The sequence below is a fragment of the Streptomyces sp. NPDC001157 genome, assembly GCF_053598255.1.
In genome coordinates, this window is sequence record NZ_JBSFJW010000045.1 from 1 (window position 1) to 57,671 (window position 57,671).

Annotated in this window: 48 protein-coding genes (1 of these 48 running past the window's edge); 38 read left to right on the forward strand and 10 right to left on the reverse strand. The window is 70.2% G+C overall.

All coding sequences use genetic code 11. From position 1 onward, the window contains the following. Nucleotides 1–171: 171 nt before the first annotated feature. The 8 genes from ACWDAG_RS42165 (at nucleotide 172) to gatB (ending at nucleotide 9,929) form a co-directional block, all read left to right on the forward strand. Nucleotides 172–1,173 (forward strand): methionine synthase, encoded by a 1,002-nt coding sequence (locus ACWDAG_RS42165; protein ID WP_450700865.1) that lies wholly within the window; start codon nucleotides 172–174, stop codon nucleotides 1,171–1,173. Between the two features lie 15 nt (nucleotides 1,174–1,188). After that, a complete protein-coding gene (gene ligA / locus ACWDAG_RS42170; RefSeq protein WP_450700866.1) occupies nucleotides 1,189–3,381 on the forward strand; it encodes an NAD-dependent DNA ligase LigA in 2,193 nt (730 codons plus the stop codon). 259 nt (nucleotides 3,382–3,640) lie between these two features. After that, on the forward strand, nucleotides 3,641–5,887 hold the full coding sequence (locus tag ACWDAG_RS42175; protein WP_450700867.1) for a putative bifunctional diguanylate cyclase/phosphodiesterase: 2,247 nt from the start codon (nucleotides 3,641–3,643) through the stop codon (nucleotides 5,885–5,887). A gap of 127 nt (nucleotides 5,888–6,014) precedes the next feature. Further along, nucleotides 6,015–6,269 (forward strand): hypothetical protein, encoded by a 255-nt coding sequence (locus ACWDAG_RS42180; protein WP_450700868.1) that lies wholly within the window; start codon nucleotides 6,015–6,017, stop codon nucleotides 6,267–6,269. Nucleotides 6,270–6,355: 86 nt separating this feature from the next. After that, nucleotides 6,356–6,652 carry an Asp-tRNA(Asn)/Glu-tRNA(Gln) amidotransferase subunit GatC gene (gene gatC, locus ACWDAG_RS42185; RefSeq protein ID WP_030851400.1) on the forward strand — a complete coding sequence of 99 codons (297 nt, stop codon included), beginning with the start codon at nucleotides 6,356–6,358 and terminating at the stop codon, nucleotides 6,650–6,652. A gap of 5 nt (nucleotides 6,653–6,657) precedes the next feature. Further along, nucleotides 6,658–8,160, forward strand: coding sequence for an Asp-tRNA(Asn)/Glu-tRNA(Gln) amidotransferase subunit GatA (gatA, locus tag ACWDAG_RS42190; protein ID WP_450700869.1), 1,503 nt, complete (start codon nucleotides 6,658–6,660; stop codon nucleotides 8,158–8,160). Beyond that, nucleotides 8,157–8,399 (forward strand): hypothetical protein, encoded by a 243-nt coding sequence (locus tag ACWDAG_RS42195; protein ID WP_030942833.1) that lies wholly within the window; start codon nucleotides 8,157–8,159, stop codon nucleotides 8,397–8,399. The genes gatA and ACWDAG_RS42195 overlap by 4 nt, the downstream gene beginning before the upstream one ends. Before the next feature lie 15 nt (nucleotides 8,400–8,414). Next, complete coding sequence (gene gatB, locus ACWDAG_RS42200; RefSeq protein ID WP_450700870.1) at nucleotides 8,415–9,929, forward strand: Asp-tRNA(Asn)/Glu-tRNA(Gln) amidotransferase subunit GatB; 1,515 nt, start codon at nucleotides 8,415–8,417, stop codon at nucleotides 9,927–9,929. A 54-nt stretch (nucleotides 9,930–9,983) separates the two neighbouring features. Here the strand turns inward: gatB and ACWDAG_RS42205 are convergent, their stop codons facing one another. Beyond that, the gene (locus ACWDAG_RS42205) at nucleotides 9,984–10,781 is read right to left on the reverse strand and encodes an SAM-dependent methyltransferase (protein WP_450700871.1); all 798 of its coding nucleotides are present in this window, start codon (nucleotides 10,779–10,781) and stop codon (nucleotides 9,984–9,986) included. Nucleotides 10,782–10,967: 186 nt separating this feature from the next. On the opposite strand from ACWDAG_RS42205, the gene ACWDAG_RS42210 reads away from it, so the two are divergent. The 7 genes from ACWDAG_RS42210 (at nucleotide 10,968) to ACWDAG_RS42240 (ending at nucleotide 18,740) form a co-directional block, all read left to right on the forward strand. Further along, complete coding sequence (locus ACWDAG_RS42210; protein WP_450700872.1) at nucleotides 10,968–11,255, forward strand: hypothetical protein; 288 nt, start codon at nucleotides 10,968–10,970, stop codon at nucleotides 11,253–11,255. Nucleotides 11,256–11,458: 203 nt separating this feature from the next. Beyond that, nucleotides 11,459–13,729, forward strand: a complete 2,271-nt coding sequence (locus tag ACWDAG_RS42215; protein WP_450700873.1) for an MMPL family transporter — start codon at nucleotides 11,459–11,461, stop codon at nucleotides 13,727–13,729. After that, the gene (locus ACWDAG_RS42220; protein WP_450700874.1) at nucleotides 13,707–14,279 is read left to right on the forward strand and encodes a GNAT family N-acetyltransferase; all 573 of its coding nucleotides are present in this window, start codon (nucleotides 13,707–13,709) and stop codon (nucleotides 14,277–14,279) included. The genes ACWDAG_RS42215 and ACWDAG_RS42220 overlap by 23 nt, the downstream gene beginning before the upstream one ends. Before the next feature lie 80 nt (nucleotides 14,280–14,359). After that, entirely contained in the window at nucleotides 14,360–14,914 is a 555-nt protein-coding gene (locus ACWDAG_RS42225; RefSeq protein ID WP_450700875.1) for a hypothetical protein, read from the forward strand. A 208-nt stretch (nucleotides 14,915–15,122) separates the two neighbouring features. Then, nucleotides 15,123–15,308 carry a hypothetical protein gene (locus ACWDAG_RS42230; RefSeq protein ID WP_450700876.1) on the forward strand — a complete coding sequence of 62 codons (186 nt, stop codon included), beginning with the start codon at nucleotides 15,123–15,125 and terminating at the stop codon, nucleotides 15,306–15,308. 179 nt (nucleotides 15,309–15,487) lie between these two features. After that, nucleotides 15,488–18,526 carry a helix-turn-helix transcriptional regulator gene (locus tag ACWDAG_RS42235; protein WP_450700877.1) on the forward strand — a complete coding sequence of 1,013 codons (3,039 nt, stop codon included), beginning with the start codon at nucleotides 15,488–15,490 and terminating at the stop codon, nucleotides 18,524–18,526. Nucleotides 18,527–18,548: 22 nt separating this feature from the next. After that, entirely contained in the window at nucleotides 18,549–18,740 is a 192-nt protein-coding gene (locus ACWDAG_RS42240) for a DUF6191 domain-containing protein (RefSeq protein ID WP_450700878.1), read from the forward strand. Between the two features lie 4 nt (nucleotides 18,741–18,744). Here the strand turns inward: ACWDAG_RS42240 and ACWDAG_RS42245 are convergent, their stop codons facing one another. Both ACWDAG_RS42245 and ACWDAG_RS42250 read right to left on the reverse strand, forming a co-directional pair. After that, the gene (locus ACWDAG_RS42245; RefSeq protein WP_450700916.1) at nucleotides 18,745–19,890 is read right to left on the reverse strand and encodes a PQQ-dependent sugar dehydrogenase; all 1,146 of its coding nucleotides are present in this window, start codon (nucleotides 19,888–19,890) and stop codon (nucleotides 18,745–18,747) included. A 157-nt stretch (nucleotides 19,891–20,047) separates the two neighbouring features. Then, on the reverse strand, nucleotides 20,048–21,046 hold the full coding sequence (locus ACWDAG_RS42250) for an aldo/keto reductase (protein WP_450700879.1): 999 nt from the start codon (nucleotides 21,044–21,046) through the stop codon (nucleotides 20,048–20,050). Nucleotides 21,047–21,120: 74 nt separating this feature from the next. Here ACWDAG_RS42250 and ACWDAG_RS42255 point away from each other — a divergent pair, with 74 nt between their 5' ends. From ACWDAG_RS42255 to serA, 6 genes are all read left to right on the forward strand, one after another. Next, on the forward strand, nucleotides 21,121–22,071 hold the full coding sequence (locus tag ACWDAG_RS42255) for a 2-hydroxyacid dehydrogenase (protein WP_450700880.1): 951 nt from the start codon (nucleotides 21,121–21,123) through the stop codon (nucleotides 22,069–22,071). A 446-nt stretch (nucleotides 22,072–22,517) separates the two neighbouring features. Beyond that, nucleotides 22,518–25,532 carry a putative bifunctional diguanylate cyclase/phosphodiesterase gene (locus tag ACWDAG_RS42260; RefSeq protein WP_450700881.1) on the forward strand — a complete coding sequence of 1,005 codons (3,015 nt, stop codon included), beginning with the start codon at nucleotides 22,518–22,520 and terminating at the stop codon, nucleotides 25,530–25,532. A gap of 242 nt (nucleotides 25,533–25,774) precedes the next feature. After that, complete coding sequence (locus ACWDAG_RS42265; RefSeq protein ID WP_450700882.1) at nucleotides 25,775–27,622, forward strand: acetolactate synthase large subunit; 1,848 nt, start codon at nucleotides 25,775–25,777, stop codon at nucleotides 27,620–27,622. A 22-nt stretch (nucleotides 27,623–27,644) separates the two neighbouring features. Continuing rightward, complete coding sequence (ilvN, locus tag ACWDAG_RS42270) at nucleotides 27,645–28,169, forward strand: acetolactate synthase small subunit (RefSeq protein ID WP_366833964.1); 525 nt, start codon at nucleotides 27,645–27,647, stop codon at nucleotides 28,167–28,169. A gap of 118 nt (nucleotides 28,170–28,287) precedes the next feature. Next, nucleotides 28,288–29,286: a ketol-acid reductoisomerase gene (gene ilvC, locus ACWDAG_RS42275; RefSeq protein ID WP_450700883.1), complete on the forward strand. Its 999-nt coding sequence runs from the start codon at nucleotides 28,288–28,290 to the stop codon at nucleotides 29,284–29,286. A gap of 274 nt (nucleotides 29,287–29,560) precedes the next feature. Next, the gene (serA, locus tag ACWDAG_RS42280) at nucleotides 29,561–31,150 is read left to right on the forward strand and encodes a phosphoglycerate dehydrogenase (RefSeq protein WP_450700884.1); all 1,590 of its coding nucleotides are present in this window, start codon (nucleotides 29,561–29,563) and stop codon (nucleotides 31,148–31,150) included. Between the two features lie 60 nt (nucleotides 31,151–31,210). On the opposite strand, the gene ACWDAG_RS42285 is transcribed toward serA, so the two are convergent. Next, a complete protein-coding gene (locus ACWDAG_RS42285; RefSeq protein ID WP_450700885.1) occupies nucleotides 31,211–32,731 on the reverse strand; it encodes an MFS transporter in 1,521 nt (506 codons plus the stop codon). A 95-nt stretch (nucleotides 32,732–32,826) separates the two neighbouring features. On the opposite strand from ACWDAG_RS42285, the gene ACWDAG_RS42290 reads away from it, so the two are divergent. Continuing rightward, nucleotides 32,827–33,417, forward strand: coding sequence for a TetR/AcrR family transcriptional regulator (locus ACWDAG_RS42290; RefSeq protein WP_450700886.1), 591 nt, complete (start codon nucleotides 32,827–32,829; stop codon nucleotides 33,415–33,417). Between the two features lie 35 nt (nucleotides 33,418–33,452). Here ACWDAG_RS42290 and ACWDAG_RS42295 read toward each other — a convergent pair whose 3' ends face one another. Beyond that, nucleotides 33,453–34,664, reverse strand: a complete 1,212-nt coding sequence (locus ACWDAG_RS42295; RefSeq protein WP_450700887.1) for a PucR family transcriptional regulator — start codon at nucleotides 34,662–34,664, stop codon at nucleotides 33,453–33,455. A gap of 128 nt (nucleotides 34,665–34,792) precedes the next feature. Here ACWDAG_RS42295 and ACWDAG_RS42300 point away from each other — a divergent pair, with 128 nt between their 5' ends. From ACWDAG_RS42300 to ACWDAG_RS42315, 4 genes are all read left to right on the forward strand, one after another. Continuing rightward, on the forward strand, nucleotides 34,793–35,773 hold the full coding sequence (locus ACWDAG_RS42300; RefSeq protein WP_450700888.1) for a proline dehydrogenase family protein: 981 nt from the start codon (nucleotides 34,793–34,795) through the stop codon (nucleotides 35,771–35,773). 51 nt (nucleotides 35,774–35,824) lie between these two features. Beyond that, entirely contained in the window at nucleotides 35,825–37,456 is a 1,632-nt protein-coding gene (pruA, locus tag ACWDAG_RS42305) for an L-glutamate gamma-semialdehyde dehydrogenase (protein ID WP_450700889.1), read from the forward strand. Nucleotides 37,457–37,548: 92 nt separating this feature from the next. Continuing rightward, nucleotides 37,549–38,193: a hypothetical protein gene (locus ACWDAG_RS42310; protein ID WP_450700890.1), complete on the forward strand. Its 645-nt coding sequence runs from the start codon at nucleotides 37,549–37,551 to the stop codon at nucleotides 38,191–38,193. After that, on the forward strand, nucleotides 38,190–38,840 hold the full coding sequence (locus ACWDAG_RS42315) for a hypothetical protein (protein ID WP_450700891.1): 651 nt from the start codon (nucleotides 38,190–38,192) through the stop codon (nucleotides 38,838–38,840). Before ACWDAG_RS42310 ends, ACWDAG_RS42315 begins: the two co-directional genes overlap by 4 nt. A 31-nt stretch (nucleotides 38,841–38,871) precedes the next feature. Here the strand turns inward: ACWDAG_RS42315 and ACWDAG_RS42320 are convergent, their stop codons facing one another. Next, nucleotides 38,872–39,078 (reverse strand): DUF5988 family protein, encoded by a 207-nt coding sequence (locus ACWDAG_RS42320; RefSeq protein ID WP_450700892.1) that lies wholly within the window; start codon nucleotides 39,076–39,078, stop codon nucleotides 38,872–38,874. A gap of 309 nt (nucleotides 39,079–39,387) precedes the next feature. Here ACWDAG_RS42320 and ACWDAG_RS42325 point away from each other — a divergent pair, with 309 nt between their 5' ends. Then, complete coding sequence (locus ACWDAG_RS42325) at nucleotides 39,388–39,519, forward strand: hypothetical protein (protein ID WP_106981133.1); 132 nt, start codon at nucleotides 39,388–39,390, stop codon at nucleotides 39,517–39,519. 54 nt (nucleotides 39,520–39,573) lie between these two features. Here ACWDAG_RS42325 and ACWDAG_RS42330 read toward each other — a convergent pair whose 3' ends face one another. Further along, the gene (locus ACWDAG_RS42330; RefSeq protein ID WP_450700893.1) at nucleotides 39,574–41,136 is read right to left on the reverse strand and encodes a purple acid phosphatase family protein; all 1,563 of its coding nucleotides are present in this window, start codon (nucleotides 41,134–41,136) and stop codon (nucleotides 39,574–39,576) included. 142 nt (nucleotides 41,137–41,278) lie between these two features. Between ACWDAG_RS42330 and ACWDAG_RS42335 the strand changes: the two genes are divergently transcribed. Then, nucleotides 41,279–42,322 carry a 3-isopropylmalate dehydrogenase gene (locus ACWDAG_RS42335; protein ID WP_450700894.1) on the forward strand — a complete coding sequence of 348 codons (1,044 nt, stop codon included), beginning with the start codon at nucleotides 41,279–41,281 and terminating at the stop codon, nucleotides 42,320–42,322. 250 nt (nucleotides 42,323–42,572) lie between these two features. Beyond that, entirely contained in the window at nucleotides 42,573–43,661 is a 1,089-nt protein-coding gene (locus tag ACWDAG_RS42340; protein WP_450700895.1) for a branched-chain amino acid aminotransferase, read from the forward strand. Nucleotides 43,662–43,699: 38 nt separating this feature from the next. On the opposite strand, the gene ACWDAG_RS42345 is transcribed toward ACWDAG_RS42340, so the two are convergent. Then, nucleotides 43,700–45,181: a cytosine permease gene (locus tag ACWDAG_RS42345; RefSeq protein WP_450700896.1), complete on the reverse strand. Its 1,482-nt coding sequence runs from the start codon at nucleotides 45,179–45,181 to the stop codon at nucleotides 43,700–43,702. Nucleotides 45,182–45,299: 118 nt separating this feature from the next. On the opposite strand from ACWDAG_RS42345, the gene ureA reads away from it, so the two are divergent. The 7 genes from ureA (at nucleotide 45,300) to cimA (ending at nucleotide 53,214) form a co-directional block, all read left to right on the forward strand. Beyond that, nucleotides 45,300–45,983 (forward strand): urease subunit gamma, encoded by a 684-nt coding sequence (gene ureA, locus ACWDAG_RS42350; RefSeq protein ID WP_450700897.1) that lies wholly within the window; start codon nucleotides 45,300–45,302, stop codon nucleotides 45,981–45,983. Next, the gene (locus ACWDAG_RS42355; protein ID WP_450700898.1) at nucleotides 45,980–47,674 is read left to right on the forward strand and encodes an urease subunit alpha; all 1,695 of its coding nucleotides are present in this window, start codon (nucleotides 45,980–45,982) and stop codon (nucleotides 47,672–47,674) included. Before ureA ends, ACWDAG_RS42355 begins: the two co-directional genes overlap by 4 nt. Nucleotides 47,675–47,695: 21 nt before the next feature. Beyond that, nucleotides 47,696–48,733 (forward strand): agmatine deiminase family protein, encoded by a 1,038-nt coding sequence (locus ACWDAG_RS42360; protein ID WP_450700899.1) that lies wholly within the window; start codon nucleotides 47,696–47,698, stop codon nucleotides 48,731–48,733. Between the two features lie 37 nt (nucleotides 48,734–48,770). Beyond that, nucleotides 48,771–49,262: a hypothetical protein gene (locus ACWDAG_RS42365; protein ID WP_450700900.1), complete on the forward strand. Its 492-nt coding sequence runs from the start codon at nucleotides 48,771–48,773 to the stop codon at nucleotides 49,260–49,262. Next, on the forward strand, nucleotides 49,259–49,861 hold the full coding sequence (locus ACWDAG_RS42370) for a TetR/AcrR family transcriptional regulator (protein ID WP_450700901.1): 603 nt from the start codon (nucleotides 49,259–49,261) through the stop codon (nucleotides 49,859–49,861). The genes ACWDAG_RS42365 and ACWDAG_RS42370 overlap by 4 nt, the downstream gene beginning before the upstream one ends. Nucleotides 49,862–50,005: 144 nt before the next feature. After that, entirely contained in the window at nucleotides 50,006–51,274 is a 1,269-nt protein-coding gene (locus ACWDAG_RS42375; RefSeq protein WP_450700902.1) for a TolB family protein, read from the forward strand. A gap of 335 nt (nucleotides 51,275–51,609) precedes the next feature. Further along, the gene (cimA, locus tag ACWDAG_RS42380; protein ID WP_450700903.1) at nucleotides 51,610–53,214 is read left to right on the forward strand and encodes a citramalate synthase; all 1,605 of its coding nucleotides are present in this window, start codon (nucleotides 51,610–51,612) and stop codon (nucleotides 53,212–53,214) included. 42 nt (nucleotides 53,215–53,256) lie between these two features. Here the strand turns inward: cimA and ACWDAG_RS42385 are convergent, their stop codons facing one another. Both ACWDAG_RS42385 and ACWDAG_RS42390 read right to left on the reverse strand, forming a co-directional pair. Then, nucleotides 53,257–53,448, reverse strand: coding sequence for a DUF397 domain-containing protein (locus ACWDAG_RS42385; RefSeq protein WP_450700904.1), 192 nt, complete (start codon nucleotides 53,446–53,448; stop codon nucleotides 53,257–53,259). After that, the gene (locus ACWDAG_RS42390; protein ID WP_450700905.1) at nucleotides 53,445–54,251 is read right to left on the reverse strand and encodes a helix-turn-helix domain-containing protein; all 807 of its coding nucleotides are present in this window, start codon (nucleotides 54,249–54,251) and stop codon (nucleotides 53,445–53,447) included. The genes ACWDAG_RS42385 and ACWDAG_RS42390 overlap by 4 nt, the downstream gene beginning before the upstream one ends. A 112-nt stretch (nucleotides 54,252–54,363) precedes the next feature. Here ACWDAG_RS42390 and ACWDAG_RS42395 point away from each other — a divergent pair, with 112 nt between their 5' ends. Then, the gene (locus ACWDAG_RS42395; protein ID WP_450700906.1) at nucleotides 54,364–54,777 is read left to right on the forward strand and encodes an ATP-binding protein; all 414 of its coding nucleotides are present in this window, start codon (nucleotides 54,364–54,366) and stop codon (nucleotides 54,775–54,777) included. Nucleotides 54,778–54,851: 74 nt separating this feature from the next. Further along, on the forward strand, nucleotides 54,852–57,671 hold the 5' portion of the coding sequence (locus ACWDAG_RS42400) for a glycoside hydrolase family 3 protein (RefSeq protein ID WP_450700907.1). The gene runs 189 nt beyond the window's last position; only the first 2,820 of its 3,009 coding nucleotides appear in the window; it begins with the start codon at nucleotides 54,852–54,854; its stop codon lies beyond the right edge, outside the window.

A 57,671-nucleotide genomic window follows, 5' to 3' on the forward strand; every position in this document is an offset into this window, starting at 1 on the left:
CCCGGACCCCCGCTCCTCAAACGCCGGAGGGGCTGGATTTGGCCCAGCCATCTCAGCCCGTCCGGCGTTTGAGGACGAGGCCGTTCAGGCCGAAGCGGGGGTCTGGGGGCGGCAGCCCCCAGGTACGGGACGGGTAGGGGCGGCGGGGGCGAGAAAACATAGGCTTCACATGTGAACGCAGACCTTTCCTTCGGCCCCGCCACCGGTATCGGCTCGATGCCCGGCGGCGACGCCCGCGAGGCGGCGAAAACCGTCACCGGGACCTTCGAGGACTTCCCCTTCCTGCCCGAGCTGCCGACCCGCGGCCCCGGCGCCGACATGATCGGCAGAACCGCGGGGATGCTCGTCGAGCTGTACGCCCGCGTGGAGCCCAGCGGCTGGCGCATCGGCGACCGCCCGGGCCGGGACACCAAGCGGGCCAGGTCATGGCTCGGCGAGGACCTCGACGCGATCGAGGAGTTCACGCAGGGGTACGAGGGGCCGCTCAAGCTGCAGGCCGTCGGCCCCTGGACTCTCGCCGCCGCCCTGGAGCTGAAGAACGGCGAGTCGGCCCTCTCCGACCCCGGCGCCTGCCGCGACCTCGCCGCCTCGCTCACCGAGGGCCTCCGACTGCACCTCGCCGAGGTCGCCCGCCGCATCCCCGGCGCCCGCCTCGTCCTCCAGCTCGACGAACCCTCCCTCACCGCCGTACTCCGCGGCCGGGTGAAGACCGCCAGCGGCTACCGCACCCACCGCGCCGTCGACCGCCAGCTCGTCGAGGCCACCCTCCGCGACGTCGTCGGGGTTCACAGCGACGGCCCCACCGTGGTCCACTCCTGCGCACCGGACGTCCCGTTCGCCCTCCTGCGAAGGGCGGGCGCGGCGGCGGTCTCCTTCGACTTCTCGCTGCTCACCGAGCGTGACGGCGACACGATCGGAGAGGCGGTGGAAGCGGGTACCCGGCTCTTCGCAGGTGTCGTGCCGGGCACGGACGGCCCATTGTCAGACCCTGCCGGTAGCGTCATGGGTGTCAGGACGCTGTGGCGCAGGCTGGGGCTGCAACCGGGCCTTCTCGCGGAGGCGGTCACGGTCACGCCGTCGTGCGGACTCGCGGGGGCCTCCCCGGACTACGCACGCAAGGCCCTCGCCCACTGCGTCCGGGCGGCGAGATCCCTCGCGGACAACCCAGAGTAACGGGAGGACAACACGGTGGCCGGCGACAAGCAAGCGGAGACGACGGTGCCCGCCGAGGCGCGGGAGAAGCACGCGAAGCTCGCTGAGCAGATCGAGGAGCACCGCTTCCGGTACTACGTGAAGGACGCTCCGGTCATCAGCGACGCGGAGTTCGACAAGCTCCTGCGTTCCCTGGAGGCGCTGGAGGAGGAGCACCCCGAGCTGCGCACCCCGGACTCGCCGACCCAGAAGGTCGCGGGGGCGTACGAGACGGAGTTCACCTCCGTCGAGCACCGCTCCCGCATGCTCTCCCTGGACAACGCCTTCAGCGACGAGGAGCTGGCCGCCTGGGCCGAGCGCGTCGCCAGGGACGTCGGCGGGCCCGACTACCACCTCCTGTGCGAGCTCAAGGTCGACGGTCTCGCCGTCAATCTCACCTACGAGCGGGGCCGCCTCACGCGAGCGGCGACGCGCGGCGACGGCCGCACGGGCGAGGACATCACCCCCAATGTCCGTACGATCGCGGAGATTCCGGACAGGCTGTCCGGTGACCGCGTCCCCGATCTCGTGGAGATCCGCGGCGAGGTCTACTTCCCGATGGAGAAGTTCGAGGAGCTCAACGCCCGCCTGGTGGAGGCCGGCGACAAGCCCTTCGCCAACCCGCGCAACGCGGCGGCAGGTTCACTGCGCCAGAAGGACCCCCGCGTCACCGCCACCCGCCCCCTGCACATGGTCGTCCACGGCATCGGCGCCCTGGAGGGCTTCGAGGGCCTCACGCGCCTCTCCCAGGCCTACGACCTGCTCAAGACCTGGGGCCTGCCCACCTCCCGGCACAACAAGGTGGTCGACGGGCTCGACGGCGTACGGGAGTTCATCGCGTACTACGGCGAGAACCGGCACTCGGTGGAGCACGAGATCGACGGGGTCGTCGTCAAGCTGGACGAGATCCCGCTCCAGGGACGGCTCGGTTCCACCTCCCGCGCCCCGCGCTGGGCGATCGCGTACAAGTACGCGCCGGAGGAGGTCAACACCAAGCTCATCAACATCCGCGTGGGCGTGGGCCGCACCGGCCGGGTCACTCCGTACGCCCAGGTCGAGCCGGTCACGGTGGCCGGCTCCGAGGTCGAGTTCGCCACCCTGCACAACCAGGACGTCGTCAAGGCCAAGGGCGTCCTCATCGGCGACACCGTGGTGCTGCGCAAGGCCGGTGACGTCATCCCGGAGATCCTCGGCCCGGTCGTCGACCTGCGCGACGGCAGCGAGCGCGAGTTCGTGATGCCGGCCGAGTGCCCCGAGTGCGGAACGGCGCTTCGGCCGATGAAGGAGGGCGACGTCGACCTGCGCTGCCCCAACGCCCGCACCTGCCCGGCCCAGTTGCGTGAGCGGCTGTTCTATCTGGCGGGCCGCAAGGCGCTGGACATCGAGCATTTCGGCTACGTCGCCGCGGCCGCCCTCACCAAGCCGCTGGAGCCGAAGGACCCGCCGCTCGTGGACGAGGGCGACCTCTTCGACCTCACCATCGAGCAGCTGCTGCCCATCAAGGCGTATGTCCTCGACCAGGACAGCGGGCTGCCCAAGCGCGACCCGAAGACCGGCGAGGAGAAGGTCGCCACGGTCTTCGCCAACCAGCAGGGCGAGCCGAAGAAGAACGCGGTTGCCATGCTGGAGAACATCGCCGCGGCCAAGGAGCGCCCGCTCGCGCGCATCCTCACGGGCCTGTCGATCCGTCACGTCGGCCCGGTCGCCGCCGAGGCGCTCGCCCGTGAGTTCCGGTCGATCGAGCGCATCGAGCAGGCCACCGAGGAGGAGCTGGCGAACACGGAAGGCGTCGGCGGAATCATCGCCGCCTCCCTCAAGGAATGGTTCGCCGAGGAGTGGCACCAGGAGATCCTCCGCAAGTGGCGCGCCGCGGGCGTGCGCATGGAGGAGGAGAGCTCGGGCGAGGACGAGGGCCCGCGCCCGCTCGAAGGGCTGACCGTCGTGGTCACAGGCACTCTCGAACACTTCACCCGCGACGGCGCGAAGGATGCGCTGCAGAGCCGCGGAGCGAAAGTAACCGGTTCTGTTTCGAAGAAGACATCCTTCGTTGTCGTAGGTGACAATCCTGGGTCGAAATATGACAAGGCAATGCAGGTCAAGGTGCCCGTTCTGAACGAGGAGGGCTTCAACGTCCTGCTCGAACAAGGGCCGGACGCAGCGGCCGAAGTTGCGCTTCCCATTGAGGAATAGCGATTGAAGGCCACCCGATCGGCGCATACCAGATGCATACGGGTGGCCGGGGTGCATTCGGGCAACCGTCTACGACCGCTGCCCGTGGAAGCCTTCTGCGGCCTACTGTTGAGGTGTGCACCTGCCGTGCCCAGCTGCGGTTGGGGCATCCCCTTGCTCTTGACGAGCAAGGGGAAGGGTTTTCCAACGCGGTGCCGTTGACGGATGTCGGGCAACGGGCCGCGTGGCGTGGGCACCGCCGGCTGTGAGAGGGACGGGAATGGAACCGACCGAGAGCGCCGCCCCTGACTCACGGCTGCGCCTGCACCGGGTCACCGGTGCATGGCGGGCGAGCCGGTGGGCCGGGCGGACTTCGGAGCGTCCGGGTGCGGAGGGGCGCGCCACCGGACAGTACACCGTGACGGACGGGCGCGCCCCGCACCTCACGGCCGACCACCCTCCCGGACTGCCGGATCCCGAACACGAACGGCACATGTCCTGGCCCGCACTGCCCGCGGCGGTCGTCGCGGCGGCCGCCTTCGTCCTGGGCGCCGGCTTCTTCCGGGGGTTCACCGGGACCCACGCGCTCTTCCCGGCCGGTGCCGTCGGCTGGTCCTTCGCGGTGCTGACCGGCATCATCGTCGGCCACCTGGTCATGCTCGGCCGCTCCCGCTGGTGGGGCGGCACCGGCTCCGGCGCCGCCCTCACCCTCGCCGTCCTGATGCTGTACGGCTGGGTGCCCGCCGGAATGGTCAGCCTCACCGTGGTCGTGCTCGTCGGCATAGCCCGGCGCAACCGCTGGCGCCAGGGTGTGCTGCACGGCTCGGTGGACATCCTCGGCATCGGAGCCGGAGCCCTGGTGCTGGGCGCCTTCGGACGCGTGCCGTCCGTGGAGAAGCCCTGGAACCCCGACACCTGGACCCTCTACACCGCGCCCGAGGTGATGCTGGTCGCCGTCGGGTACCTCCTGGTCACCCGCACCCTCCTCTGGTACCTGCACGCCCCGCGCCACGGCGGTCTGCCCACCGTCGCCCGCACCGCCCTGGTCAGACAGGGCCTGGTCGCGGTCGCGCTGCTCGGCATCGCCCCGCTGGTCTGCGTGGTCGCCGCCGCCCAGCCGGTGCTGCTGCCGCTGTTCGCCATCCCGCTGATCGCCCTCGACTCCACTCTGTGGATAGCCCGCGCCCGGGCGGAGGAGCAGCTGCGCGACCCGCTGACCGGGCTGCCCAACCGGCAGTGGCTCCTCGAGCGCATCTGGACCGCGCTGGACGACGCCGAGCGCATCGGCGCCCGTGCCGCCCTGATGCTGATCGACCTGGACCGCTTCCGCTCGGTCAACGACACGCTGGGGCATCTCGCCGGTGACCGGCTGCTCCTGCAGATAGCCGACCGGCTGCGCCTGGCGCTCCCGCGCGGAGCGGAGGCCGCACGGCTCGGCGGTGACGAGTTCGCCGTCTTACTGCCGGTCGCCGACTCCACGACCTCCGCGACCCGGGTCGCCCGGGGCCTCGTCGCCGCACTCAGCTCCCCGCTCGACCTCGACGGACTCACCCTCGTCCTGGAGGCCAGCGCGGGGGTCGCCGTCTTCCCGGACCACGCGCTGGACGCGGAGGGACTGCTGCGGCGGGCGGACGTGGCGATGTACCAGGCCAAGCGGGACCGTACGGGCGTCGAGGTGTACGAGTCCAAGCGGGACTCGAACACACCGGACCGGCTGGGCCTGCTGGGCGATCTGCGCCGGGCGCTGGACGCGCAGGAGGTGCAGCTGCACTACCAGCCCAAGGTCCGCTTCGACGGACAGGTCGCCGGCCTGGAGGCCCTGGTCCGGTGGGTGCATCCCGAGCGCGGGAAGGTGCCGCCGGACGAGTTCATAGCGATCGCCGAGTCCTCGGGGCTGATGCCGCATCTCACGGAGTACGTCCTGGACACGGCGCTGGCCCAGGTGGCCCGGTGGCGGGCCCAGGGACTCCATGTGCCGGTCGCGGTCAACGTCTCCCCGCGTGACGTCCACACCCCCGGTTTCGCGGGCTCCGTCGCCGCCCGCCTGGCCCGGCACGGGGTCCCGGCGGGAGCGCTCCAGCTGGAGATAACGGAACACGTCCTGCTCGAGGACCCGCAGCGGGCCGCCGACACACTGGCCGGACTGACCGGGCACGGCGTGAAGATGTCGCTGGACGACTTCGGCACCGGCTATTCGTCCCTGGTGCATCTGCGGCGGCTTCCGGTGAGCGAGCTGAAGATCGACCGCTCCTTCGTGGCCCGCCTCGCCGTCGACGCGGAGGACGCGGAGATCGTCCGCTGCACGGTCGACCTCGCCCACTCCCTCGGTCTGCTGGTCGTCGCGGAGGGCGTCGAGGACGACGAGACCTGGGAGCGGCTGCGGGACCTCGGCTGCGACGCCGTACAGGGCTGGCTGGTCGCGGCCGCGATGCCGGCGGAGGAGACGACGGCATGGCTGCGGGCGCGGGGATCGCGGGGCTGGCAGCGGCCTCGCGCGGCCCTGCCGGCCGCGGCGACGGACGAGTAGTTCCCCCCGCCAGTCCCCCCGCCGGCCCGCCCATGAGGGCCGGCGGCTGCGTGTCCCTCGGCCACCTGCCTTCGCCGTTGTACGGGCCGAAGTGTGGTTCATTCGCGGGCCGGCGAAAGAGAAGGTCATGTCACTGTTCGTGCCGAAGCTCGACGAGTCCGTGATCGTCCGCGGTGCCGACGCCGAGATGTTCCACCTGCTCGACGGGCCCGCCGAGATCCTCTCCGGCGACGACATCGTCACCGCCGAACGCGGCGATCTCGTCATCGTCCCGAGAACATCCTCGAAGTGCAGGAGCGATACGACAATCACTTCCGCGAGAGCGCCGTCTGGGAAGGGCGCCGCTGGCCTCATGGGTGTACGGCCGACCTCATGGGCGTAAGGTCCGGGAAACCGTTTCACGGTCACAGGGCCCCGCCCCATAGGATTGGGCCCAAACCACACACACTCACCCCAGAGGAACGCTGCATGCCTGGCATCACGCGCGAGGAGGTCGCCCACCTCGCCCGGCTGGCGCGTCTGGAGCTGAAGCCCGAAGAGCTCGAACACTTCGCAGGCCAGCTGGACGACATCATCGGCGCGGTGGCTCGCGTCAGCGAGGTCGCCGACCAAGACGTACCGCCGACCTCGCACCCGCTCCCGCTGACGAACGTCATGCGCAAGGACGAGGTCCGTCCCTCGCTCACCCCCGAGCAGGCGCTCTCCGGCGCCCCGGCCCAGGAGCAGCAGCGTTTCAAGGTGCCGCAGATCCTGGGGGAGGACTAACCGCCATGACGGACAACGTCAACATCATCAAGCTCACGGCCGCCGAGACCGCCGCGAAGATCGCCTCCGGCGAGCTCACGGCCGTCCAGGTCACCGAGGCCCACCTGGCCCGTATCGAGGCCGTCGACGAGAAGGTGCACGCCTTCCTGCACGTCGACCGCGAGGGCGCGCTGGCCCAGGCCCGTGCCGTCGACGAGAAGCGTGCCAAGGGCGAGAAGCTCGGTCCCCTCGCCGGTGTGCCGCTCGCGCTCAAGGACATCTTCACCACCGAGGGCATCCCGACGACCGTCGGCTCGAAGATCCTTGAGGGCTGGATCCCGCCGTACGACGCGACCCTCACCAAGAAGCTGAAGGCCGCCGACGTCGTCATCCTCGGCAAGACCAACATGGACGAGTTCGCCATGGGGTCGTCGACGGAGAACAGCGCCTTCGGGCCGACCGGCAACCCGTGGGACCTCACCCGTATCCCGGGCGGCTCCGGCGGCGGTTCGTCTGCCGCGCTCGCCTCCTTCCAGGCGCCCCTCGCCATCGGCACCGACACCGGCGGCTCCATCCGCCAGCCGGCCGCCGTCACCGGCACGGTGGGTGTGAAGCCGACGTACGGGGCGGTCTCCCGTTACGGCATGGTCGCCTTCTCCTCCTCCCTCGACCAGGGCGGGCCCTGTGCCCGTACGGTCCTGGACGCGGCGCTGCTGCACGAGGTGATCGCCGGGCACGACCCGCTCGACTCGACGTCGATCGACGCGCCCGTCCCGCCGGTCGTCGAGGCCGCCCGCAACGGCAGCGTCGAGGGCATGCGCGTCGGCGTCGTCAAGCAGTTCCGCGGCGAGCACTACCAGGCCGGTGTCATGCAGCGGTTCGACGAGTCCGTCGCGCTGCTGAAGGAACTGGGCGCCGAGATCGTCGAGCTGGACTGCCCGAGCTTCGACCTCGCGCTGTCGGCGTACTACCTGATCGCGCCGAGCGAGTGTTCGTCGAACCTCGCCCGTTTCGACGGCCTGCGCTACGGCCTGCGCACCGGCGACGACGGCTCGCACTCCGCCGAGGAGGTCACCTCCCTCACCCGCGCCGAGGGCTTCGGCCCCGAGGTGAAGCGCCGCATCATGCTCGGCACGTACGCCCTGTCGAGCGGCTACTACGACGCCTACTACGGCTCCGCGCAGAAGGTCCGCACGCTCATCACGCGCGACTTCGAGAAGGCCTTCGAGCAGGTCGACGTCATCGTCTCGCCGACCACGCCGACGACCGCCTTCCCGATCGGCGAGCGCGCCGACGACCCGATGGCGATGTACCTGGCCGACCTCTGCACCATCCCCACGAACCTCGCGGGCAACGCGGCCATGTCGCTGCCCTGCGGTCTGGCTCCGGAGGACAACCTCCCGGTCGGTCTGCAGATCATCGCTCCGGCGCTGAAGGACGACCGTCTTTACAAGGTCGGCGCAGCCGTCGAGGCCGCCTTCGTGGAAAGGTGGGGGCACCCGCTCCTCGAGGAGGCTCCGTCGCTGTGACCAAGGCACTGACCAAGGCCAAGGACTTCAAGAAGTCCAAGTCCGGTACGTACGTGTCCATCGCCACCACCGCCTTCGGCGCGTTCGGTGTCGCCAAGCGGATCAAGAAGGCCAAGGCCGAACAGGACACCCTGCGGCTGATCGACGCGACGGTGGCCGCCGTCGGCATCGTCACCGGCCTCGCCATCCTGTACCGCGAGCTGAAGCGGCTGGGCGACGACGACGTCCTGCTGGGCTGAGAGGGAAGTTTCACCGTGACCACCACGACCGACCTGGAGTCGTACGAGGACGCGCTGGCGTCGTACGACCCCGTCATGGGCCTTGAGGTCCATGTCGAACTCGGCACCAAGACCAAGATGTTCTGCGGCTGTTCGACCGAGCTCGGTCAGGACGCCAACACGCAGACCTGTCCCACCTGCCTCGGCCTGCCCGGCTCGCTCCCGGTCGTCAACGCGACCGGCGTCGAGTCCGCGATCAAGATCGGTCTCGCGCTGAACTGCGAGATCGCCGAGTGGTGCCGCTTCGCCCGGAAGAACTACTTCTATCCGGACATGCCGAAGAACTTCCAGACCTCCCAGTACGACGAGCCGATCGCCTTCAACGGCTACCTCGACGTACAGCTGGAGGACGGCGAGACCTTCCGCGTGGAGATCGAGCGCGCCCACATGGAGGAGGACACCGGCAAGTCGACCCATGTGGGCGGCGCGACCGGCCGTATCCATGGCGCCTCGCACTCGCTGCTCGACTACAACCGGGCCGGCATCCCGCTGATCGAGATCGTCACCAAGCCGATCGTCGGCGCGGGCGACCGTGCCCCCGAGGTGGCGAAGGCGTACGTCCGTGAGCTGCGCGAGGTCATCAGGGCGCTCGGTGTGTCGGAAGCCCGTATGGAAATGGGGCAGATGCGCTGTGACGTGAACCTCTCGCTGATGCCCAAGGGCAGCGAGAAGTTCGGCACGCGCTCCGAGACGAAGAACGTCAACTCGCTGCGGTCCGTGGAGCGTGCGGCCCGCTTCGAGATCCAGCGGCACGCGGCCGTGCTGAACAGCGGCGGCACGATCATCCAGGAGACCCGCCACTTCCACGAGGACACGGGGTCGACGACCTCGGGCCGAGTGAAGGAAGAGGCCGAGGACTACCGGTACTTCCCCGAGCCGGACCTGGTGCCGGTGGCCCCCTCGCGCGAGTGGGTCGAGGAGATCCGGGCGGCGCTCCCCGAGATGCCGCTGGCCCGCCGCACCCGGCTGCTCGCCGAGTGGGGCATCTCCGCCACCGACATGCAGGCGATCCTCAACGCCGGTGCGCTGGACCCGATCGTCGCGACGATCGACGCCGGTGCCGACGCGGCCTCCGCCCGCAAGTGGTGGATGGGTGAACTGGCGCGCAGCGCCAATGAGTCGGGCACCTCGCTCGACGAGCTGGCGATCACGCCGGAGCAGGTCGCCCGGGTCACCGCGCTGGTCAACTCCGGTGATCTGAACGACAAGCTGGCCCGCCAGGTCATCGAAGGCGTTCTCGCGGGCGAAGGCACCCCGGACGAGGTCGTCGAGAAGCGCGGTCTGAAGGTCGTCTCCGACGACTCGGCGCTGGGTACGGCGGTCGACGAGGCCATCGCCGGCAACCCGGGCATCGCCGACAAGATCCGCGGCGGCAAGGTGGCCGCGGCCGGCGCCCTGGTCGGCGCGGTCATGAAGGCGACCCGCGGTCAGGCCGACGCGGCCCGCGTCAAGGAGCTGATCCTTCAGAAGCTGGGCGTCAGCGAGGGCTGAGGCCCCGTACGCGGTACGGCCCCGGAGACATGGCCTCCGGGGCCGTACGGCTGTCTACTTACGGCGCCCCACGACCCGTACGAACCCCAGCGTGCGTCCCTCGTCCGCCCGCACCATCTCGCCGACCCGGCGGGCCATCGTGCGGTGGAACTCCTCCGGGCTCTCCTCGGCGACCACCTCGCACCACAGCAGCCAGTCCCGCCAGCCGTCCGGCTGCCAGTCGGCCGCCTCGACCTCGACGGCCCCGCCGCGGGTCCAGTGGCGCCGCCACCAGTCGGGGGAGTGGAAGCACCAGAAGTCGGGCTCCCACCACGGCCTGAGATGCTCCGGCGGCTCGTCGCCCTCCGGTTCCTGCCGGAGCGCCGGTACGACGACCCCGATCCGTCCGCCCGGCTTCAACAGCCGGGTCAGTGTGGGCAGACAGAGATCGTCGGTGCCGAAGTACTGATACGCGTCGACGGACACGATCGCGTCGAAGGTGCCCTGGCCGAAGGGCAGGTCGTGGGCCTCGGCGTACACGGGCAGCACGCGGTCGGCGACGCCCGCCTCGGCGATGCGTACGGCGTTGTCGTCGGGCTTCACCCACAGGTCGGCCGCGGTGACCTGGACGTCGTACTCCCTGGCGAGGAAGACGGACGTCATGGCGCGGCCGCAGCCCAGGTCGAGGACGCGGGCGCCGGGGCGCAGCTCCTCCAGGCCGAGCGCGGGGGCCAGCCACTCCAGCAGCCACAGTGCGTGCGGGCCCATCTGGTTCTCGATCGTCCAGCGGACGTCGTAGCGGTTGCTGCGGCCCCATCGGGGGTGGGTGAGGCGGTCAGTCAGGTCGTCGTTCGTGGTCCTGGTGTCGGACATCGGTGAACGGGCTCCTCAAGATCTTCGTAGTGGAAGGAGATGCGTAGGAGCTCGGTCGGACCTTCAAACAATGCACCCGCTTCGGTCGTCGGCGAGGAGCCGGGGACGGTCGACGGGCGGAAGCTAGCAGCCCTCGTGGACGCCTCGCACCTGGTTTCTCGGCGGGACGCGCTACGCTCGCCCGCCATGAACGGACGCGTTGATTCCGAGATACCGGACACGGATGTCGTGGACGCGCGCCGGGCCCGCTGGACGGCGGCCGGAACGGGAGCGCTGCTGACCCTCGCGGGATTGGCCGCCTCCGTGCTGCGAGCCTCTGGTCCCGCCCCGGCGGTGGTGCCCGCCGCCTACGCCTTCGGGGCCGCCGTCTGTGCGCTGGCCTCGGTGCTCGGCTCCCGGGGGCGCACCCGACGGGCGCTGTGGCTGCTGATCATCGGGGCGATGGTGATGGCGCTGGGGGACCAGTTCGACTGAGGTGACAGAGTGGTCGTTACTGTCCTGTGATCTGCCTCCCATTCCTGTGAATAAGCCCATGAACGGCGTAAACGATCACTTCTGCCTGCAAGAGTGGTCCTCGCATTGCTCATGCGTTCTTTGCGGGCTGTTCATCTTGTGAACGACAGTTTCACGGCTGTTCCCGGTCAAAGATCCACAAATCATCCTCCGGGAGCTCGTTCGTGGCAGCCCTTGCACGCTGGTGTGTTCGGCACCGCCTCGTCGCGGTACTGCTGTGGCTCCTCGCCTTCGGCGGGGTGAGTGCGGCCGCCGCCGTCACCGGCTCGGCGTACTCGAACGACTACGAGGCTCCCGACACCGAGTCCGGACGGGCCATGCAGCTGCTGCAGGACGGCTTCCCGGGGTTCGGCGGCGACAGCGACACGGTGGTCTGGCACACCACCTCGGGCACCGTCCGCGCCGCAGACGTCGAACAGACGATGACCGAGACCCTGGACAAGATCGCCGACCTGCCGGGCATCGCGTCCGTCGCCGGTCCCTACGACAGCCAGGGCGCGGGCCGGATCAGCGCCGACGGACACACCGCGTACGCCACGGTCACCTTCGACGACCGGGCCGAGGACATCAAGAAGTCCGAGGCCGAGGCCGTCGTGCGCACGGCCGAGGCGGCCCGGGCCGACGGTCTCCAGGTGGAGCTCGGTGGCAGCGCCATCGGGCTCACCGAGTCCGCGGGCGGGCATCTGGCCGAGGTGGTCGGCGTGGTCGTCGCCGCAGCCGTCCTGTTCCTCGCCTTCGGCTCGCTCGCCGCCTCCATGCTGCCCATCGCGACCGCGCTGGTGAGCGTCGGAACGGCGTACGGCGCGATCGTGCTGCTCGGGCACGCCATGACCGTCGCCGACTTCGCGCCCATGCTCGGCATGCTGATCGGGCTCGGCGTCGGCATCGACTACGCGCTGTTCATCGTCACCAGACACAGGCGCGGACTCAAACGCGGGCTGTCCACCACCGAGGCGGTCACGGGCGCCGTGGCGACGACGGGCCGCGCCGTGGTCTTCGCGGGTGCCACGGTTTGCATCGCCCTGCTGGGGATGCTGATCCTCAGGCTGAGCTTCCTCAACGGCGTCGCGATCGCGGCCTGTCTGACGGTCGTCCTGACGGTCGCGGCCTCCGTCACCCTGCTGCCCGCCCTGCTGTCCTTCATCGGCCCACGTGCCCTGAGCCGGCGCGAGCGGCGCCATCTGGAGGAGCACGGTCCGCAACCGGAGCTGCCGACCGGGTTCGCCCACCGCTGGTCGGCGTTCGTGGAACGTCACCCCAAGGTGCTCGGCATCGTCGCCCTGGTCGTCATGACCGTCCTGGCGCTGCCCACGCTCTCCCTCCACCTGGGCACCTCCGACCAGGGCAACGACCCGAAGACGTCGACCACCAGGCAGGCGTACGACCTTCTCGCTGGGGGCAGCTCCCGCGCGGAGCGTGGGGGAGGGTTCGGGCCCGGCGTGAACGGCCCGCTGACCGTGGTGACGCGCGTCGACGGCGCCGAGGACAAGCTCGCCCTCGACAACCTCGACGCCACCATCCGCACCACCGAGGGTGTCGCGTCGGTGACTCCGGTGACCTACAACACCGGCGGCGAGACCGCGTACTTCACGATCGTCCCCGAGTCGGCGCCCCAGTCGCAGAAGACCAGCGACCTGGTCGACCGGCTGCGCACCGAGGTGCTGCCGCGGGCCGAGACCGGCACCTCGCTCGACCTGAAGGTCGGCGGCGTGACAGCCAGTTATGACGACTTCGCCGACGTCATCGTCGGCAAGCTGCCCCTGTTCGTGGGCGTCGTCATCGGCCTCGGCTGTCTGCTTCTGCTGCTGGCCTTCCGTTCCATCGGCATCCCGGTGAAGGCCGCCGCGATGAACGTCGCCGCGGTCGCCGCCGCCTTCGGCATCGTCGTCGCGATCTTCCAGTGGGGCTGGGGGAGCGAGCTGCTGGGTCTCGGCCGGGCGGGTCCCATCGAGCCCTTCCTCCCCGTGATCATGGTGTCCGTCCTCTTCGGGCTCTCCATGGACTACCAGGTCTTCCTGGTCAGCCGGATGTACGAGGAGTGGCTGGAGACCGGCGACAATCGGCGCGCCGTCCGCGTCGGGCTCGCCGAGACCAGCCGGGTGATCAACTCCGCCGCGGTCATCATGATCTCGGTCTTCCTCGCCTTCGTCCTCAGCGGCGACCGCGTGATCGCCATGTTCGGCATCGCGCTCGCCTCGGCCGTCGCCCTCGACGCCTTCGTGCTGCGCACCCTGCTGGTCCCGGCCCTCATGCACATGCTCGGCGGCGCCAACTGGTGGCTGCCCCGCTGGCTCGACCAGCGCCTGCCCCGTATCAGCATCGAACCGCCAGAAGCCCGCGCCGCCCATGAAAGGCTGGCCGCAGCGACGGACGCCGAGGTGGCGGACGTACTGGCGAAGGGGCGGGACGAGGATGTACGCGATACCTCTGGGTGACGATGCCGAACTGCGTCCCCTGGAGCCCTGGCACGCCGAGGAGTTCCTGGCGCATCTGGAGCGGGGACGGGACTTCATCGGGCAGTTCATCGCCTTCGGCTCTCAGGCCGTCGACGTGCCCTCCGCACGCGAGACGCTCCAGCGGTACGCCGACATGCGCGCCGCCGACACCGGCTCGTACCACGGCATCTGGCTCGACGGAAAGCTCGTCGGCGGAGTGCTCACGCTGAACTTCGACGCGGAGACCGGGAACGCCGAGGTCGGCTGCTGGCTGGAGCCCGCGGCGACGGGCCGCGGACTGATCACCCGGGCGATGCGGGTGCTCATCGACTGGGCGGTCGAGGAGCGCGGCATCCACCGCGTCGAATGGGTCGCCGCCTCGGGGAACGTCCCCAGCCTGAATGTCGCCCGGCGCCTCGGAATGACCCGCGATGGGGTACGGCGCCAGGCGCACCCCTATGGTGGGGTGCGGCACGACCTCGAGGTGTGGTCGATCCTCGCCCCGGAGTGGCGCGAAGCCCGCGCGCGTGCCGCACACAACGATCAGTAACGATCCGTAAGAAGAGGCCTCCACGATCGCCTCGACGATCATTAAGAGACTTCTCAGACAGCGTCCGTACGGTGCGAGGTATGGGAACCACCAAGACTGATGACGAGGCCGGCACGACCGAGGCCACCGAAGTGAAGACCGACGAGCAGACGGTGGACGCCACCGCCGCCGAGGAGACCCCCGAGGAGGCGACCGCCGAGGCAGACCTTGTCGAGAGCGACGGCGCCCGGGAGCCGTCCGGCGTGGGCCAGGGTGCCGGAGCCGTCGTCTCCGCCGCGCTCGGCGTCGTCTCGCTGACCGGCAGCTGGGTCGGCACCGTCGCCTCCGCTCGCCAGCAGCTCGTCGGTCAGCTGCACGCGCAGACCGCGCAGTCCTCCGATGTCGCCAAGCTCCTCAATGAGGGCTACGGCGACGCCTGGAAGGCCACCGCGTTCTGGGGCGGCGCGTTCGCGCTCCTCGCGCTGGTCGTCGGTGTCGTGGTGCTCGCCCGTCCCGCCTTCGGCGCCCCCGGCAAGCCGCAGCCGGTCTGGATCAAGTCGGTCGCCTGGGGCGGCGTCGCGCTCGGCGTCATCGGCCTGCTGCTGGCCGTCCTGAAGTACACCGACGTCCTGCTCGGCCTGCCGTCGACCCGCTGAACCACCACCGCATCACCGCAGGTCCTGAGGGGTCTTAGGGCATCCGTAAGCACCTTACGGAGCACCTGAGGCCCCTCACGCGCATCTAAGGCCCCCGGCGGCCCCGAAGATGCGGAACTCTCCCGATGTGGCGCACCCCCCTTGGAGACGAAGGTTGAGGCATCGCAGCAAGCGAAGCCCGAAAACCGCCTCTCACAAGGGACACACCATGTACGAGTACGAGATCTCCCAGCTCCGCTCCGCCGAACTGATCCGCCAGGCCGATCAGGAGCGGCTGGCCCGCGAGGCCGTCCGCGGCCGCCGCGCCGCCCGCCGCGAGGCAGCCCGCCACGCCGCCGAGGACGAAAGCCATAGCCCACGTCTTCGCCGGCTCCGGTCCGCCCGCGCGGCGTGAAAGCGGCCGACGCCGGGCGGAACCTCTCAGCCCCTCCGGCTTTTGAGGACGAGGCCCGTTCAGCGCCGAAGCGGGGGTCTGGGGGCGGCAGCCCCCAGACCACGGCAGCACCACCGCCGGGCAACGAGCATGACTTCGGCCCACTGAAAACCGGTGCCCCGTCGGCAGACCCTCGTGCGATGCTCGGCTTCGTGGAGACCAGGTCCGTAAGCCCCGTGTTCGTCGGCCGAACCGAAGAACTCGACATCCTCGGCGACGCCCTCGCCCAAGCCGCGGCAGGCACTCCGCAGGCCCTGCTGATCGGCGGGGAGGCGGGAGTCGGCAAGACCCGGCTGGTCGAGGAGTTCGCGACCGCGGCCTGCCGTGAGGGCGCCGTCGTCGCGCTCGGCGGCTGTGTGGAGATCGGTGCCGACGGGCTGCCCTTCGCACCCTTCTCCACCGCCCTGCGTGCCCTGCGCCGCGAACTGCCCGACGAGCTCGCCGCCGCGGCCGCCGGCCAGGAGGAGGAGCTCACCCGGCTCCTGCCCGAGCTGGGCCAGGCCTCCGGAGGGCGGCACGACGAGGAGGGCATGGCCCGCCTCTTCGAACTCACCGCCCGCGTCCTCGAGCGCGTCGCCGCCGACCGGACCGTCGTCGTCGCCCTGGAAGACCTCCACTGGGCCGACGCCTCCACCCGACACCTCCTCGCCTATCTCTTCCGCACCCTGCGCACCGGCCGCCTCGTCGTCCTCGCCACCTACCGCGCCGACGACATCCACCGCCGTCACCCGCTGCGCCCCCTGCTCGCGGAACTCGACCGGCTGCGCACCGTCCGCCGCGTCGAACTCGGCCGCTTCAACCGGGAGGAGGTGGGCCGCCAGATCGCCGGCATCCTCGCCACCGAACCGGAGCCCACCCAGGTCGACGACATCTTCGAACGCTCCGACGGCAACGCCTTCTTCGTCGAGGAACTCGCCGTCTGCGTCAGCGAGGGCTGCGGCACCGGCCTCACCGACTCCCTCCGCGATCTGCTCCTGGTCCGTGTCGAGGGCCTGCCCGAGATCGCCCAGCGGGTCGCACGGATCGTCGCCGAGGGCGGCTCCACCGTCGAGTACCGGCTGCTCGCCGCCGTCGCCGGGCTCGCCGAGGACGACCTCATCGAGGCGCTGCGGTCTGCGGTGAACGCCAACATCCTGCTGGCCACGCCCGCCGGTGACGGCTACCGCTTCCGCCACTCCCTGGTCCGCGAGGCGGTCAGCGACGACCTGCTGCCCGGCGAACGCTCCCGCCTCAACCGCCGCTACGCCGAGGCCCTGGAGGCCGACCCGGCGCTCGTCCCCGCCGACCAGCGCGTCATGCGCCTGGCCAGCTACTGGTACCACGCCCACAGCGCGGCCAAGGCCCTCCCCGCCGTCCTGGACGCCTCCGTCGAGGCCCGCTGCCGTCACGCCTACAGCGAGCAACTGCGGCTCCTGGAGCGGGCGATGGAGCTGTGGGACACCGCCCCCGAGGACGTACGGGGCCGCTTGCGTCCCATCGACTACACCGAGGTCTATCCCCCCTGCGGCTGCGACCCGGCCACCACACCCCTGCGCTATATGGACCTGATGGCCGAGGCCGCGGTCGCCGGCCGGCTGTCGGGGGAGCGCGAACGCGCCCTGAAGATCACCAAGCGGGCACTGCATCTGCTGGAGGACGAGGGCGATCCCCTGCGCGCCGCCTGGTTCTGGGTCCAGCGCTCCCGTCTCGTGCAGGCCCTGGCCCGAGGCGACGGCTGGAAGGAACTCGGCACGGCCCAGGAACTGGTCCGCGGCCTGCCGCCGTCCGAGGTGCACGCCGAGGTGCTCTCCACCGCCGCCAACTGGTCGATGCTCCACGAACCCGGTCCCGAAGCCCTCTCGTCCGCCGAGCGTGCCGTCGAGTACGCGCGCATGGTCGGCGCCCGCGAGATCGAGCTCAACGCCCGCCTCACCTACGGCGGGCTCATGGTCGACGCGGGCTCCGTCGAGGCGGGCCTCGCCGAGATGCGCGAGGTCAAGGACCGGGCCCTGGAGGAGGGCGTCTCGTACGTCGCCGGTCGCGCCTACGTCAATCTGGCCGCCGAACTGGACGCCGTCGGCCGCACCCGGGAAGCCGTCCCCCTTCTGCAGGAAGGCCTCGTCTACACCCGGAAGTTCGGTCAGCTGGATTCCGAGGCCTGGGTGTGGGCCAACCTGTCCGAGGCGCTCTACTCCCTGGGCCGCTGGGACGAGGCCGCCGACGCGGCGGCCGGCGCCCTGCGCGTGGGGCACGGCGCCAAGCCCCGGGGCAGCGGCGCCAGCTGCCTCGCGCACGTCGCCCTCGGCCGCGGCGACCTGCCCGAGGCGGCCCGCCAACTCGCCGCTGCCCGAAACTACTTGGGCACGCACGATCCCATGCCTCAACACACCCTGCTCCTCTCCCGCATCGAGATCGGCGTGGCCGCCGGCGAGGGCCGCCTCCTCGACGCCCGGGCCGAACTCGCCCGCGTCCTGGTCTCCGACATCCCGCCCGGCACCCAGCGCTACGGCTGGCCCCTGCTGCTCGCCGCCGCCACCGCCGAGGCCGACGCCCGGGCCCTGCCCGCGGCGGCCCAGGGCCGCACCGACGCCCTGGAACGGCTCCGCGAGGCCGTCAAGAAGACCACCACCGACACCCCCATCTGGCTCGCCCACGAGCAGTGGGTCCGCGCCGAACTCGCCCGCGCCGAGGGCGGCGACACCGCCGACACCTGGTCGGACGTGGTCACCGCCTTCGAGGCTCTGGACCGCCCCTACGACCTCGCCCGCGTCCGCCACCGGCTGGCCGAGGCCCTGCTCGCCTCGGGCGGTGACGACGAACGCGACCGCGCCACCGAACTGCTGCGCCTGGCGCACGCCGTGGCCGACCACCTCGGCGCCCGCCCCCTCGCCGATGCCGTCGCCCTGCTCGCCCAGCGGGCGCGCCTCGCCCTGAAGCGCATCCCGGACCCGCGGCCCGCCGACCCCGTGGAGGCGCTCGGCCTCACCGGGCGGGAACGGGACGTCCTGCGCCTGGTGGCCGCCGGCCGCACCAACCGCCAGATAGCCGAGGAACTCTTCATCTCCCCGAAGACCGCCAGCGTCCATGTGTCGAACATTCTGGGCAAGCTCGGCGTCTCAGGAAGAGGAGAGGCGGCGGCGGTGGCGCATCGACGGGGACTCTTCCCGCCGGGGGACGGCGACCGGCTGATCGCCGGATGACGGAGCAGCTGAAGGGAAAGCGATGTTCAACGTCTTCGAGGAACTCTTCGCACCCGGCCGCAAACACACCCGCGACGAGAAGAAGAGGCTGGAACTGACCCGCGAGGACGTCGGCGACAACGACCCCGGACACGGGCCGATAGACCTCGAGTCCGGGAAGGTCGTCGTACGGCCGCCTCGGCAGGAGGACGAGACGGACACTGCTGAGGAGTGATTCCTCAGCCGACCTGCAGCTCCAGTATTCGGTCGTCGCCGGACTTCGGCTCTCCTCTGCCGTCCGTGTTGCTCGTCGTCAGCCACAGCTTGTCGCCACCGGCCGAGACCACGGTCCGCAGGCGGCCGTACCTGCCCTGCAGGAAGGGCTGCGGATCGGCAGCGGCAGCCGTGCCCTTCAGGGGTATGCGCCACAGGCGCTGGCCCTTCAGACCCGCCATCCAGACCGAGCCCTGGGCGTAGGCGATGCCGCTGGGGGAGGCGTCGTCCGTGTGCCACTGGGCCATCGGGTTGTGGTACTTGCCGTCGGACGACCTCCCCTCGGCGTCCGGCCAGCCGTAGTTGTCGCCCGGCTTGATCGCGTTCAGCTCGTCCCAGGTGTCCTGGCCGAACTCCGAGGCGAACAGGCGCTGTTCGGGGTCCCAGGCCAGGCCCTGAACATTGCGGTGACCGTAGGTGTAGACGGGGGAGTCCGGGAAGGGGTTGCCGGGAGCCGGGTCGCCCTCCGGGGTCAGTCGGAGGATCTTTCCGCCCAGGGACTGCTTGTCCTGGGCCAGGCCCCGGTTTCCGCTCTCGCCCGTGCCCGCGTACAGCATCCGGTCCGGGCCGAAGGCGATCCGGCCGCCGTTGTGGATGGAGCCCTTGGGAATGCCCTTGAAGATCGTGTCCGGCGCGCCCAGCTGTTCGCCGGCCGGCTTCTTCGCGTCGTACAGCAGGCGGACGATGCGGTTGTCCGAGGCCGAGGTGAAGTACGCGTAGATCATGTGGTCCGCGGCATAGTCCGGGGAGAGCACGATACCGAGGAGGCCGCCCTCTCCGGCGGGGGAGACCCCGGACACCTTGCCCAGCTCCGTCTTCCTGCCCGTCTTCTCGTCGATCTTCGTGATCGTCCCCTCGTCCCGGGAGGAGACGAGGAGGTCTCCGCCGGGCAGCGGGGCGAGGCCCCACGGGGTCTTCAGGCCGGTGGTGACCGTGCGCAGCACCTTGACCGAGCCCTTGGCGGGTGGGGCCTGTTCGGCGGCCTGCCGCGACGGGGACGAGGTCCCGGCAGTGCTCCCCGGCTCCGTACCGTCACCGCCGCCCCCGGACCCTCCGCCGGAGGAACAGCCCGCCGTCAGCAGGAGCGCGGTCGTGGCCAACACGGCCGGCACAGCTCGTCGTAGCACGATCTTGGTCCCTTCGGGCGGCGGTCCAGCGGCAGGTTCTACTTGTCTTACACCGCTCGCGCCCCGCAGGTTCCCGGTCGGCGGATCCCGAATCTCCGCCGCCGCGGCCACCCGCCCGCTTTCGGTCTCTCGACCGCCCGCGTCAGTCCCAGGACCCTCGTGCGCCTGGCAGTGCCGCGACTTCGGCGAGGTCCTCCGCGGTCAGCCGGAGTGCTGCGGACGCGGCGTTCTCCGTCGCCCAGCGCTCGTGCTTGGTGCCCGGGACCGGGACCACGTGCCGTCCCTGCGCCAGCACCCAGGCCAGGGCCACCTGGGCGGGCGTGACCTCGTCGCCGTGCCGGGCGGCGATCCGGCGCAGGCCGGCCACGATCGGCTGGTTCGCGGCCATCATCTCCGCGGTGAAGCGGGGGTGGCGGGCCCGCACGTCGTCCGGTTCGAAGCCCTGGCCCGGGGTGAGCGTGCCGGTCAGGAAGCCGTTGCCGAGGGGCATCGCGGCCAGGAAGCCGACGTCACGCGCCTCGCACCACGGCAGCAGCGAGTCCAGCGCCTCCGGCGACCACACCGACAGCTCGGCCTCCACCGCGCTCACCGGGAACACCTGCTGCACCCGCTGGAGTTGCCTGATCGTCGCGTCGTGCAACCGCCCCCCGGACCGACGCCCGCCCCGTGCGCCGACCGCGCACAGCCCCAACGCCCGTACCTTTCCGGCCCGGACGAGCTCCGCCATCGCGCCCCACGTCTCCTCGACCGGGACCTCGGGGTCCTCGCGGTGCAGCTGGTAGAGGTCGATGACGTCCGTCTGCAGGCGTCTCAGGGACGCGTCGCAGGCACGCTTCACATAGCCGGGGCGGCCGTTGGCCACGATGTGCTGCTCGCCCACCAGCAGGCCGACCTTCGTCGACACGAAGGCGTCCTGACGGCGCTCCTTCAACGCCCGCCCCACCAGCAGCTCGTTGGTGAACGGGCCGTACATGTCGGCCGTGTCCAGGAGTGTCGAGCCCGCGTCCAGCGCCCGGTGCACCGCCCTGAGCGATGCGTCGCCCCGCTGCCGCGACCCGCTGTACGCCCAGCTCATCGGCATGCACCCGAGTCCGACGGCCCCCACCGCGAGTGCGCCCGCGCCGATCGTCCTGCGCTCCACCTGCTCGTGACCCTCCCTCTCCTGGCCTCCAACCTAACCTCTGCACCCCCATGGCCCTGACATAGCCTCCTGACATGACTGCTGACGTGTGGCTTTCCATCCCGCCCGACACCATCGAGGGGCTTCCCGAAGGCCCCAACTACCGCTTCTGGGACGGCGCCGACGACTTCCCCGCGGACCCTGCCGACTGCGTCTTCTACGTCGTTCCCTACATGAAGCCCAGTGACGTGGGCGTACGTCCCCTGCCGGCGTTGAGCGGCGTACAGGTCGTACAGACCCTGACGGCCGGCATCGACAGCCTGGAGCCGGGACTGAAGCACCTGCGTCCCGGCGTGCAGGTGTGCAACGCACGCGGAGTGCACGAGGTGAGCACCGCCGAACTCGCGCTCACGCTGATCCTCGCTTCGCTGCGCGGCGTCCCCGACTTCGTGCGCGCCCAGGGCCGCGGGGAGTGGCTGGGCGGGTTCCGGCCCGCGCTGGCGGACAAGAACGTCCTCATCGTGGGTTACGGGTCGATCGGATCCGCCATCGAGGACAGGCTCGTTCCGTTCGAGGTGGCGCGGGTGGCGCGCGTCGCGCGCTCCGAGCGCACCACGGCGCGCGGCCCGGTGCATCCGCTCACCGATCTGCCCGCCCTGTTGCCGGAAGCGGATGTCGTCGTCCTCGTCACGCCCCTCACCGAGGCCACCCGCGGCCTGGCGGGCGCCGACTTCCTCGCGCGGATGAAGGACGGCGCCCTCCTCGTGAATGTCTCCCGCGGCCCCGTCGTCGACACCAAGGCCCTGCTCGCCGAAGTGGAATCCGGCCGCATCACCGCCGCCCTGGACGTCACCGACCCGGAGCCGCTGCCCCGCGAACACCCCCTGTGGCGCGCGCCCGGCGTCCTGATCAGCCCCCATGTCGGAGGCCCCTCGTCCGCGTTCCTGCCCCGCGCCAAGCGGCTGCTGGTGGACCAGCTGACCCGTTTCCTGAACCGGGAGCCGCTGCGCAACGTGATCCTTACGACAGGCGCGAACGGCGCGTGACCCCGACGACTTGAGCGTCCCCTGCGCGCCCCGCGCGACGGGCGTAACGGGCGCGTAGTCCGCTTCCGGTACCCTCCGCAACCCTGCGGACGCGGTCCGTGCTCACATTCCCGCTGGTCGTCACGGAGCGTAGAGGAACTATGTCCCTGAGTGACGAGACTGGTGTATCGTCCCGAGCAGGGGCTGCGCCGCACCGTTCGGCGCCGGGGATGGAAATTCAGACTGTGAGGGGGGCGACGGGCGATGCACGGCCTATGGGCGAGCGATCCGACGCGACGGGGCCGCCGGAGGCGACTCTGGCGTACGGCCGCGCGCAGACGCGGTCACCACGGCAGTCACGGCTGCCGTCACAGCCATCACCACCGCGGGCACAGCCGCCGGGGGCCTGCGCACCCAGCGCACCGGGGGCCGCGGGATCTGGGAGCGATGCGGACCGGGTGGGCCCGGTGAGTTCGCCCCCGCCTCCCACGACCACCCTCGCCGCAGCGGTGCGGGTACAGCCTTCTCCGGGGACGCTGCTGCCCCGTCCGCCGACCGCCGGGCGCGGACCCGGCCTGGTCCCCCAACTCGTTCTGGCTCTGGTCTGCGCGGGATACGCCGTCGGTTCCGCGTTCGGCTGGGGCTCCGGCGAACTCTCGCTGATCATGGGTGACTTCGGGCTGAGCGCCGCGGCCGGCACCGCCGCCGTGTCGCTGTTCGTGTACGCCCGTAGCCGCCGTGTCCGCTTTCGACCCGCCTGGCTGCTGTTCGCCCTCTCCTCGGCCATGGCCAGCCTGGGCAACGCGGTCTGGGGGTGGTACGAGGTCGTCCTGGGGGAGCAGGTGCCCACTCCCAGCTATGCCGACCTGTTCTTCCTGTGCTTCGCGCCGCCCGCGATCGTGGGGCTCCTGGTGCTCGCCAAGCGGCCGGTGACGAAGGCCGGCTGGGTGTGCCTCGCGCTCGACGCCTGGCTGATCGGCGGCTCGCTGCTCACGCTGTCGTGGAGCCTCGCGCTCGCCCAGGCGGCCAAGTTCGACGGGCCGAGCGTCGCGCACACCGCGCTGTCGCTCGCGTACCCGCTGCTGGACATCGCCCTGGTCAGCATGGTGCTCGCGCTGCACTTCAGGCGCTCCGCGGTGAACCGCACGGCGGTCAACACCGCCATCGGCGCGCTGGCGCTGACGGTGATGTGCGACGCCCTGTTCACCTCGCCGCTGCTGCACAACAGCTATCACTCGGGCCAGTTGCTCGACGCGGGCTGGTTCGCCGGCTCCCTGCTCCTCGCGTACGCCCCCTGGGCCGCGCCCCGGCACGGGCAGCAGCCCGAGACCGACCGGTGCGACCTCGACGGGCACACGCGCGTGGTGCACGAACATGTGCCGGGCCACCGGAGCGGCGCGCACCAGCACCACCCGGCACCCCAGGGAGGTGATCACAGCCGGTATCCGGCCGCCCGGCCCATCGCCGGCTCCCTGGCCGCCCTCACGCCCTATCTCGCCGCAGCCGTGTGCACGCTCGGGATCCTCTACACCGTCCTGAACGGCCACCGGGTCGATCGCGTGGTGCTCCTCACCGGCGGCACGGTCGTGCTCGCTCTCGTGGTGCGCCAGGGCATCATGCTGCTCGACAACATCACCCTCACCCAGGAACTGGCGCAGAAGGAGAACCACTTCCGCTCCCTGGTGCAGGGCTCCAGCGACGTCATCATGATCGCCGCGCCCAACGGCATCCTCCGCTACGTCTCCCCGGCCGCCGCCGGGGTCTACGGACGCCCCGCCGAGGACCTGGTGGGGACGGAACTGGCCAATCTCATCCACCCGGAGGACCTGGGCTGCGTGGTGCACGAGGTGCGCCGCTTCCTCGCCGCCAGCCCGCTCGATGAACCCACTACACGCATCGAATGCCGCTTCCGGTCCGGCGAGGGAGGCTGGCTCAACGTCGAGTCCACCGTCAACCGCCACCAGGGCGGCCTCATCTTCAACAGCCGGGACGTGACCGAAAGAGTGCGCCTGCAGGCCCAGCTACAGCACAACGCCGAGCACGACCCGCTCACCGACCTGCCCAACCGCGCCCTCTTCACCAAGCGTGTCCAGCAGGCACTGTCCGGCCGCCGTGCCTCCGACCGGGGCGCCGCGCTGCGCGGCACGGCCGTCCTCTTCATCGACCTCGACGGCTTCAAGGCCGTCAACGACACGATCGGGCACCAGGCCGGGGACGAGCTGCTCGTCCAGGCCGCACGCAGACTCCAGGACGCGGTCCGGCACGGGGACACCGCCTCCCGGCTCGGTGGCGACGAGTTCGCGGCCCTGATCGTGGGGGACGGCACCCGGGACCGCTCCGCGCGCGAACGGCACATCCTGGAGCTCGCCGACCGCCTCAGGATCACGCTCTCCCAGCCATACCTCATCGACGGCAACGATGTCCGGGTGGCGGCCTCCATCGGTGTCGCCTTCGCCGAGCCCGGCCTCGGCGCGGGCGAACTGCTGCGCAACGCCGACCTCGCCATGTACCGCGCCAAGGCGGCCGGCAAGGGCCGCGTCGAGCTGTACGCCCCGCAGATGCAGCAGGACGTCGTACGCAAGGCGGAGCTGGCCACGCGGCTGCGTGCCGCACTGCACGACGGCGAGTTCGCGCTGCTGCACCAGCCCGTGGTCTGTCTGGAGGACGGCCGGATCACGTCGGTCGAGGCCCAGGCGCGCTGGCGCTCCTCGCAGGGGGTGCTGTTCACCCCTGCCGAGTTCCTGCGCGTCGCCGAGGACAGCGACAAGACCGCCGAGCTGAGCCGCTGGATGCTGGAGGAGGCCGTGGAGCAGGCCGCCGAGCGCACCGGCACCGGGCTGTCCGTGCCCGTCGCGGTACCGATGAGCGCCCGGCGACTGCTCGACCGTTCGATGCCGCTCGGCTCGATAGAGGCCCTGCTGACCCGGCACGGGCTGCCGTCCGGGTCCCTGGTGATCGAGCTGTCCGACCCCGACCCCCGGGTCTCGCTGGACGAACTGGAGCGACGCCTCGGCGCCCTGCGCAGACTCGGCGTCCGGATCGCCCTGGACTGCTTCGGCAGCGGCTGTGCGGCGATCACGGCGCTGCGCAGACTCCCCGTCGACGTGCTGAAACTCGACCGCAGCCTGGTCGAAGGAGTCGTCGAGTCCGCGCGGCTGCACAAGATCACAGCCGGGTTGCTGCGGATCGCGACGGACCTCGGACTGCAGTCCGTGGCCGACGGCGTGGACCTGCCCGAGCAGGTCGTGGCGCTGCGCGCGATGGGCTGCACCCACGGGCAGGGCATGGCGTTCTCCGGCCCGCTGGACGAGGTCCGGCTGCGCCGAGCGCTGGCTTCCGGCCAATATCCGGTTCCGCACGGGCCGATCGAGCCTGCGTTCGCGGGAGGTGGTTCAGGGGTGTACACAGGTGGTGTGCCCGCTGTTCTCGGAGGCGGAAGTGCCCTCCGCTCACATAATGAGACTCCCGTCCCACCCACTTGACACGTGGTGCGTGCCGGGGGGAGGGTCTGTGCCATGCGCACCCGAATTCTCGTACTTGGAAAGCGCGTCGGCTGAGCTGGTGATGTCCGGACGGATCCGGAATTCCCAGCGACCACACCCGGCGCGCTCCCCTCGCTTGCCTTACGGCACGAGGGGTTTTTTGTTGCACAGGCACCAGTCGTGCAGCGCTTGAACACCGCACAAACCTCGCAAAAACCCTCAGCATCGAGAAGAGACTGACGATGACCGAGCAGGCCACCGGGGCCCATCCGCAGCCGCGGCCCCGATCCGGAGGACAGCAGTCCGCACCCGAGCACGTCACGGGTGCGAAGTCCCTCATCCGCTCTCTCGAGGAGGTCGGGGCCGACACGGTATTCGGCATTCCCGGCGGTGCGATCCTTCCTGCGTACGACCCGATGATGGACTCCACCCGGGTGCGCCACGTCCTGGTCCGCCACGAGCAGGGGGCCGGCCACGCGGCCACGGGTTACGCGCAGGCCACCGGCAAGGTCGGCGTCTGCATGGCGACCTCCGGCCCGGGCGCCACCAACCTGGTGACCCCGATCGCCGACGCGCACATGGACTCGGTGCCGCTCGTGGCGATCACCGGGCAGGTCGCGTCCAAGGCGATCGGCACGGACGCCTTCCAGGAGGCGGACATCGTCGGCATCACCATGCCGATCACCAAGCACAACTTCCTGGTCACCAAGGCCGAGGACATCCCGCGCGTCATCGCGCAGGCCTTCCACATCGCCTCCACCGGCCGCCCCGGCCCGGTCCTCGTCGACATCGCGAAGGACGCGCTGCAGGCGCAGACGACCTTCTCCTGGCCGCCGGTCATGGACCTGCCCGGCTACCGCCCGGTGACCAAGCCGCACGCCAAGCAGATCCGCGAGGCCGCCAAGCTGATCACCTCCGCCAAGCGGCCCGTCCTCTACGTCGGCGGCGGTGTCATCAAGGCACACGCCACCGCCGAGCTCAAGGTTCTCGCCGAGCTCACCGGAGCGCCCGTCACCACCACCCTGATGGCGCTCGGCGCATTCCCCGACAGCCACCCGCTGCACGTGGGAATGCCGGGCATGCACGGTGCGGTCACCGCCGTCACCGCGCTGCAGAAGGCCGACCTGATCGTCGCCCTCGGAGCCCGCTTCGACGACCGCGTCACCGGCAAGCTCGACAGCTTCGCCCCGTACGCCAAGATCGTCCACGCTGACATCGACCCCGCCGAGATCGGCAAGAACCGCGAGGCGGACGTGCCGATCGTCGGGGACGCCCGCGAGGTGCTGGCCGATCTGATCCAGGCCGTCCAGAAGGAGCACAACGAGGGCCACCAGGGCGACTACACGGCCTGGTGGAAGGACCTCAACCGCTGGCGCGAGACGTACCCGCTGGGCTACGAGCACCCCGAGAACGGCCAGCTGTCGCCGCAGCAGGTCATCGAGCGCATCGGGCAGCTCGCACCGGAGGGCACGATCTTCGCCGCGGGCGTGGGCCAGCACCAGATGTGGGCCGCGCACTACATCCAGTACGAGAAGCCCGCGACCTGGCTGAACTCCGGCGGCGCCGGAACGATGGGCTACGCGGTCCCGGCCGCGATGGGCGCCAAGGCCGGTGCCCCGGACCGGACGGTCTGGGCGATCGACGGCGACGGCTGCTTCCAGATGACCAATCAGGAGCTCACCACCTGCGCCCTGAACAACATCCCGATCAAGGTCGCCATCATCAACAACGGCGCCCTCGGGATGGTCCGCCAGTGGCAGACCCTCTTCTACAACCAGCGCTACTCCAACACCGTGCTGCACAGCGGCCCGGACGCGGACGGCAAGCAGCCGAGCGCCGGCACCCGCGTCCCCGACTTCGTGAAGCTGTCGGAGGCCATGGGCTGTTACGCGATCCGCTGCGAGGACCCCGCCGACCTCGACAAGGTCATCGAAGAGGCGAACTCCATCAACGACCGCCCCGTCGTCATCGACTTCATCGTCCACGAGGACGCGATGGTGTGGCCGATGGTCGCCGCCGGCACCTCCAACGACGAGATCATGGCCGCCCGGGACGTCCGCCCCGACTTCGGCGACAACGAAGACGACTGAGCGAGAGAGACGCAACCAGACCATGTCCAAGCACACGCTCTCCGTCCTGGTGGAGAACACCCCGGGCATCCTGGCCCGGATCGCCGCGCTGTTCTCCCGCCGCGGCTTCAACATCGACTCGCTCGCGGTCGGCGTCACCGAGCACCCCGACATCTCCCGCATCACCATCGTGGTGGGCGTCGAGGACCTGCCGCTGGAGCAGGTGACCAAGCAGCTCAACAAGCTGGTCAACGTGCTGAAGATCGTCGAGCTGGAGCCTTCGCAGGCCGTTCAGCGCGAACTCGTCCTGGTGAAGGTGCGCGCCGACAACGAGACGCGCTCCCAGATCGTCGAGATCGTCCAGCTGTTCCGCGCCAAGACCGTCGACGTCTCCCCGGAGGCCGTGACGATCGAGGCCACCGGCAGCAACGAGAAGCTGTCCGCCATGCTCAAGATGCTGGAGCCGTACGGCATCAAGGAGCTCGTCCAGTCCGGCACGATCGCGATCGGCCGGGGCGCCCGCTCGATCACCGACCGCTCGCTGCGCGCGCTCGACCGGTCGGCGTAACGACGTATTGAGGCGGCCGGGTGACACCGGCCGCCCGTATTCCGAGACCGCGAAACCTCACTTCCGCCCGCCGTCATACGGTGGGACGCAACATCTGCACTCAAGGAGAGAACCCAAAGTGGCCGAGCTGTTCTACGACGCCGACGCCGACCTGTCCATCATCCAGGGCCGCAAGGTCGCGGTCATCGGTTACGGCAGCCAGGGCCACGCCCACGCGCTGTCGCTCCGTGACTCGGGTGTCGACGTCCGTGTCGGTCTGCACGAGGGCTCCAAGTCCAAGGCCAAGGCCGAGGAGCAGGGCCTGCGCGTGGTGACGCCGTCGGAGGCCGCCGCCGAGGCCGACGTCATCATGATCCTGGTGCCGGACCCGATCCAGGCCCAGGTCTACGAGGAGTCCATCAAGGACAACCTCAAGGACGGCGACGCGCTGTTCTTCGGCCACGGCCTGAACATCCGCTTCGACTTCATCAAGCCCCCGGCGGGCGTCGACGTCTGCATGGTCGCCCCCAAGGGCCCGGGTCACCTGGTGCGCCGCCAGTACGAGGAGGGCCGCGGCGTTCCGTGTATCGCGGCCGTCGAGCAGGACGCGACCGGCAACGCCTTCGCGCTGGCGCTGTCGTACGCCAAGGGCATCGGCGGCACCCGCGCCGGCGTCATCAAGACGACCTTCACCGAGGAGACCGAGACCGACCTCTTCGGCGAGCAGGCCGTTCTCTGCGGTGGTACGGCCGCGCTGGTGAAGGCCGGTTTCGAGACGCTGACCGAGGCCGGCTACCAGCCGGAGATCGCGTACTTCGAGTGCCTGCACGAGCTGAAGCTGATCGTGGACCTCATGTACGAGGGCGGCCTGGAGAAGATGCGCTGGAGCGTGTCGGAGACCGCCGAGTGGGGCGACTACGTCACCGGCCCGCGCATCATCACCGACGCCACCAAGGCCGAGATGAAGAAGGTCCTCGCCGAGATCCAGGACGGCACCTTCGCGCGTGAGTGGATGGCCGAGTACCACGGCGGTCTGAAGAAGTACAACGAGTACAAGCAGAAGGACGCCGAGTCCCTGCTGGAGACCACGGGCAAGCAGCTGCGGAAGCTGATGAGCTGGGTCGACGAGGAGGCGTGACCTCCGTGTCCCGTGGCGGTGCCCTCAGCCGGGGGCACCGCCACGGGGCTCTGCCCCGGACCCCGCTCCTCAATCGCCGGAGGGGCTACAAAATGGCGCCTCTCGTCCGGGTGATCCTTCCGCAGAGGCGTAAGACGATCGTCGTCGCGCCACTACACTGCCGTACAACATACGCGTCAGGCCCACAGCGTCGTGCGTCTCCAACGCGGCTAGCAACCCTCCACCGCCTGCGGCCGTCGGGACGGCCGTCCGCATTGGACTTGTGAGGACTCACGTGAGCTCGAAACCCGTCGTACTCATCGCTGAAGAGCTGTCGCCCGCGACCGTGGACGCGCTTGGCCCCGACTTCGAGATCCGGCACTGCAACGGAGCGGACCGAGCCGAACTGCTCCCCGCCATCGCCGACGTCGACGCGATCCTGATCCGCTCGGCCACCAAGGTCGACGCCGAGGCCATCGCCGCCGCGCACAAGCTGAAGGTCGTCGCACGAGCCGGCGTCGGCCTGGACAACGTGGACGTCTCCGCCGCCACCAAGGCCGGCGTGATGGTCGTCAACGCCCCCACTTCGAACATCGTGACCGCCGCGGAGCTGGCCTGCGGTCTCATCGTCGCCACTGCCCGCCACATCCCGCAGGCCAACGCCGCGCTGAAGAACGGCGAGTGGAAGCGCAGCAAGTACACGGGTGTCGAGCTCGCCGAGAAGACCCTCGGTGTCGTCGGTCTCGGGCGGATCGGTGCGCTGGTCGCCCAGCGCATGTCCGGGTTCGGCATGAAGGTCGTCGCCTACGACCCCTACATCCAGCCCGCCCGCGCCGCGCAGATGGGCGTCAAGGTGCTGTCGCTGGACGAGCTGCTCGAGGTCTCCGACTTCATCACCGTCCACCTGCCGAAGACCCCCGAGACCGTGGGTCTCATCGGCGACGAGGCGCTGCGCAAGGTCAAGCCGAGCGTGCGCATCGTCAACGCCGCGCGCGGCGGGATCGTCGACGAGGAGGCGCTGTACTCCGCCCTCAAGGAGGGCCGCGTCGCCGGTGCCGGTCTCGACGTGTACGCGAAGGAGCCCTGCACGGACTCCCCGCTGTTCGAGTTCGACCAGGTGGTCGCCACCCCGCACCTGGGTGCCTCCACCGACGAGGCGCAGGAGAAGGCCGGTATCGCCGTCGCCCGCTCGGTGCGTCTCGCCCTCGCCGGTGAGCTCGTGCCGGACGCGGTGAACGTCCAGGGCGGTGTGATCGCCGAGGACGTCAAGCCGGGCCTGCCCCTCGCCGAGCGCCTCGGCCGCATCTTCACCGCGCTCGCGGGCGAGGTCGCCGTCCGCCTCGACGTCGAGGTGTACGGCGAGATCACCCAGCACGACGTGAAGGTGCTGGAGCTCAGCGCCCTCAAGGGCGTCTTCGAGGACGTCGTCGACGAGACGGTGTCGTACGTCAACGCCCCGCTGTTCGCGCAGGAGCGCGGCGTCGAGGTACGGCTGACCACCAGCTCGGAGTCCGCCGACCACCGCAACGTCGTCACCGTGCGCGGCACGCTCTCGGGCGGCGAGGAGGTGTCGGTCTCCGGCACGCTGGCCGGCCCGAAGCACCTGCAGAAGATCGTGGCCGTGGGCGACTACGACGTCGACCTCGCCCTTGCCGACCACATGGTCGTGCTGCGGTACGAGGACCGTCCCGGTGTGGTCGGCACGGTGGGTCGTATCTTCGGCGAGGCGGGCATCAACATCGCCGGTATGCAGGTCTCGCGGGCCGTGGCCGGTGGCGAGGCGCTTGCTGTGCTCACCGTCGACGACACGGTGCCCGCCGGGGTGCTGACCGAGGTCGAGGCCGAGATCGGGGCGACGTTCGCCCGTTCCGTGAACCTCGTCTGACGCATCCACAACGCGAAGGGGCCGAGCCGACGTGAGTCGGCTCGGCCCCTTCGCGTTGCCCTACTTGTCGCTGACGTGAATTCCCCGCAGCGCCCTTGCCGCCAGCGCCGCCGCCCCCACCAGCAGTACCGTCCCGGCGATCGCCGCGCCCTGCATCCCGCTCGTGAACGCCTCCCGGGCCATCGCAGCCAGGGCGTCACCCGTGCGCCCCGGCAGCTGACCGGCGACCGCGAGCGCGCCGCCCAGTGTTTCGTGTGCCGCGGCCGGCGCCGAAGCCGGGATGTCGTGGCGGTAGAGCGCCGTACCGATGGAGCCGAGGATCGCCATGCCGAGCGCGCCGCCGAACTCCGCGCCGGTCTCCATCAGGGAGGACGCCGAGCCCGCCCGTTCCACCGGGGCGCTGCTCATCGCGAGGTCCGTGATCTGGGAGATGACCATGACGATGCCGGAGGCGAGGACGCCGCAAGCCGTCAGGACCAGCCAGAGCGAGTCGGTGTCCGCGAGGGCCAGCAGGGCGTAGCCGACGGCGCCGATGGCGAAGCCCGCGGTGACGACGTAGGCGCGATTGACGCCCTTCTGGACCAGCGCGGTCGCCATCGGGGCCGCCATGCCGATCGGCACCGAGGGGAGCAGCGCCCACAGGGCCGCTTCCATCGCGCTCTTGTCGAGCACCGACTGCAGGTACTGCGTGGTGAAGAACGCCGAGCCCAACATGGCGAACGAGGCGACGAGGTTGAGGGCGACGGAGGGGGCGAAGCCGCGGCCGCGGAACAGGGCCGGGGAGATCATCGGGTGCCCGGCAGTGCGCTGACGGTGGACGAAGGCGGCGGCGAAGAGCAGGCCGACCGTGATCGAGACGACGTACTGCGCGTGCCAGCCCTCGGACGGGATCTCCTTGAGGCCGTAGATGACGGGGAGCACCGCTGCCATCGAGAGCGGGACGCTCAGCCAGTCGAAGCGGCCGGGGTTCGGGTCCTTCGACTCGGGCAGCAGGAGCGGGCCGAGGACCAGCAGCAGTGCCATCGCGGGCAGGTTGACCAGGAAGACCGAGCCCCACCAGAAGTACTGGACCAGGACACCGCTCATCACCGAGCCGAGCGCGATGCCGGCCGTCATCACACCGGACCACATGCCGATCGCCTTGGCGCGCTGGCCGGGGTCGGTGAACATCGTGCGGATCAGCGCCATCGTCGACGGCATCAGGGTCGCGCCGCCGATGCCGAGGACCGCGCGGGCCGCGATCAGGGTCTCGGCGCTGTTCGCGTAGGCCGCGGTGAGCGACGCGAGGCCGAAGGCGGCCGCACCGATCAGGAGCAGCTTGCGGCGGCCTATGCGGTCGCCCAGCGAGCCCATCGTCATCAGCAGGCCGGCCAGGACGAAGGCGTAGATGTCGAAGATCCACAGCTGCTGGGTGCCGCTCGGCTCCAGGTCCGCGCTGATCGCGGGGATGGCGAAGTAGAGGACCGAGACGTCCATCGAGACCAGCAGCAGCGGGAGCATCAGCACGCCCAGTGCGGTCCATTCGCGGCGGCCGGCCAGTTGGCCGGACGGGGTTGTGGTGGTGCTCGTCGGGTTCGTCATGCCAGTGACTGTACAAGCGTATTAAACGAGTGTCTAGAACGAATGTATAAGTCATGCGTATAGGACAGGTGTATGGATCGGAGTAGGGTGGGGACATGGGACACCGTGAGGATCTGCTTGAAGGCGCCAAGCGCTGCCTGCTGGAGAAGGGGTTCCTGCGTACGACCGCGCGGGACATCGTCAAGGAGTCGGGGACGAACCTTGCGTCCATCGGCTACCACTACGGGTCGAAGGACGCGCTGCTGGTGCAGGCGTATGTGTCACTGATCGAGGCCACGGGGCACCGGTTCGAGCCCGGCGGGGAGGGGCAGGCCGCGAAGTCGACGCCTGCCGGGTCGCTGGAGCGATTCCGGGCCGTGTGGGAGAACATCGTCGGGGCGGTGGGCGAATCGCGCGCGATCTGGATGCTGAGCTTCGAGCTGATCCTCCAGGGCGACCGCATGCCGGAGGTGCGCCAGATGCTCGTCGAGGCGGAGGAGCAGGGCCGCTCGGGCCTCCTGCCCCTGTTCAACGACATCCCGGAGGAGGAGCAGGGCAAGGAGGCCATCGACAGCGAGGGGCGCTTCTACCAGACCCTCCTCCAGGGGCTCATGGTGCAGTGGCTCTTCAATCCGGACACGGCGACGGACGCCACGCAGCTCACCGAAGGGCTGCGCCGCGTGGTCGCGGGTGTCAACGGGAGCTGACCCGCTTGCGGCATGCCGCATCAGCAGCGGCAGGGCTACAGCCTTGCGCCCTTCAACGTCATGTGCAGCAGCAGCCGGTCCTCGCCGTCGTCCAGGTCGAGGCCCGTCAGCTTCTCCACGCGGGACAGGCGGTAGTACAGGGTCTGGCGGTGGATGCCCAGCTCGGCGGCCGTGCGGGCGGCCTGGCCCGCGCAGTCGAGGTAGATCTCGGCGGTGCGGGCGAGTTCGCGGTAGGTGGGGGACAACAGGGCATGTACGGCAGGGTCGTGGGCCACTTCCGGGGGCAGCGCGGTGAGCAGGCGGAACGGGCCGATGTGTGCCCACTCCGCGACCGGACCGAGCCGGGGCTCCGCCAGCGCGGCCCGCGCCGCCGCCAGGGCCTCGCGCCAGGCCGTCGCCAGCTCCGCGAGCCCGGTGCGCGCGGCCGCGATCCCGCACGCCGCCGTGCCGCCCCCTTCCAGCTGCCGCGCCCGCTCCAGCAGCCGCCCCGCCGCCGAGCCGGCCGGTGTCAGGACGTCCGCCGAGCGCAGCCGTACCAGCAGGGCCAGGGACTGGGAGTCCGCGCCCCACGGCACCGTGCACAGCGCCGTCGCCCCCGGCACCGTACGGACCGAAGGGGCGTCGTCCGGGTCGGCGGACGGCCAGGGGGTCACGCAGACCATCGTGTGCAGGCCGTCCGCGCGGGAGCCCAGCGCGGTGCGCAGCTCCGCCACCGCCATGTCCTGCGGCCAGCCGCGCTCGGCGGTGAGCACGGCCCGCAACTCCCGGGTGAGGTCGGCGCCGTGCTGCGCCTCGTCCGCCAGCAGAGCGCCGATGCGGGCCGCCACGTCCATCGCCGCCGTCAGCTGCCGCTCGGTCGGGCCCGGGTCGGAGTCCAGCAGCCACACATAACCCAGGACGACACCCCGATGGCGTACCGGCAGACAGATACGTCCCCGGTACACGCCCGCCTCGGGCGTCGGCGGGATACGGACCGGGCCCGTCGCCCTCGTGATGCCGAAGCCCTCGAACCACGAACGGACCGCGGCCGTGGAGCGCCGCGTCAGGATCGAGCGGGTGCGCACGGGGTCCAGGGCGGAGGCGTCGAGGTCGCCCTCACTGTCGTACGCACCGAAGGCGATCAGCTCGAAGTCCCGGTTCTCCAGGGTGGCGGGGGCGCCGAGAAGCTCGGAGATCTCGTCGACCAGCTCCTGGTAGTCACCTGCGTGGCTGAAGGCTTCGGACGTCACTCGGGCATTCTCCCGCATTTCCGGGCCCGCTTCATACATCTGTCTGAGATCTGCGGCACGGATGCGTGACAGCTGTCGATGGCTGAGGATCGGAGGGATCCTTAGGTTTCACGGTGGTTCTATCTGCTGGTTTGTGGAGGTGCCCCGTGCTGGGTCCCGTGATTCTTGCCGCGTCGCGCAGCGACCGGATGCGACGCCTGATCTCGGCGGCCCCGGTGACCAAGCAGGTCGTCGACCGCTTCATCCCCGGTGAGACCGTCGACGACATCGTGCCGATCATCAAGGACCTCACCGGGCGCGGCCTGGAGCTGACGATGGACGTCGTCGGCGAGGACATCACCACCCCCGAGCAGGCCGCCGCGGCCAGGGACGCCTACCTGGCGCTGATCGACCGGCTCAGGCAGCTGGAGCTCGTCGAGCGGGTCGAGATGTCCGTGAAACTGTCGATGTTCGGTCAGTCCCTCCCGTCGCCCACCACCGCCCTGTTCGAAGGGCCCTTCGGGCCCGCCCCTGCATTCCACGGCGGCCACGAGCTGGCCCTCGCCAACGTCCGGCCCGTCGTCGAGGCCGCCGCCGCCATCGGTACGACGGTCACGCTCGACGCCGAGGACCACACCACCCTCGACTCGATGTTCGCCATCCACGAGGAACTGCGCAGGGACTTCCCGCAGACGGGCTGCGTCATCCAGGCCTACCTGTTCCGCACCGAGGCCGACGCCCGCCGCCTCGCCGCGGCCGGCAGCCGGGTGCGCCTGGTGAAGGGCGCGTACAAGGAGCCCGCCGAGGTCGCGTACCAGCAGAAGCAGGAGATCGACAAGGCGTATGTGCGGATCCTCAGGATCCTGATGGAGGGCGAGGGGTACCCGATGGTCGGGTCCCACGACCCGCGCCTGATCTCCATCGCCCAGGAGCTGGCCCGCAAGGCCGGGCGCAAGCCCGACGAGTACGAGTTCCAGATGCTCTACGGCATCCGTAGCGACGAGCACCTCCGACTCGCCGCCGAGGGCCACCGGATGCGCGTCTACACCGCCTACGGCACCGACTGGTACGGCTACTTCATGCGAAGGCTCGCGGAGAAGCCGGCGAACCTGCGCTTCTTCGTCCGCAGCATGCTCAGCAAGGGCTGACCCCGCACCCCGCTCGCAACACCCGCTCAACATCAAGGAGTTACGGATCCCATGGACGCTGTGACCCAGGTCCCCACCCCCGTCAACGAGCCGGTGCACGGCTACGCCCCCGGCTCGCCCGAGCGTGCCCGGCTGGAAGCCAAGCTCAAGGAACTGGCCGAGAACCCGGTCGACCTGCCGATGACGATCGGTGGCGAGAAGCGGATGGGCGGCGGCGAGCGGTTCGACGTCGTGCAGCCGCACAACCACAAGGCCCGCCTGGGCACGTACGCCAACGCCACCCAGCAGGACGCGCAGGACGCCATCGACGCGGCCCTTGCCGCCGCGCCCGCCTGGCGCGCGATGTCCTTCGACGACCGCGCCGCGATCATCCTGCGCGCGGCCGAGCTCCTCTCCGGCCCGTGGCGCGAGACCCTTGCGGCCTCCACCATGCTCGGCCAGTCGAAGACCGCCCAGCAGGCCGAGATCGACTGTCCCTGCGAGCTCATCGACTTCTGGCGCTTCAACGTCGCCTACGCCCGCCAGATCCTGGCCGAGCAGCCCCCGGCCAACTCCCCGGGCGTGTGGAACCGTCTCGACCACCGCCCGCTGGAGGGCTTCGTCTACGCGATCACGCCGTTCAACTTCAGCGCGATCGCGGGCAACCTGCCCACCGCCCCGGCGCTCATGGGCAACGTCGTCGTCTGGAAGCCGTCCCCGACCCAGACCCACGCGGCCGTCCTGCTGATGCGGCTGCTGGAGGAGGCGGGCCTGCCCAAGGGCGTCATCAACCTCGTCACCGGCGACGGCATCGAGGTCTCCAAGGTGGCGCTGGTCCACCGCGACCTCGCGGGCATCCACTTCACCGGCTCGACCAAGACCTTCCAGTACCTGTGGAAGACGGTCGGCAACAACATCGAGAAGTACCGCTCCTACCCGCGGCTGGTCGGCGAGACCGGCGGCAAGGACTTCCTGGTCGCCCACCCCAGCGCCGACCGCGCGATCCTCAAGACGGCGCTCACCCGCGGAGCCTTCGAGTACCAGGGCCAGAAGTGCAGCGCGACCTCCCGCGCCTACATCCCGGCGTCCATCTGGAACTCCGGCTTCAAGGAGGAGTTCGCGACCGAGGTCGACTACCTGACGATGGGTGACGTCACGGACCTCTCCAACTTCATCGGCGCCGTCATCGACGAGCGCGCCTTCGCCAAGAACAAGGCCGCCATCGACCGCGCGAAGTCCGACCCGGCCTGCACGATCGTCGCGGGCGGCACCTACGACGACTCGGTCGGCTACTTCGTCCGTCCGACCGTCGTCGAGTGCAACGACCCGGAGAACGAGGTCTTCCGCACCGAGTACTTCGGCCCGTTCCTCGCCGTGCACGTCTACGAGGACGACAAGTACGAGGAGATGCTGACCCAGATGGAGTCGGTGTCCGACTACGCGCTGACCGGCTCGGTCATCTCGGGCGACCGCGCGGCGGCGGCGTACACGATGGAGAAGCTGCGCTACGCGGCCGGCAACTTCTACATCAACGACAAGTCGACCGGCGCCGTCGTCGGCCAGCAGCCCTTCGGCGGCGGCCGCGCCTCCGGCACCAACGACAAGGCCGGCGCCCCGCAGAACCTGCAGCGCTGGACCCTGACCCGAGCGATCAAGGAGACCCTGGTCCCGCCGACGGACTACACGTACCCGCACATGGGCTGACCGTTCTCGTAAGCGGCCGGGATGTGCGGCATGCTGGCCTCGCACATCCGGGCCGCCGGCCCTGTGTGCCCGTCGAGGAGGGGGTCCCTGAGATGAACGCGGAAGCCGACGACCCGTCAGTGATCCTCTTCGATCTCGGCAACGTCCTGTTCTGCGACCCATGGGAGACACTGCTGCTGACCCCCGGGGCGGGACTCGCGGACCGGTGGGGGCTCGCCCCCTCGGCCGTCCGGGAGGCAGGCCGGCGGCTGTGGCGGGAGTTCAGCGTGCGGGAGAGCACGGAGGCGGAGTACTGGCAGGCGCTCTCCCGGGAGCTGGGGCGCACCGTTCCCCCCGAGCTGGTCCAGGAGCTGGAGGAGGAACTGCTGGTGGCGAACCCCGCCGCCGGTGAGCTGCTCGCGGCCGCCTCCGCCGACGGGGCGCGGCCTGTGGGCATCGCCTCGAACAACACGTCCTTCTGGTACGTCAAGCAGGCGCAGCGACTGGACCTCGCCCGCTGGATCGACCCCGAACTCGTCTTCCTGTCCTGCCGGTTGGGGCTGACCAAGAGTTCGCCCGGACGGGGGCTCCTGGATGTCGCCGCGGAGCACACGCCACCGCGGTCCACGCTGATCGTGGAGGACCGGGCGGCCAACCTGGACCGTGCCAGGGCACTCGGATTCCGCACGTTCGCCTACGCCTTCATGGATCCCGGTGGTGTGTCGGCGGCGGAGTTGCTGGAAACAATGTCAGGGTGACCGACCCGCCGCCGTCGCCTCCCGCCCCGCGCAGGGCCGCCGCCCGCGGCCGGCCTCCGGATGCGGCGGCCTCGGCGGCGCTGACAGCGCTCCTCGCCGAGTACAACTCGCTGCGGTCGGAGAGCCTGCAGGCGATCAGCAACCGCATCCAGATCATGAACTTCGCGTTCACCTCGCTCGCGGTCGTCACCGCGGCGATGCTCACGTCCGACCTCTCTCGCGGCATCCTGATACCGGCCTGTCTGATCTTCGTCCCCGGTGCCGCGAAGGCGAGCCTGCTCATCTGGCTGGGCGAATACCATCGCTCCCAACGGGCCGGCCAGGGCGTGGCAGCGGTCGAGCGTCAGATCAACGGTGCCCTCGGGCAAGGGGAGTTGCTCGGCTGGGAGTCGCGGCTCGTCTCGTCCGGCACTCACATGGGGTATCCGTACATCGCCACCGCCGTGTTCATCCTGAGCACGGGTGTCCTGGCAGAGAGCCTCGGCGCCTACTTCCTGACCGAAGCCCTGGACCCCCACCCGGCCCTCCTCGGCGACCTCGCCATCGCAGGCGCGGTGCTCCTCTACGCCGTCGCTTCCGAGACGCTCTTCCTGCGCTTCTTCCTCCGCCGCTGGCGAGCGATCCGCAACGCCACGCACAGCGCCTAGGAAAGCACCTGAGCTCTCTCCGGTGGACCGGTCAGCCGGGCAGTTCCGTGCGCTCCCACCACTCGTACACCGGGAGCGTGCCCTCCGGTGTGTCCGCGTGACGGGTGGTCCGCCTGAAGTGTTCGTAGCCGTTGCGCAGCTCGATTTTCAGGTCTGCTCCGGGAGTCGTGATCGGGACGATCCGTTCGGGCAGATCCTGCGGGCCGCCCTCGAGAAGTGCCTTGGCCTTGTCGTTCATGACCTCACCGTTCCCTTCGCCGGTGGCTGTTGTCGCATGCCGTGCCGAGGATCAGCCGTGTGGGCGAAAGCCCAGCTCAGAGCGGTGTGAGCCAATCCACCGTCTCAGATAGTAGGAAGTCCGAGTAATTGTGGAGACAGACCGGGCCCGCTCGCTTACTTTTGTAGGAGCCGAACGTCTCGCTCGACCAAGCGAATGGCGGTCGTGAGCGCGCCCCGTGCAGGCAACCCCTGCGGCGCCGCTCCCCGCCCCATCCGGCGTCTCGTAACCCCTTTCCGCACTCCCGGATTTCGAAGGAGTCGATTTCCCATGGCCGAGACGACCGCACGCCGCCGAGTCCGTCACAGCTCCCGTACGAGCGAGTCCGACCGCAAGAACGCCGCAGCCGCCCTCCAGCGCGCCCTGGACCGCAGGGACAACGGCGGTTCGACCGGCCACTGAGCCGGGCATCACATCTGAGCCGGGAGCCGCACCCGCATGAGGTGCGGCGCGGACTCACACCCCGCGCCGCACCTCGAAGTGATCGATGCGCTCGCCGCCGTCCGTGAGCGCCGACACCTTCAGGGCGGGCCTCGCACCGCTCTCCGCCTCCACCGTGAGGAGCGAGAAGCCCCGGTAGCGCACCCGCGACCACTCCACGGTCTCCGCCGCGGAGGCCTTCGACTTCGTCCACTGGAAGGTGTCGACCGAGTCGTGGTGCGTGACGTGTCCCTCGTAGCTCTCCTTCACACCGGTCGGGAAGCCGTACAGATCACGGCCGCCGCCGCCCGCCGTGACGTACACGATCCCGTCCCGTGTCGGGTCGGTCGACGCACCGATGGGGACCGGCCTGCCGACCCCGCCGTTCCTGATGGCGTCCGTCCGCTCGTAGACATGGTTGTGGCCGTTGATCACCAGGTCCACCTGGTGCCTGGCGAACAGCGGCAGCCATTCCGCCCGTACCCCGCCGTCGGAGGCGTGCGCGGAGGTCGAATAGGCGCAGTGGTGGAAGAAGACGACGATGAAGTCGATCCCCTTCGCCGACCGCAGCTCGGCCAGCTTCTCGTCCAGCCACCTGGTCTGCCTGCCGCCGCTGTAGCCGAAGTTGGCGGGGATCTCGTACGAGACGTCGTTCGCGTCCAGCGCCACGAAGCCGACGTTGCCGTAGGTGAACGCGTACACCCCGGGCGCCGTGCGCGCGTCGAAGCCGCTGCCCGGGAGGGAGAAGCGGGCCAACTGGCCGCCGTAGCCCTCCGGCGAGTACCAGGCCTCCATGTCGTGGTTGCCGGTCGTCACCATCCACGGGACCGACCTGGCCACCGGCTCGTTCTGCTTGAGGAACAGGTCCCAGAACGCGGGGTCGTAGCCGTCCGACTTCTCGCCCCGGCCGTTGGTGTCGGCGTAGCAGATGTCGCCCGCGTGCAGGTGGAAGGCGGGCTTCTGGCGCAGGATGACGTGATCGTTGGCGGCCGCGGCCTGGCTGACGCCCTGGTCGCCGAAGGCCGTGAACACGAACTTCTCCGGCGACGCCGGCGCCGTGCGGAAGGTGCCGATCGTCGAGCGGTGCTTCGGGGCTGCCGGATCGAAGCCCTCGTGGCCCACGCCGTAGTAGTACGTCGTGCCGGGGCGCAGGCCGTCCAGGGCCGCGTGGAGGTAGTACTGCTCCAGCGCAGGACGCACGCCCGTCACGCCCGGCGTGTGCAGAGCGCGGACCTCGGCCTCGATCTTCCGGCTCAGGTCGTCCGGCTTCGCGCCGATGCGGACGTACGGCTTCCGCACCGCCAGCGGGACCTGCCAGGAGACCCGCATCTGCGACTTCGGGTCGGCGCCGAAGGCGAGATGCCGGCCGAAGGGGGCGACGACCGAGCCGTGCACCGTCGGGGTCGCGGGCGCCGAGGTCCTCGTGCCCTGCGCTCCCGACCCGCCGCCGCAGCCGCTCAGCAGCCCGCCCGCCGCCACCGCGCCCGCGTTCACCAGCGTGCGGCGCCGGACCAGCTTGGTACGCAGGTACTCGTGCTGCTCGGCCATGCTCATGCGGCTTGCGAGCTGCGGCGGGATGCCGAAGTCGGGTATGTCCATGGGAAGGAACTTCCCAGCGATGGCCAACGCCCGCCAGACATACGGGTGAACGGGCGACGACCAGTTGGCGCCACCCGTCACCGGCATGTCCGTATGGCGGACACGGCATGTCATCCCATGGGACGGGGAGTAGGGTTCCCACATGTCTCGCAGCATCAATCTCGCAGTGATTCCCGGTGACGGCATCGGCCAGGAGGTCGTGGCCGAAGGTCTGAAGGTCCTCTCCGCCGTCCTTCCGCAGGATGTGAAGCTGGAGACCAAGGAGTACGACTTCGGCGCCAAGCGCTACCACGACACCGGTGAGACCCTCACCGACGCCGACCTCGACGCGCTGAAGAAGCACGACGCCATCCTGCTCGGCGCCATCGGCGACCCGTCGGTCCCGTCCGGCGTGCTGGAGCGCGGCTTCCTGCTCAAGCTCCGCTTCGCCTTCGACCACCACGTCAACCTGCGTCCGTCGAAGCTCCTCCCCGGCGTGGCCACCCCGCTGGCCGGCGAGCCGAGCATCGACTTCGTCGTGGTCCGTGAGGGCACCGAGGGCCCGTACACCGGCAACGGCGGCACCATCCGCAAGGGCACCGAGCACGAGGTCGCCACCGAGGTCTCCGTGAACACGGCCTTCGGTGTCGAGCGCGTCGTCCGCGACGCCTTCGCCCGCGCCCAGGCCCGCCCGCGCAAGAAGCTCACTCTGGTCCACAAGAACAACGTGCTGACCTTCGCGGGTCACCTGTGGACCAACATCTTCAACAAGGTGGCCGAGGAGTTCCCCGAGGTCACCACCGACTACATCCACGTCGACGCCGCGACCATCTACCTGGTCACCGACCCCGGCCGCTTCGACGTGATCGTCACCGACAACCTCTTCGGCGACATCATCACCGACCTCGCCGCGGCCGTCTCCGGTGGCATCGGCGTCGCCGCGAGCGGGAACATCAACCCGTCCGGCGAGTTCCCCTCGATGTTCGAGCCCGTGCACGGCTCGGCGCCCGACATCGCGGGCCAGGGCAAGGCCGACCCCTCCGCCACCGTCCTGTCCGTCGCGCTGCTCCTGCGCCACCTCGGCTACGAGGCCGAGGCCGCCCGTATCGACGAGGCGGTCTCCGCCGACCTCGCCGAGCGCACCGGCAAGCCCGCCCGCTCCACGTCGGAGATCGGCGACGCGCTGGCCGTACGAGTAGCCGGCTGACCCCGCCGCCTCTCGAAAGTTTCGAAGCCGCCGGGTCGCATCAGCACCCGGCGGCTTCCGCTGTGTCCCCGCCGGGTGCCACCATCATCCCTGGACCGCATTTCACGCCGTTTCTTCCACGGTCCCCGCCTTGCGATAATCGAACGCGGAGCCGCGGATTGAGGGAATGCTCGGACGTCCCAGCACTGGCCACCGGCCGTACGGACGTGAGCGCGGCCCGTCACACACAACCGGTGAAGGACAACCACTCATGACGACGCCCACGATCGAGCTCAAGCCCTCGGCCTCGCCGCTCTCCGACGCGGAGCGCGAGGCGATCCTGGCGAACCCCGGGTTCGGCCGCCACTTCACCGACCACATGGTGACGATCAAGTGGACCGAGGGCCGCGGCTGGCACGACGGCCAGCTCGTCCCGTACGGCCCGCTCTCGCTCGACCCGGCGAACATGACCTTGCACTACGCGCAGGAGATCTTCGAGGGCCTCAAGGCCTACCGCCGCCCGGACGGCTCGGTCGCCACCTTCCGCCCCGAGATGAACGCCCGCCGCTTCCAGCGCTCCGCGCACCGCCTCGGCATGCCCGAGCTTCCGGTCGAGACCTTCATCGAGGCCTGTGACGTCCTCGTCCAGCAGGACAAGGCATGGGTGCCCGCGCACGGCGGCGAGGAGTCCCTCTATCTGCGCCCGTTCATGATCGCGACCGAGGTCGGCCTGGGCGTGAAGCCCGCCAACGAGTACCTCTTCCTGGTCATCGCCTCCCCGGCCGGCGCCTACTTCCCCGGCGGTGTCAAGCCGGTCTCCATCTGGCTCTCCGAGGACCGCGTCCGCGCCGTCCCCGGCGGCATGGGCGACGCGAAGACGGGCGGCAACTACGCGGCCTCCCTGCTCGCCCAGGCCGAGGCCGCCGCCAAGGGCTGCGACCAGGTCTGCTACCTCGACGCGGTCGAGCACAAGTGGGTCGAGGAACTCGGCGGCATGAACCTGTACTTCGTGTACGGCGACAAGATCGTCACCCCGTCGCTGACGGGCTCCATCCTGGAGGGCGTCACCCGTGACTCGCTCCTGACCGTCGCCCGCGACCTCGGCTACGAGTCCGAGGAGGGCCGCATCTCCATCGACCAGTGGCAGCGCGACGCCGAGAACGGCACGCTGACCGAGGTCTTCGCCTGCGGGACCGCCGCCGTGATCACGCCGGTCGGCACCGTCAAGCGCGCGACCGCCGAGTGGCAGCAGGCGGGCGGCGAGCCCGGCGAGGTCACCCTCAAGCTCCGCGAGGCCCTGCTGAACATCCAGCGCGGGACGGCGGAGGACAAGCACGGTTGGATGCACGTTCTCGGCTGAGGGCTGAGCGGGGTTCTGTGCGGGGGGTTGCCGTCACCCTACTGGGGGGCTGCGCCCCCCAGGCCCCCCGCTTCGGCCTGGACGGCCTCGTCCTCAAGCGCCGGACGGGCTGGGGTGGCCGGCCGGGACTTGGGAAGCACCCTCAGTTGCAGCACCGCGTACGTCAGGCCGCCCACCAGCCCCGACAGTACGAAGCTGCAGTCCACCCCGCCCGTCAGCGACAGCAGCGGGCCCTCGTACGACGGCAGTGACACCGCCAGCAGGCCGAACCCGGCGCCCACCGCCCAGGACACCGTGGCCGCAGGGTTCCAGCCGGCCCGGTACCAGTAGATCCCGCCCCGGGCGCGGCGGTTGAAGACCTGGAGGGCGTCCGCGTCGTACACCCCGCGGCAGCGCACGAAGCCGATGAGGGTGATGACCGCCCACGGGGTGCCGATGGCCGTCAGGAGCAGGACGAAGGACGTCATCGCGGACTGCGCGTTCCAGGTGTAGTGGCCGATGAAGACGCAGGCCGTGGCGACGACCGCGACGGTGTACGTGGCTCGGGCCCGGGACGCCCGCGGCAGGATCGCGTCCAGGTCGAGGCCCATGGAGTACAGCATCAGACCCGCGTTGCCGACCGAGCCCGCGGAGGCGGACAGCAGGAGCGGGATCAGGTACCAGGCGGGGGACGCCGTCACCAGCGGGCCCGCGTAGTCCGTCGCCGCGCGGGCCGCGTACGCCGTGAAGGTGCCGAAGAGCTGGGGCACCAGCAGGCCCAGGATCAGGCCGAGCCAGGTCGCGTGCAGGACCCGGCGGGAGGTGTGGCGGGCCGGGGAGATGTAGCGGGTGTAGTCGCCGAGGAGGGTGATGAAGGCGATCGGGCCGGACAGGCCCGCGGCCACCGTCGCCAGGAACCAGGTCGGCCAGTAGCCGCCCAGCAGGTAGCCGCCGGTCTCCGGGATCGCCGACGTCGTGAAGTGCGGGGCGTACGCGACGACGCCCAGCGCCAGCAGCGCCGTCATGCCGATCGCCAGGACCCGGGACATGGCCAGCAGCACCCGGTACCCGTACACCGCACCGGCGACCGTCGCTCCGGCGAGGAGCGCGTAGACCAGGGCGTACGCCACTCCGTCCACCGGCAGACCGAACAGCCGCCGCAGCACGCCCACCATCACGTCCCCGCCGATCCACACGGTCAGTGCCGTGTAGCCGAGGGCGAGCAGCAGACCGACCACCGAGCCGACCAGCCTGCCGCGCACGCCGAACTGGGCGCCGGAGGAGGTGGAGAGGTTCGTCGCGGTGCGCAGGGAGATCAGGGCCAGGGGCGCCGTCAGGGCCGTGCCCGCCACCGTGCCGACCACGATCGAGCTCAGCGACGACCACCAGTCCAGGCCGAACGACGGCGGCAGCCAGCCGAAGATGATCACGCCCAGACAGAGGTTGGAGCCCAGGAGGATCGAGACGAGATCGCAGGGCCCGCTGGTGCGTTCCTCGTCGGGGATGGTGTCCACTCCGCGCTGTTCCATCGAGATCGGCATGGCGGCCCTTTCGGTTGGTTAGAGCGGCACTCAATGTGACCCCTCACGCTGCGGCCGTCAAGGCCTTCCTCCTTCGCATTTCCACGTTTAGAGTGTCGCTCTAAATGGAGGGATGGACATGCGGCTGACACCGACCGAACGCGACCGGCTGCTGCTCTTCGGGGCCGCCGAGCTGGCCCGGGCACGCAGGGCCCGAGGCCTTCGGCTCAACGTTCCCGAGGCCACCGCACTGATAGCGGACACCGTCTGCGAGGCCGCCCGTGACGGCGCCCGGCTCGCCGAGGCCATCGAGCGCGCCCGGTCCGTGCTCGGCCCGGACGATGTGCTGCCCGGCGTCGCGGACGTCGTCACCGAGGTGCATGTGGAGGCCGTCTTCGACGACGGTTCGCGGCTCGCGGTGGTGAGTGATCCGATCGGCGGGGGCGGGCTGGGGGACCGGGCGCCAGGTGCGCTGATACCCGGGCCCGAGCACACCGAGCCCGAAGCGGTCGTGCGGGTGACGGTCACCAACACCGCCACCGTGCCCGTCTCCGTCACCTCCCACTTCCACTTCTTCGAGGCCAATCCGCGCCTCGACTTCGTACGCGCGAAGGCCTATGGGATGCGGCTCGCCGTGCCCGCCGGGTCGTCGGTGCGGTTCGGGCCGGGGGAGAGCGTCGAGGTCGGCCTTGTGCCGATCGGGGGCGAGCGGGTCGCGATCGGGTTCGCGGGGCTCGTGGACGGGGCGCTGGACGCGCCGGGGGCGAAGGAAGAGGCCCTGCGCAGGGCCGCCGCCTGCGGATATCTGGGAGCAGACCGATGAGCAACGATTCCTACGCGAGCATCGACCTTCGCGCGTACGCCGCCACCCATGGGCCCCGCGCCGGCGACCGCATCCGGCTCGGGGACTCCGGGCTGACCGTCCGCGTCGAGTCCGACTCCCAGCAGTACGGCGACGAGTTCCTGGCCGGCTTCGGCAAGACCGCCCGCGACGGGCTGCACCTCAAGGCGGCGGCCGTCCGGGAGACCTGTGACGTCGTCATCAGCAATGTGGTGGTGATCGATGCCGTGCAGGGGATCCGGAAGGTGTCGATCGGCATCCGGGAGGGGCGGATCTGCTCGATCGGGCGCGCCGGGAACCCCGACACCCTCGACGGGATCGACGTCGTCGTCGGTACGGGTACCTCGATCGTGTCGGGTGAGGGGCTCATCGCCACCGCCGGTGCCGTCGACACGCACGTGCACCTGCTCTCGCCGCGGATCATGGAGGCCTCGCTGGCGTCCGGCGTGACCACGATCATCGGGCAGGAGTTCGGACCCGTGTGGGGGGTCGGCGTCAACTCGCCCTGGGCGCTGCGGCACGCCTTCAACGCCTTCGACGCCTGGCCGGTCAACATCGGCTTCCTGGGGCGCGGTTCGTCCTCGCACTCCGCGCCCCTGGTGGAGGCGCTGGCGGAGGGCGGCGCGAGCGGCTTCAAGGTGCACGAGGACATGGGCGCCCATACCCGCGCCCTGGACACCGCGTTGCGCGTCGCCGAGGAGCACGACGTCCAAGTCGCCCTGCACAGCGACGGGTTGAACGAGTGCCTGTCGGTGGAGGACACCCTGCGCGTGCTGGAGGGGCGGACCATCCACGCCTTCCACATCGAGGGGTGCGGCGGCGGGCACGTCCCCAACGTCCTGAAGATGGCAGGTGTCCCGAACGTCATCGGCTCCTCCACCAACCCCACCCTCCCCTTCGGGCGGGACGCCGTCGCCGAGCACTACGGCATGATCGTCTCCGTCCACGACCTGAAGACCGACCTGCCCGGCGACGCCGCCATGGCCCGCGACCGCATCCGCGCCGGGACCATGGGCGCCGAGGACGTGCTGCACGACCTGGGCGCGATCGGCATCACCTCGTCCGACGCGCAGGGCATGGGCAGGGCGGGGGAGACCGTCCGCCGTACCTTCGCCATGGCCGGGAAGATGAAGGCCGAGTTCGGCGCCCCGGACGAGCACGACAACGAGCGCGTCCTGCGGTACATGGCCAAGCTGACCGTCAACCCGGCCATCGCGCACGGCCTCTCGCACGAGGTCGGCTCGATCGAGGTCGGCAAGCTGGCCGACATCGTGCTGTGGCGGCCGGAGTACTTCGGAGCGAAGCCGCAGCTCGTCCTCAAGTCCGGCTTCCCCGCGTACGGCGTGGTCGGCGACCCCAACGCGGCGACGGACACCTGTGAACCGCTGGTCCTCGGACCGCAGTTCGGGGCGCACGGCGCGACGCCCGCCGAGATCTCCGTCGCCTTCGTCGCCCAGGCCGCCCTGGACCAGGGCAACGACACCATGCCGACCCGGCGCAGAAGGGTCGCCGTGCGCGGCACCCGCGGCATCGGACCGGCCGACCTGCGGCTCAACTCCCGTACCGGAGCGGTCGATGTCGACCAGCGGACCGGACTGGTCACCCTCGACGGAGAGCCGGTCCGCTCGCAGCCGGCCGACTCCGTCTCCCTCAACCGTCTCTACTTCCTCTGAATCCTCCGACAAGGACCGCTCATGTCTGCTGCCGCCGACGGCTTCCGCATCCCCGCCGAATGGACCCCGCACGAGCGCACCTGGATGGCGTGGCCGGGGCCGAACCCCACCTTCGAGGACCCGGACGATCTCGCCGCCTCGCGCGTCGCCTGGGCGTCGGTCGCCCGTGCGATCCGCCGCTTCGAGCCGGTGACGGTGGTGTGCGGGCCGGGGCAGTCGGCGCAGGCGCAGGCACTGCTGGGCCCGGACGTCGACACGGTCGAGCGCGAGCTGGACGACGCGTGGATGCGGGACATCGGCCCGACGTTCCTCACCAACGGGCGTGAACTCGCCGCCGTCGACTGGACGTTCAACGGCTGGGGCGCCCAGGGCTGGGCCCGCTGGGAGCACGACGCGAAGATCGCCGCGTATGTCTCGGACCTCGCGGGCGCGAGGACGTACGCCTCGAAGCTGGTCAACGAGGGCGGTGCGATCCACGTCGACGGCGAGGGGACGGTCCTGCTCACGGAGACCGTGCAGCTCGGCCCCGAGCGCAACCCGGACTGGACGAAGGAACAGGTCGAGGCGGAGATCCACGCCCAGCTCGGCACCCGCAAGGCGATCTGGCTGCCCCGCGGCCTCACCGGCGACTACCCGCCGCACGGCTTCGGCACCCTCGGCCATGTCGACATCGTCGCCGCGTTCGCACGCCCCGGTGTCGTGGTCGCGCACTCCCAGCCGGACCCGGCGCACCCGGACCACGAGGTGACGAAGGAGGTCATCGGGCTGCTGAGGGCGCAGACCGACGCGCGCGGCCGCAGCCTGGAGGTCGTCGAGGTCCCGGCGCCCACCGTGCTGGAGGCCGACGGCCACTGGGCCGACTACTCCTACATCAACCACTACCTCTGCAACGGCGGTGTCGTGCTCTGCGGCTTCGACGACCCGCGCGACGAGATCGCCGCCGGGATCTTCCGCCGGCTCTTCCCGGAGCGGACGGTGACCCTCGTGGACGCCCGGACGATCTTCGCGGGCGGGGGCGGCATCCACTGCATCACGCAGCAGCAGCCGAAGGTCCGGTGACGGCCCGCGGGGCAGCGCCGTCAGGTAGAACATACGGGTGAACGTGCTGATCTGCGCCGCCTGCGGAGGCCGGCTGACCGAGCCCGTCCGGCAACTGGACGAGATGCCCGAGTACCCCGGCTGGGACGGACTCCCGGGCCCGGACGGCAGGCGGCACGGCCCGCCGAGCGTCCCCCGCGGGACATACGTCATTGACCCGCTGCCGTTCGGGGCGCCGTTCGAGCCGGTCGATGACGACGAGGAGTACGACGGGGTCGTGCCCGGCGGCAAGTGGAAGTTCGACGAGCGCGGCGCTCTGGTCTCCGCCGGACCGCGCGGCACCTACGTGCTGCACCCGGACGACGTCGTGGGCATCACCCCCCACTCCGACCACCGGCGCCTCATCGGCTGTTGCGGTCCGATCGGGGAGTACGGGGTCAACCACGTCTGCGGGTGTGGGGCCGAGGTGGCCATCGTGGCCGCCGACTGCTGCAGCGGCTACGAGACGCGGCTCGTCCCGGACGCCGTGCGCGTCGAGGCGGCCACGTGACCGCCCGGCGCCGCACCCCCGCCCCGCCCCGCGAACAACTCCTCGCCGCCGCCATGGACATGATCGCCGAGCGCGGTCTGGAGAAGCTCACCATGGCGGCGCTCGGCCGCGAGGTCGGCATGAGCAGTGGACACCTGCTCTACTACTTCCGCTCCAAGGACGAACTGCTGCTGCAGGCCCTGGAGTGGAGCGAGGGCCGGCTGGGCGCCGAGCGCGGACGGCTGCTGGCGCGCGGCGGCACGGCCCGCGAGCGGCTCGACGCATACGTCGACCTGTACGTCCCCGACGGCCACCGCGACCCGCACTGGACCCTCTGGCTGGAGGTCTGGAACCGGTCGCAGAACGCCGACGAGGACGCCCGCGACCGGCAGGCCGCCATCGAGGGCGTCTGGCACCGCGACCTGGTGGCGCTGATCGCGGAGGGGGTCTCGCGCGGCGAGTTCCGCCGGGTCGATCCGGACCGCTTCGCGACCCGGCTGCGGGCGTTGCTCGACGGCTTCTCCATCCATGTGGCGATCGGGCTGCGGGGGACCGACCGGGCGCAAGTTCTCGGCCATGTACGGGAGTTCCTGGACGAGAGCCTGCTCGCGGACGTCTGAGCCCGTGCCCCGGTTGTACTCAATTCGGGGGATTGACGCTGTCCCGTGTGGTGCGTTTGTCTCGAAAGGAGCCCTTGGTGCAGGGCCGGGGACAAGCGTCACACGGGGAACACAGGGGGAATCGTGCTCAGAGCCATGCGTGGGATGTCTGTCGCGGTGGTTGCGGGCGTCATGGTCGCGTTGACGGCGACGTCGTCGTCCGTGGCAGCGGCGCCGAGGCCGGGGACCGAGCGGGTCACGCTGTCGGCCACGGGGGAGCAGGCCGACGACAACGCGTACGGACCGCAGTTCAGCGCGGACGGCCGGTTCGCGCTCTTCACGGCGTACGCGTCCAATCTGGTGCCGGGCGACACCAACAGGACCTCGGACGTCTTCGTGCGTGACCTGCGCAGGGGGACGGTCGAGCGGGTCAATGTCGCCTCGGACGGCGCGCAGGCGGTCGGCGGCTGGTCGGAGGCACGGGCCATCAGCGCGGACGGCCGGTACGTGCTGTTCAGCTCCAACGCCAGGAACCTGGTCCACTGGGACAACCCGCCCACGAACGAGGCGGCCCAGGACATCTACCTGCACGACCGGCGCACCGGCCGCACGGAGCGGATCAGCGTCGCCCTCGACGGGGGTTCCGCCTTCACCGCCAACGCCACGATGACACCGGACGCCCGTTACATCGCCTTCAACGCCAAGGCCGACCGGATGGAGACGAACCCCCGCGACCTCTTCGGGATCGTCTATCTCCTCGACCGCCGCACCGGCACCGTGGAGCGGATCAGCAACCGCGACCGCCCTGACAACCCTTCCCTGCTGCAGGGACTGAGCGACAACGGCCGCTATGTGGCGTACACGCAGCTGGTGCCGCGCAGCTCCTACGGCCGCACCTGGGTGCACGACCGCCGCACCGGCACCGAGGAACAGGTCAACGTCAAGCCGGACGGCACCCCGGCCCAGCGGTACGCGCTGCCCGCCTCGCTCTCCGCCGATGGCCGCACCATCGCCTTCGACTACTGGGGCGACGAGCAACTGGTCCCGGGCGAGGACCCCGGCACCGGTTCCACGGTCTACGTCCGGGACCTGCGGAAAGACGTCACCCGGCGGGTCAAGGCCGGCCCCGCGGGCGAGGACGGGATCAGTCAGCCCGTGCTCAGCCCGGACGGCCGGTACGTGACCTATGAGGCCCAACCGCGGCTGGCGGACGGGCGCTTCGGGCCCGACAACGTCTACCTCCGCGATCTGCGCAGCGGATCCACCCGCCTGGTCAGCGAGTCCCTCGCGGGCGGACCCGTCACGGACGAGCCCGTGGCCGTCTACGCGGTGAGCGCGGGCGCCCGCCGCATCGGCCTCGGTAGCGACTCCGGCCAACTCGTCGCGGGCGACACCAACGGCTTCTACGACGGCTTCGTCCGCCGTATGCGCTGACCCGCCATCTGCGGTGATCAGCGCAGTGCTCGCATCCTGAGACGGACAGTGAACACGGGGGCGGATTGTGCCAGACTGCCCCCGTGCTCTCGTTCGCCATGATTATTGGCAGCAGGCGCGCCGGTCCGCAGTGACCGCCACGTACGACCAGGTACGGGTGGACACCGTCGTCCTCGACCCGCGCGCAGACCTCTCGCACCCGCGAGGGGTTTTTCGCTTTTCTGGCCCACCTTCAGCCGGGAGCAAAGCGCGAGGGATCATTGAGGACGGTGGAGCCGGTCATTCCGGTAACGACCGTGATCCGACGGGATCCAACAGCAGGAGCCTTGAACACCATGACCGCAACCAGCGAGCTCGACGATTCGTTCCACGTCTTCGACACCACGCTGCGCGACGGCGCGCAGCGCGAGGGCATCAACCTCACCGTCGCGGACAAGCTGGCCATCGCACGGCACCTGGACGACTTCGGCGTGGGCTTCATCGAGGGCGGCTGGCCCGGCGCCAACCCGCGGGACACCGAGTTCTTCGCCCGCGCCCGGCAGGAGATCGACTTCAGGCACGCCCAGCTCGTCGCCTTCGGCGCCACCCGCCGCGCCGGTGCCAAGGCGAGCGAGGACCCGCAGGTCAAGGCGCTCCTGGACTCGGGCGCCGAGGTGATCACCCTGGTCGCGAAGTCCCACGACCGGCACGTGGAGCTGGCGCTGCGGACGACGCTGGACGAGAACCTGGAGATGGTCCGCGACACCGTCTCGTACCTCCGTGAGCAGGGCCGCCGGGTCTTCGTCGACTGCGAGCACTTCTTCGACGGCTACCGCGCCAACCCGGAGTACGCCAAGGCCGTCGTACGCGCCGCGTCTCAGGCCGGCGCGTCCGTCGTCATCCTCTGCGACACCAACGGCGGCATGCTGCCGGCGCAGGTCCAGGCCGTGGTCTCCACGGTGTTGGCCGACACCGGCGCCCGGCTCGGCATCCACGCCCAGGACGACACCGGCTGCGCGGTCGCCAACACCCTCGCCGCCGTCGACGCGGGCGCCACCCACGTCCAGTGCACGGCGAACGGCTACGGCGAGCGCGTCGGCAACGCCAACCTCTTCCCGGTCGTCGCGGCCCTGGAGCTCAAGTACGCCAAGAAGGTCCTGCCCGAGGGCGCGCTGCGCGAGATGACCCGGATCTCGCACGCCATCGCCGAGGTCGTCAACCTCACCCCCTCCACGCACCAGCCGTACGTCGGTGTCTCGGCCTTCGCCCACAAGGCCGGCCTGCACGCCTCCGCCATCAAGGTCGACCCGGACCTGTACCAGCACATCGACCCCGAGCTGGTCGGCAACACGATGCGCATGCTGGTGTCCGACATGGCGGGCCGCGCCTCGATCGAGCTCAAGGGCAAGGAGCTCGGCGTCGACCTCGGCGGCGACCGCGAACTGGTCGGCCGGGTCGTCGAGCGCGTGAAGGAGCGCGAGCTCAGGGGCTACACGTACGAGGCGGCGGACGCGAGCTTCGAACTGCTCCTGCGCGCCGAGGTCCAGGGCAAGTCCCTGCGCTACTTCGAGGTCGAGTCCTGGCGGGCCATCGTCGAGGACCGCCCCGACGGCACCCACGCCAACGAGGCCACCGTCAAGCTCTACGCCAAGGGCGAGCGCATCGTCGCCACCGCGGAAGGCAACGGCCCGGTCAACGCCCTCGACCGCGCCCTGCGCGTGGCGCTGGAGAAGATCTACCCCCAGCTGGCCAAGCTGGACCTCGTCGACTACAAGGTCCGCATCCTGGAGGGCGTCCACGGCACCCAGTCCACGACCCGGGTCCTCATCTCGACGTCGGACGGCTCCGGCGAGTGGTCCACGGTCGGCGTCGCGGAGAACGTGATCGCCGCGTCCTGGCAGGCACTTGAGGACGCGTACACGTACGGACTGCTGCGGGCCGGGGTGGAGCCCGCGGAGTAACTCCGTCGGTCGGGCGGGGGCCTTCGTCCGCGAAGACCCCCGCTAGGCGCCGTGCCCTTCCTGCCGGGCGAGCCCGACGAAGGCCGCCCAAGTGCGCGGCGACACGGTGAGGTTGGGGCCGGTGGTCTTGGAGTCGCGGATGTGGACGGCGGTGGGTTGCGTGGCGACCTCGATGCAGTCGCCGCCTTCGCTCCCGCTGTAGCTGGACTTGAACCACTCAAGTGCGGTGCTCATCGGTCTCCTAGCAATTTTCGCAGGTAGCGCACGCTCTCGTCCGGCGAGAGGGCCTGTGACCGCAGCATTCCATACTTGTGGTGATAGTCGCTGACCTCGTCGGGATCGTCCACGAGGAAGCTGACACGCTGGACCTCCAGGTAGGCCAGGCGCTCGTGTTCAGGCGTTTCCAGCAGCACCATGGGTCCGTCCAAACCCGCGTGCGGCGTTCGATCCATCGGCATGATCTGGAAGCTCATGTGCACCGGCTCGGTGTACTCCAGGATCCGGCGGTACTGCTCCCGCATCACATCCGGGCCGCCGACCTGCCGTCGCAGGATGCTCTCCTCGATGATGAAGTGGCACACGGGAGGCCGCTCCCGCTGGAAGACCAACTGCCGTTCCATTCGGGCGTTCACCCACTGCTCCGCCGTCTCGCCTCCCAGCGCCGGATACCGGTAGCCGAAGACGGCACGGCAGTAGTCCTGGGTCTGGAGCAGCCCGGGGACCACCAGGCTCTGGTAGGAGAGGATGCCGACCGCCTCCTGCTCCTGGTCTACGAGGCCCTGCGCGAACTGCACGATCTTGTCTCGCACGGGCAGGTTCGCCACGAATACCGCCAACGATCCGCCGGTGTCGAGCAGTTCGTCGAAGTGCTCGGCGCGATCCGGCTGAAGTGCCAGTCTCCCTTGCTCGATCGATCCCACCGTGTCGACGTGAATGTTCGCCAACTCGGCGAACTGCTCCTGTGTGAGCCGCGCTTGCTTCCGGTAGTGCGCAACTAGCGCACCGACCGCGCACCATGAACCAACCTTTTTGGGCATGGCCAACCCTTTCCCCCGTACACGCACGAAGTCCTCGTAGTGAGGTCGTAGTAATCAGGACTACGACCTCACTCACTGCCCAACCATAGTGACTGCCTGTGACAGTCGCCCCATGAACACCCACCCCCAACTCATCCACGCCCGCACCGCCCTCTACCCCCGCGACCGCAGGTCAGTAGCCGTGGCCAGAGATCTCGCCCGTATCACCCTCGCCGACTGGGGGCTGACCCGGCGGAGCGACGACGTACTGCTCTGCGTGAGCGAACTCGCCACCAACGCCTTGCTGCACGGCGTCCCGCCGGGCCGCTGTTTCCGGCTGGATCTGGGGCTCGACACCGCCGGAGTACTCCGCGTCGAGGTCCAGGACAGCGGTCCCGGCGAGGTCCGTACCCCGGACGTCACGCCGGAGTCGGAGCGCGGTCGCGGGCTCCTGCTGGTCGCCGCGCTGTCCGACGACTGGGGCGTGCGGCAGCGGGAGCCCGGCAAGGTGGTCTGGTGTGAGTTCCGGGGCTGTCGGCCGTCTTGACGGCTTCCTGCGCCACTCGTTAACTCACGAGGTGAACTAAGTCATTTGTGGGACAAGAGAGTTGAGGGAACGCCATGCGAAGAGCCGCCCTGCTCGTCTCCACCGCCTTGCTCACCGCCCTGTTACCCCTCGCCGTCGCGCAGGCGGTCGACGATCCGGCTCCCACGCCCGTCGACCGCTTCGAGGGCGAGGTCCCCTTCGCCTCCCAGCCCGCGGAGGGCATCTTCACCTGGGGCGGCGACAGCGACGATCCGCCCACGCTGCAACTGACCGCCAGACCGGACGCCCCCGAGGGCGAGAAGGTGCTCACCGGCACCTACGACATCAGCGGCTACGGCGGCTTCACCCACGACTACGCCGCCAACGCACCCGCCCACGACTGGTCCGCCCACAAGGGAATCCGCTTCTGGTGGGACGGCCAGGACAACAACAAGAAGGTCGCCTTCGAGATCAAGGACGGCGGCGCGAACGGCGAGGCCTCCGAACTCTGGACGACCTCCTTCACCGACGACTTCAGCGGCTGGAAGCAGATCGAGATCCCCTTCAGCGACTTCGTCTATCGGACCGACTACCAGCCCGTCGGCGGCATCGACCACGTCCTCGGGCTGACGCAGATGTGGGGTTACTCCGTCACCCTCCCGGTCGGCGTCAAGGGCCGATTCGCCATGGACGACGTCGAGTTGTACGGCAAGGCCGACCAGTCCCTGCGTGCCTCCGTCACCACGGACGCCGCCGTGTACCCGATGAAGGAGGGCGGCACGGCCACCGTCAAGGTCACCCTCGCCACCACCGGCTCCGCCCCCGTCGACGACCCCGTGACCGTCACGTACGAGACCACCGGCGGTACGGCCGACCCCGGCAAGGACTACACACCGGTCACCGGAGCCCTCACCTTCCCCGCCGGTACGGCCTCGGGTGCGACGCGGACCATCCACGTACCGACCCTGCGCGACAAGTCCGCCGAGCCCGCCGAGACGATCCCCCTCAAGCTCACGGTCACCGGTGCCAAGCCTCCGGTAGAGACCCCGCAAATCGTCATCGACGCGCACGGACTGCCGTACCTGGACGCCAAGTTGCCGGTCCGGAAGCGCGTCGCCGACCTCGTCTCCCGTATGTCCCTCGCGGAGAAGGCCGGTCAGATGACCCAGGCCGAGCGCGGAGCCGTGGGGGAAGGTGGCGACATCGCCGGATACGACCTCGGCTCGCTCCTCTCCGGCGGCGGTTCCACACCCACGCCCAACACCCCCGAGGCCTGGGCGAAGATGATCGACGGCTACCAACTCCGGGCGCAGGCGACCCGCTTCCAGATCCCGCTGATCTACGGTGTCGACGCCGTCCACGGCCACAACAACCTGGTCGGCGCCACGATCATGCCGCACAACATCGGCATCGGGGCGACCCGCGATCCCCACCTCGCGGAGAAGACCGGCGCGGTGACCGCGTCCGAGGTCCGCGCCACCGGCATCCCCTGGGACTTCGCCCCCTGCCTCTGCGTCTCCCGCGACGAACGCTGGGGCCGCTCCTACGAGTCCTTCGGCGAGGACCCGGCGCTCGTGCAGGACATGGAGACGGTCATCCAGGGCCTCCAAGGCCCGGCGGACGGACGGGAGTTGAAGGACAACGACAAGGTCCTCGCCACCGCCAAGCACTTCGTCGGCGACGGCGGTACCGAGTACGGCTCCTCCACCACCGGCACCTACACCATCGACCAGGGCGTCACCAAGGTCACCCGGCAGCAGCTGGAGGCCGTCCACCTGGCGCCGTACCGGACGGCCGTCGACCGCGGCATCGGCACGGTCATGCCCTCGTACTCCTCGCTCGACATCCTCGGCGACGGACAGGGCCCGGTGAAGATGCACGGCCGCGCCGACATGATCAACGGTGTGCTCAAGGGCCGGATGGGCTTCGACGGCTTCGTGATCAGCGACTGGAACGCCATGGACCAGCTCCCCGGCGACTACTCCTCCCACGTGCGCACATCCGTCGACGCGGGCGTCGACATGATGATGGTGCCGTACTCCTACAAGGACTTCACCGCGCAGCTCATCGACGAGGTGAAGGCCGGCCGGGTCAGCGAGCGGCGGATCGACGACGCCGTCTCGCGCATCCTCACGCAGAAGTTCCGGCTGGGGCTCTTCGAGAAGCCGTACGCCGACACGAGCGGCGCCCCGGCGATCGGTTCCGCCGCGCACCGCGCCGTCGCAAGGCAGGCGGCCGCCGAGTCGCAGGTCCTGTTGAAGAACGCGAACGGCGTGCTGCCCCTGAAGAGGAACCAGAAGGTCTACGTCGCCGGGTCCAACGCCGACGACCTCGGCAACCAGACCGGCGGCTGGACCGTCACCTGGCAGGGCGCGTCCGGCACCCACACGCAGGGCACGACGATCCTCGCCGGGATGCGCAAGGACGGAGACGTCACCTACTCCAAGGACGCCTCCGCGCCCACGGCCGGCTATGACGTCGGCGTGGTCGTCGTCGGCGAGACCCCGTACGCCGAGGGTGTCGGTGACGTCGGCAACGGGCACGATCTGCAGCTCTCCGCCGCCGACCGGGCCGCCGTCGACAAGGTGTGCGCGGCCATGAAGTGCGCGGTGCTGATCGTCTCCGGGCGCCCGCAGCTGATCGGTGACCGGCTCGGCGAGATCGATGGTCTGGTCGCCTCCTGGCTGCCGGGCACGGAGGGCGACGGGGTGGCCGACGTCCTCTACGGCAAACGGCCCTTCACCGGGCAACTCCCGGTCACCTGGCCCAGGTCCGAGGCCCAGCTGCCGATCAACGTCGGCGACACGGCGTACGATCCGCAGTTCCCGTACGGCTGGGGCCTGACGACCTTGACCAAGGTTCCTGGGGGAGGCGTGGCAACCCTCAAGGCGCTCGCGACGGCCGCCGCCGTCGCC

Bases quoted from the DNA above. Each gene is read 5' to 3' on its own strand.
- ACWDAG_RS42210 (WP_450700872.1), top strand. From the start codon at position 10,968: ATGAACGGACGCGTTGATTCCGAGATACCGGACACGGATGTCGTGGAC.
- ACWDAG_RS42225 (WP_450700875.1), top strand. From the start codon at position 14,360: ATGGGAACCACCAAGACTGATGACGAGGCCGGCACGACCGAGGCCACC.
- ACWDAG_RS42230 (WP_450700876.1), top strand. From the start codon at position 15,123: ATGTACGAGTACGAGATCTCCCAGCTCCGCTCCGCCGAACTGATCCGC.
- ACWDAG_RS42390 (WP_450700905.1), bottom strand. From the start codon at position 54,251: ATGCCCAAAAAGGTTGGTTCATGGTGCGCGGTCGGTGCGCTAGTTGCG.
- gatC (WP_030851400.1), top strand. From the start codon at position 6,356: ATGCCTGGCATCACGCGCGAGGAGGTCGCCCACCTCGCCCGGCTGGCG.
- ACWDAG_RS42385 (WP_450700904.1), bottom strand. From the start codon at position 53,448: ATGAGCACCGCACTTGAGTGGTTCAAGTCCAGCTACAGCGGGAGCGAA.
- ACWDAG_RS42360 (WP_450700899.1), top strand. From the start codon at position 47,696: ATGTCTGCTGCCGCCGACGGCTTCCGCATCCCCGCCGAATGGACCCCG.
- ACWDAG_RS42235 (WP_450700877.1), top strand. From the start codon at position 15,488: ATGCTCGGCTTCGTGGAGACCAGGTCCGTAAGCCCCGTGTTCGTCGGC.
- ACWDAG_RS42375 (WP_450700902.1), top strand. From the start codon at position 50,006: ATGTCTGTCGCGGTGGTTGCGGGCGTCATGGTCGCGTTGACGGCGACG.
- ACWDAG_RS42330 (WP_450700893.1), bottom strand. From the start codon at position 41,136: ATGGACATACCCGACTTCGGCATCCCGCCGCAGCTCGCAAGCCGCATG.
- ACWDAG_RS42320 (WP_450700892.1), bottom strand. From the start codon at position 39,078: ATGAACGACAAGGCCAAGGCACTTCTCGAGGGCGGCCCGCAGGATCTG.
- ACWDAG_RS42205 (WP_450700871.1), bottom strand. From the start codon at position 10,781: ATGTCCGACACCAGGACCACGAACGACGACCTGACTGACCGCCTCACC.
- cimA (WP_450700903.1), top strand. From the start codon at position 51,610: ATGACCGCAACCAGCGAGCTCGACGATTCGTTCCACGTCTTCGACACC.
- ACWDAG_RS42395 (WP_450700906.1), top strand. From the start codon at position 54,364: ATGAACACCCACCCCCAACTCATCCACGCCCGCACCGCCCTCTACCCC.
- ACWDAG_RS42340 (WP_450700895.1), top strand. From the start codon at position 42,573: ATGACGACGCCCACGATCGAGCTCAAGCCCTCGGCCTCGCCGCTCTCC.
- ACWDAG_RS42265 (WP_450700882.1), top strand. From the start codon at position 25,775: ATGACCGAGCAGGCCACCGGGGCCCATCCGCAGCCGCGGCCCCGATCC.
- ACWDAG_RS42345 (WP_450700896.1), bottom strand. From the start codon at position 45,181: ATGCCGATCTCGATGGAACAGCGCGGAGTGGACACCATCCCCGACGAG.
- ureA (WP_450700897.1), top strand. From the start codon at position 45,300: ATGCGGCTGACACCGACCGAACGCGACCGGCTGCTGCTCTTCGGGGCC.
- gatA (WP_450700869.1), top strand. From the start codon at position 6,658: ATGACGGACAACGTCAACATCATCAAGCTCACGGCCGCCGAGACCGCC.
- ACWDAG_RS42220 (WP_450700874.1), top strand. From the start codon at position 13,707: ATGTACGCGATACCTCTGGGTGACGATGCCGAACTGCGTCCCCTGGAG.
- ACWDAG_RS42290 (WP_450700886.1), top strand. From the start codon at position 32,827: ATGGGACACCGTGAGGATCTGCTTGAAGGCGCCAAGCGCTGCCTGCTG.
- ACWDAG_RS42325 (WP_106981133.1), top strand. From the start codon at position 39,388: ATGGCCGAGACGACCGCACGCCGCCGAGTCCGTCACAGCTCCCGTACG.
- ACWDAG_RS42310 (WP_450700890.1), top strand. From the start codon at position 37,549: ATGAACGCGGAAGCCGACGACCCGTCAGTGATCCTCTTCGATCTCGGC.
- ACWDAG_RS42285 (WP_450700885.1), bottom strand. From the start codon at position 32,731: ATGACGAACCCGACGAGCACCACCACAACCCCGTCCGGCCAACTGGCC.
- ACWDAG_RS42175 (WP_450700867.1), top strand. From the start codon at position 3,641: ATGGAACCGACCGAGAGCGCCGCCCCTGACTCACGGCTGCGCCTGCAC.
- ACWDAG_RS42335 (WP_450700894.1), top strand. From the start codon at position 41,279: ATGTCTCGCAGCATCAATCTCGCAGTGATTCCCGGTGACGGCATCGGC.
- ACWDAG_RS42295 (WP_450700887.1), bottom strand. From the start codon at position 34,664: ATGCGGGAGAATGCCCGAGTGACGTCCGAAGCCTTCAGCCACGCAGGT.
- ACWDAG_RS42180 (WP_450700868.1), top strand. From the start codon at position 6,015: ATGTCACTGTTCGTGCCGAAGCTCGACGAGTCCGTGATCGTCCGCGGT.
- ACWDAG_RS42255 (WP_450700880.1), top strand. From the start codon at position 21,121: ATGACTGCTGACGTGTGGCTTTCCATCCCGCCCGACACCATCGAGGGG.
- ACWDAG_RS42355 (WP_450700898.1), top strand. From the start codon at position 45,980: ATGAGCAACGATTCCTACGCGAGCATCGACCTTCGCGCGTACGCCGCC.
- ilvN (WP_366833964.1), top strand. From the start codon at position 27,645: ATGTCCAAGCACACGCTCTCCGTCCTGGTGGAGAACACCCCGGGCATC.
- pruA (WP_450700889.1), top strand. From the start codon at position 35,825: ATGGACGCTGTGACCCAGGTCCCCACCCCCGTCAACGAGCCGGTGCAC.
- ACWDAG_RS42240 (WP_450700878.1), top strand. From the start codon at position 18,549: ATGTTCAACGTCTTCGAGGAACTCTTCGCACCCGGCCGCAAACACACC.